The 57,671-nt window shown below is 38.1% G+C and carries 55 protein-coding genes, 1 tRNA gene and 1 riboswitch (1 of these 57 running past the window's edge); of the genes, 13 read left to right on the forward strand and 43 right to left on the reverse strand.

The features are described 5' to 3' along the window. Positions 1-209: 209 nt before the first annotated feature. From ABES03_RS08805 to yneA, 11 genes are all read right to left on the reverse strand, one after another. Complete coding sequence (locus tag ABES03_RS08805) at positions 210-521, reverse strand: hypothetical protein (RefSeq protein WP_430116912.1); 312 nt, start codon at positions 519-521, stop codon at positions 210-212. A gap of 86 nt (positions 522-607) precedes the next feature. After that, positions 608-766 (reverse strand): hypothetical protein, encoded by a 159-nt coding sequence (locus ABES03_RS08810; RefSeq protein ID WP_430116913.1) that lies wholly within the window; start codon positions 764-766, stop codon positions 608-610. A gap of 1 nt (position 767) precedes the next feature. Beyond that, on the reverse strand, positions 768-2,021 hold the full coding sequence (locus ABES03_RS08815; RefSeq protein WP_430116915.1) for a Ger(x)C family spore germination protein: 1,254 nt from the start codon (positions 2,019-2,021) through the stop codon (positions 768-770). Continuing rightward, positions 1,996-3,108 carry a GerAB/ArcD/ProY family transporter gene (locus tag ABES03_RS08820; RefSeq protein ID WP_430116917.1) on the reverse strand — a complete coding sequence of 371 codons (1,113 nt, stop codon included), beginning with the start codon at positions 3,106-3,108 and terminating at the stop codon, positions 1,996-1,998. Before ABES03_RS08820 ends, ABES03_RS08815 begins: the two co-directional genes overlap by 26 nt. Before the next feature lie 4 nt (positions 3,109-3,112). After that, entirely contained in the window at positions 3,113-4,657 is a 1,545-nt protein-coding gene (locus ABES03_RS08825; RefSeq protein ID WP_430116919.1) for a spore germination protein, read from the reverse strand. Positions 4,658-4,809: 152 nt separating this feature from the next. After that, positions 4,810-5,025: a YneF family protein gene (locus ABES03_RS08830; protein WP_307288731.1), complete on the reverse strand. Its 216-nt coding sequence runs from the start codon at positions 5,023-5,025 to the stop codon at positions 4,810-4,812. A 73-nt stretch (positions 5,026-5,098) separates the two neighbouring features. Then, positions 5,099-5,539, reverse strand: coding sequence for a sporulation inhibitor of replication protein SirA (gene sirA / locus ABES03_RS08835; protein WP_308080078.1), 441 nt, complete (start codon positions 5,537-5,539; stop codon positions 5,099-5,101). 230 nt (positions 5,540-5,769) lie between these two features. Beyond that, positions 5,770-7,776 (reverse strand): transketolase, encoded by a 2,007-nt coding sequence (gene tkt, locus ABES03_RS08840; RefSeq protein WP_430116921.1) that lies wholly within the window; start codon positions 7,774-7,776, stop codon positions 5,770-5,772. A gap of 176 nt (positions 7,777-7,952) precedes the next feature. After that, a complete protein-coding gene (locus tag ABES03_RS08845) occupies positions 7,953-8,183 on the reverse strand; it encodes a DUF896 domain-containing protein (protein WP_430116923.1) in 231 nt (76 codons plus the stop codon). Positions 8,184-8,258: 75 nt separating this feature from the next. Next, a complete protein-coding gene (locus ABES03_RS08850; RefSeq protein WP_430116925.1) occupies positions 8,259-8,906 on the reverse strand; it encodes a YneB family resolvase-like protein in 648 nt (215 codons plus the stop codon). Positions 8,907-8,919: 13 nt separating this feature from the next. Continuing rightward, the gene (gene yneA / locus ABES03_RS08855; RefSeq protein ID WP_430116926.1) at positions 8,920-9,246 is read right to left on the reverse strand and encodes a cell division suppressor protein YneA; all 327 of its coding nucleotides are present in this window, start codon (positions 9,244-9,246) and stop codon (positions 8,920-8,922) included. Between the two features lie 157 nt (positions 9,247-9,403). Between yneA and lexA the strand changes: the two genes are divergently transcribed. Together lexA and ABES03_RS08865 are read left to right on the forward strand one after the other, a co-directional pair. Next, entirely contained in the window at positions 9,404-10,027 is a 624-nt protein-coding gene (gene lexA / locus ABES03_RS08860) for a transcriptional repressor LexA (RefSeq protein ID WP_335530778.1), read from the forward strand. 206 nt (positions 10,028-10,233) lie between these two features. Further along, a complete protein-coding gene (locus ABES03_RS08865; RefSeq protein ID WP_430116928.1) occupies positions 10,234-10,518 on the forward strand; it encodes a DUF4257 domain-containing protein in 285 nt (94 codons plus the stop codon). A gap of 63 nt (positions 10,519-10,581) precedes the next feature. On the opposite strand, the gene glnA is transcribed toward ABES03_RS08865, so the two are convergent. The 4 genes from glnA to hflX form a co-directional block, all read right to left on the reverse strand. After that, the gene (gene glnA, locus ABES03_RS08870; RefSeq protein WP_430116930.1) at positions 10,582-11,916 is read right to left on the reverse strand and encodes a type I glutamate--ammonia ligase; all 1,335 of its coding nucleotides are present in this window, start codon (positions 11,914-11,916) and stop codon (positions 10,582-10,584) included. A gap of 41 nt (positions 11,917-11,957) precedes the next feature. Further along, on the reverse strand, positions 11,958-12,359 hold the full coding sequence (locus tag ABES03_RS08875) for a MerR family transcriptional regulator (protein WP_430116932.1): 402 nt from the start codon (positions 12,357-12,359) through the stop codon (positions 11,958-11,960). Between the two features lie 134 nt (positions 12,360-12,493). Continuing rightward, the gene (locus ABES03_RS08880; RefSeq protein WP_430116933.1) at positions 12,494-13,765 is read right to left on the reverse strand and encodes an aminotransferase class I/II-fold pyridoxal phosphate-dependent enzyme; all 1,272 of its coding nucleotides are present in this window, start codon (positions 13,763-13,765) and stop codon (positions 12,494-12,496) included. Positions 13,766-13,779: 14 nt separating this feature from the next. Next, positions 13,780-15,039, reverse strand: coding sequence for a GTPase HflX (gene hflX / locus ABES03_RS08885; RefSeq protein WP_430116935.1), 1,260 nt, complete (start codon positions 15,037-15,039; stop codon positions 13,780-13,782). Between the two features lie 207 nt (positions 15,040-15,246). Here hflX and ABES03_RS08890 point away from each other — a divergent pair, with 207 nt between their 5' ends. Continuing rightward, positions 15,247-15,852 carry a trimeric intracellular cation channel family protein gene (locus ABES03_RS08890; RefSeq protein ID WP_430116937.1) on the forward strand — a complete coding sequence of 202 codons (606 nt, stop codon included), beginning with the start codon at positions 15,247-15,249 and terminating at the stop codon, positions 15,850-15,852. Between the two features lie 41 nt (positions 15,853-15,893). Here ABES03_RS08890 and spoVK read toward each other — a convergent pair whose 3' ends face one another. From spoVK to miaA, 3 genes are all read right to left on the reverse strand, one after another. Then, the gene (gene spoVK / locus ABES03_RS08895) at positions 15,894-16,841 is read right to left on the reverse strand and encodes a stage V sporulation protein K (protein ID WP_430116939.1); all 948 of its coding nucleotides are present in this window, start codon (positions 16,839-16,841) and stop codon (positions 15,894-15,896) included. A 218-nt stretch (positions 16,842-17,059) separates the two neighbouring features. Continuing rightward, positions 17,060-17,293 (reverse strand): RNA chaperone Hfq, encoded by a 234-nt coding sequence (gene hfq, locus ABES03_RS08900; protein ID WP_430116940.1) that lies wholly within the window; start codon positions 17,291-17,293, stop codon positions 17,060-17,062. Positions 17,294-17,319: 26 nt separating this feature from the next. Continuing rightward, a complete protein-coding gene (gene miaA, locus ABES03_RS08905) occupies positions 17,320-18,276 on the reverse strand; it encodes a tRNA (adenosine(37)-N6)-dimethylallyltransferase MiaA (protein ID WP_430116941.1) in 957 nt (318 codons plus the stop codon). Between the two features lie 304 nt (positions 18,277-18,580). Here miaA and mreBH point away from each other — a divergent pair, with 304 nt between their 5' ends. Further along, on the forward strand, positions 18,581-19,588 hold the full coding sequence (gene mreBH / locus ABES03_RS08910; RefSeq protein WP_430116943.1) for a rod-share determining protein MreBH: 1,008 nt from the start codon (positions 18,581-18,583) through the stop codon (positions 19,586-19,588). A 460-nt stretch (positions 19,589-20,048) separates the two neighbouring features. On the opposite strand, the gene mutL is transcribed toward mreBH, so the two are convergent. Both mutL and mutS read right to left on the reverse strand, forming a co-directional pair. Further along, positions 20,049-21,989 carry a DNA mismatch repair endonuclease MutL gene (gene mutL, locus ABES03_RS08915; protein ID WP_430116945.1) on the reverse strand — a complete coding sequence of 647 codons (1,941 nt, stop codon included), beginning with the start codon at positions 21,987-21,989 and terminating at the stop codon, positions 20,049-20,051. A gap of 19 nt (positions 21,990-22,008) precedes the next feature. Next, positions 22,009-24,606 (reverse strand): DNA mismatch repair protein MutS, encoded by a 2,598-nt coding sequence (gene mutS / locus ABES03_RS08920; RefSeq protein ID WP_430116998.1) that lies wholly within the window; start codon positions 24,604-24,606, stop codon positions 22,009-22,011. 200 nt (positions 24,607-24,806) lie between these two features. Here mutS and ABES03_RS08925 point away from each other — a divergent pair, with 200 nt between their 5' ends. Together ABES03_RS08925 and ABES03_RS08930 are read left to right on the forward strand one after the other, a co-directional pair. Continuing rightward, positions 24,807-25,556, forward strand: coding sequence for a TIGR02206 family membrane protein (locus ABES03_RS08925; RefSeq protein ID WP_430116947.1), 750 nt, complete (start codon positions 24,807-24,809; stop codon positions 25,554-25,556). Between the two features lie 55 nt (positions 25,557-25,611). Further along, positions 25,612-25,685: transfer RNA gene (locus ABES03_RS08930), tRNA-Arg, on the forward strand. A gap of 55 nt (positions 25,686-25,740) precedes the next feature. On the opposite strand, the gene ABES03_RS08935 is transcribed toward ABES03_RS08930, so the two are convergent. The 4 genes from ABES03_RS08935 to ABES03_RS08950 form a co-directional block, all read right to left on the reverse strand. Further along, on the reverse strand, positions 25,741-26,850 hold the full coding sequence (locus ABES03_RS08935; RefSeq protein ID WP_430116948.1) for an AI-2E family transporter: 1,110 nt from the start codon (positions 26,848-26,850) through the stop codon (positions 25,741-25,743). A gap of 99 nt (positions 26,851-26,949) precedes the next feature. Further along, entirely contained in the window at positions 26,950-27,273 is a 324-nt protein-coding gene (locus ABES03_RS08940) for a hypothetical protein (protein WP_430116949.1), read from the reverse strand. 88 nt (positions 27,274-27,361) lie between these two features. Further along, complete coding sequence (locus ABES03_RS08945; protein ID WP_430116999.1) at positions 27,362-27,904, reverse strand: cysteine hydrolase family protein; 543 nt, start codon at positions 27,902-27,904, stop codon at positions 27,362-27,364. 33 nt (positions 27,905-27,937) lie between these two features. Next, complete coding sequence (locus ABES03_RS08950; RefSeq protein WP_430116950.1) at positions 27,938-28,528, reverse strand: DJ-1/PfpI family protein; 591 nt, start codon at positions 28,526-28,528, stop codon at positions 27,938-27,940. 113 nt (positions 28,529-28,641) lie between these two features. On the opposite strand from ABES03_RS08950, the gene ABES03_RS08955 reads away from it, so the two are divergent. Continuing rightward, positions 28,642-29,508 (forward strand): LysR family transcriptional regulator, encoded by an 867-nt coding sequence (locus ABES03_RS08955; protein ID WP_430116951.1) that lies wholly within the window; start codon positions 28,642-28,644, stop codon positions 29,506-29,508. Between the two features lie 344 nt (positions 29,509-29,852). Beyond that, positions 29,853-30,500 carry a DUF2238 domain-containing protein gene (locus ABES03_RS08960; protein ID WP_430116952.1) on the forward strand — a complete coding sequence of 216 codons (648 nt, stop codon included), beginning with the start codon at positions 29,853-29,855 and terminating at the stop codon, positions 30,498-30,500. A gap of 64 nt (positions 30,501-30,564) precedes the next feature. Here the strand turns inward: ABES03_RS08960 and ABES03_RS08965 are convergent, their stop codons facing one another. From ABES03_RS08965 to ABES03_RS08990, 6 genes are all read right to left on the reverse strand, one after another. Beyond that, positions 30,565-31,845, reverse strand: a complete 1,281-nt coding sequence (locus tag ABES03_RS08965) for an SLC13 family permease (RefSeq protein WP_430116953.1) — start codon at positions 31,843-31,845, stop codon at positions 30,565-30,567. Positions 31,846-32,003: 158 nt separating this feature from the next. After that, positions 32,004-34,337, reverse strand: a complete 2,334-nt coding sequence (locus ABES03_RS08970; RefSeq protein WP_430116954.1) for a universal stress protein — start codon at positions 34,335-34,337, stop codon at positions 32,004-32,006. Positions 34,338-34,404: 67 nt separating this feature from the next. Next, complete coding sequence (gene kdpC, locus ABES03_RS08975; protein WP_430116955.1) at positions 34,405-34,980, reverse strand: potassium-transporting ATPase subunit KdpC; 576 nt, start codon at positions 34,978-34,980, stop codon at positions 34,405-34,407. A 37-nt stretch (positions 34,981-35,017) separates the two neighbouring features. After that, positions 35,018-37,048 carry a potassium-transporting ATPase subunit KdpB gene (gene kdpB / locus ABES03_RS08980; RefSeq protein WP_430116956.1) on the reverse strand — a complete coding sequence of 677 codons (2,031 nt, stop codon included), beginning with the start codon at positions 37,046-37,048 and terminating at the stop codon, positions 35,018-35,020. Positions 37,049-37,078: 30 nt separating this feature from the next. Continuing rightward, a complete protein-coding gene (gene kdpA, locus ABES03_RS08985) occupies positions 37,079-38,746 on the reverse strand; it encodes a potassium-transporting ATPase subunit KdpA (RefSeq protein WP_430116957.1) in 1,668 nt (555 codons plus the stop codon). A 41-nt stretch (positions 38,747-38,787) separates the two neighbouring features. Continuing rightward, positions 38,788-38,868: a potassium-transporting ATPase subunit F gene (locus ABES03_RS08990; protein ID WP_430117000.1), complete on the reverse strand. Its 81-nt coding sequence runs from the start codon at positions 38,866-38,868 to the stop codon at positions 38,788-38,790. Between the two features lie 462 nt (positions 38,869-39,330). Continuing rightward, positions 39,331-39,472: riboswitch (cyclic di-AMP (ydaO/yuaA leader) on the reverse strand. 237 nt (positions 39,473-39,709) lie between these two features. On the opposite strand from ABES03_RS08990, the gene ABES03_RS08995 reads away from it, so the two are divergent. Then, positions 39,710-40,078 (forward strand): DUF2294 domain-containing protein, encoded by a 369-nt coding sequence (locus ABES03_RS08995; RefSeq protein WP_430116958.1) that lies wholly within the window; start codon positions 39,710-39,712, stop codon positions 40,076-40,078. An 18-nt stretch (positions 40,079-40,096) separates the two neighbouring features. Here the strand turns inward: ABES03_RS08995 and ABES03_RS09000 are convergent, their stop codons facing one another. The 3 genes from ABES03_RS09000 to ABES03_RS09010 are packed head-to-tail and all read right to left on the reverse strand — an operon-like array spanning position 40,097 to position 43,197. Next, entirely contained in the window at positions 40,097-40,822 is a 726-nt protein-coding gene (locus tag ABES03_RS09000; protein ID WP_430116959.1) for a TspO/MBR family protein, read from the reverse strand. Between the two features lie 11 nt (positions 40,823-40,833). After that, entirely contained in the window at positions 40,834-42,270 is a 1,437-nt protein-coding gene (locus ABES03_RS09005) for a cryptochrome/photolyase family protein (protein WP_430116960.1), read from the reverse strand. Between the two features lie 18 nt (positions 42,271-42,288). After that, entirely contained in the window at positions 42,289-43,197 is a 909-nt protein-coding gene (locus tag ABES03_RS09010) for a MerR family transcriptional regulator (protein WP_430116961.1), read from the reverse strand. A 186-nt stretch (positions 43,198-43,383) separates the two neighbouring features. On the opposite strand from ABES03_RS09010, the gene ABES03_RS09015 reads away from it, so the two are divergent. After that, a complete protein-coding gene (locus tag ABES03_RS09015; RefSeq protein WP_430116962.1) occupies positions 43,384-43,809 on the forward strand; it encodes a hypothetical protein in 426 nt (141 codons plus the stop codon). A gap of 10 nt (positions 43,810-43,819) precedes the next feature. Here ABES03_RS09015 and ABES03_RS09020 read toward each other — a convergent pair whose 3' ends face one another. The 4 genes from ABES03_RS09020 to ABES03_RS09035 all read right to left on the reverse strand — a co-directional run bounded on the left by ABES03_RS09020 (position 43,820) and on the right by ABES03_RS09035 (position 49,237). Beyond that, entirely contained in the window at positions 43,820-44,683 is an 864-nt protein-coding gene (locus tag ABES03_RS09020; RefSeq protein WP_430116963.1) for a phytoene/squalene synthase family protein, read from the reverse strand. Further along, positions 44,680-46,122 carry a phytoene desaturase family protein gene (locus ABES03_RS09025; RefSeq protein WP_430116964.1) on the reverse strand — a complete coding sequence of 481 codons (1,443 nt, stop codon included), beginning with the start codon at positions 46,120-46,122 and terminating at the stop codon, positions 44,680-44,682. Before ABES03_RS09025 ends, ABES03_RS09020 begins: the two co-directional genes overlap by 4 nt. Then, complete coding sequence (locus tag ABES03_RS09030) at positions 46,113-47,660, reverse strand: phytoene desaturase family protein (protein ID WP_430116965.1); 1,548 nt, start codon at positions 47,658-47,660, stop codon at positions 46,113-46,115. Before ABES03_RS09030 ends, ABES03_RS09025 begins: the two co-directional genes overlap by 10 nt. Positions 47,661-47,983: 323 nt before the next feature. Next, positions 47,984-49,237: an amidohydrolase family protein gene (locus ABES03_RS09035; protein ID WP_430116966.1), complete on the reverse strand. Its 1,254-nt coding sequence runs from the start codon at positions 49,235-49,237 to the stop codon at positions 47,984-47,986. Between the two features lie 218 nt (positions 49,238-49,455). On the opposite strand from ABES03_RS09035, the gene adhE reads away from it, so the two are divergent. After that, entirely contained in the window at positions 49,456-52,050 is a 2,595-nt protein-coding gene (adhE, locus tag ABES03_RS09040) for a bifunctional acetaldehyde-CoA/alcohol dehydrogenase (RefSeq protein ID WP_430116967.1), read from the forward strand. A gap of 63 nt (positions 52,051-52,113) precedes the next feature. On the opposite strand, the gene ABES03_RS09045 is transcribed toward adhE, so the two are convergent. Further along, positions 52,114-52,575, reverse strand: coding sequence for a flavin reductase family protein (locus tag ABES03_RS09045; protein ID WP_430116968.1), 462 nt, complete (start codon positions 52,573-52,575; stop codon positions 52,114-52,116). Positions 52,576-52,782: 207 nt separating this feature from the next. On the opposite strand from ABES03_RS09045, the gene ABES03_RS09050 reads away from it, so the two are divergent. Further along, complete coding sequence (locus ABES03_RS09050; protein ID WP_430116969.1) at positions 52,783-53,700, forward strand: ketopantoate reductase family protein; 918 nt, start codon at positions 52,783-52,785, stop codon at positions 53,698-53,700. A gap of 23 nt (positions 53,701-53,723) precedes the next feature. On the opposite strand, the gene ABES03_RS09055 is transcribed toward ABES03_RS09050, so the two are convergent. Continuing rightward, on the reverse strand, positions 53,724-54,386 hold the full coding sequence (locus ABES03_RS09055) for a serine/threonine protein kinase (protein ID WP_430116970.1): 663 nt from the start codon (positions 54,384-54,386) through the stop codon (positions 53,724-53,726). 151 nt (positions 54,387-54,537) lie between these two features. Here ABES03_RS09055 and ABES03_RS09060 point away from each other — a divergent pair, with 151 nt between their 5' ends. Beyond that, positions 54,538-55,092: a GNAT family N-acetyltransferase gene (locus ABES03_RS09060; RefSeq protein ID WP_430116971.1), complete on the forward strand. Its 555-nt coding sequence runs from the start codon at positions 54,538-54,540 to the stop codon at positions 55,090-55,092. Here the strand turns inward: ABES03_RS09060 and ABES03_RS09065 are convergent. From ABES03_RS09065 to miaB, 4 genes are all read right to left on the reverse strand, one after another. Further along, entirely contained in the window at positions 55,089-55,307 is a 219-nt protein-coding gene (locus tag ABES03_RS09065) for a hypothetical protein (RefSeq protein WP_430116972.1), read from the reverse strand. The two genes, ABES03_RS09060 and ABES03_RS09065, sit on opposite strands and share 4 nt — an antisense overlap. Before the next feature lie 119 nt (positions 55,308-55,426). Continuing rightward, positions 55,427-55,972: an outer spore coat protein CotE gene (locus ABES03_RS09070; RefSeq protein WP_430116973.1), complete on the reverse strand. Its 546-nt coding sequence runs from the start codon at positions 55,970-55,972 to the stop codon at positions 55,427-55,429. Positions 55,973-56,220: 248 nt separating this feature from the next. Continuing rightward, the gene (locus tag ABES03_RS09075; protein WP_335549025.1) at positions 56,221-56,676 is read right to left on the reverse strand and encodes a RicAFT regulatory complex protein RicA family protein; all 456 of its coding nucleotides are present in this window, start codon (positions 56,674-56,676) and stop codon (positions 56,221-56,223) included. A gap of 1 nt (position 56,677) precedes the next feature. Then, positions 56,678-57,671, reverse strand: partial view of a tRNA (N6-isopentenyl adenosine(37)-C2)-methylthiotransferase MiaB gene (miaB, locus tag ABES03_RS09080; RefSeq protein ID WP_430116974.1) — the 3' portion only. It continues 551 nt past the right edge of the window; the window shows 994 of its 1,545 coding nt (coding positions 552-1,545); the start codon falls outside the window, past its right edge — the gene reads right to left on this strand; its stop codon occupies positions 56,678-56,680.

The raw sequence follows: 57,671 nt of genomic DNA on the forward strand, positions 1-57,671 counted from the left end.
TCGCCGAAACGCCCACGGAAAGCGAAGCGCTTGGAGCTGAAATCAACAGACACGTTTAACAAAGCCTATAAATAAAAAAGTGATATTACGGGAAACGAAGTTTATTCCCGAGGTTTCTATTTTACCAAATATTTATAAAATAATAAACATTTTGCAAATTTGTATTTATCATAAAAAAAGCAATCCCAAAAGGAATTGCTGAATACGAATTATTCTTTTACCCATTTTCTTAACTTTAGATAACTGGTAAATCTGTTGTTGGCATTACATTTAGGACATCGAACGATTACTTCGAGATCAACGATTTGTTGTGTTTCTTTATTAAGGACATTGTTAACCACTTTCTTGTTTAAAGGTAATACTTGATCAGTGAATTCACAAAAAGGATACTGTTTTTTTAACTCCTCTAAATCATTTTCTCCTCTTACAATCGCTACATATTGAATATCATTTTCACAAAATAAGCATTCATTTTTACCAACAACCACGTTATCTAAACCTTCAATGACCTTCTGACTCATAGCTGTACCACCTCCACTTCCTAAATAAATAGTTAGACATGGTTGTAGGTGGTTCCTGCTAATTTTTAAAACATTTAGTGAACATTTTATTTCATTAAAACAAAATATGGGGCGATTAAGATAAATAAGGCAAATATCATGATGACAACCGCACCGCTTTTATTTTTATCTTTCCATAAAGAAATGGAGAAAGCTACGCTATAACTTACCATTAGGATAATTATGAACCATAATGCGATCTTCATATTAATCCCTCAACTCTTCTAAATTTGGCACCTTTTCCTGCTTACCAAATTCACCTAATGTAATATCTGCCCTAATATCTACTCTAGCATCAGGGTATACCTTCATCCAATTATACTTCTTATACTCAGGTATTGTTTTAAACTGTTTCCTTACCTCAGCAGACCACGTAAATGGTTCTCCTTTAAACTCGGTTTGAGTTCTTTTAACATAAGCTTCAATTTTTTTTGAAATCACATTTTCTAAGTGTTTTTTTAAGATTTTTTTCTTATCCTCATGTGCTCCATAGTTAACCATGCTAGGGTCAGATAAAATCTCAATGGTAAGTGGTAAAGTAACTTTGATTTTTGGAGGACCGTGTTTAATATCAATGTTAATATCATTATTTTGTTTCTTGATGACTCGGGCCGCCACTCTTAGTTTTTTATTAAATGGGTCGGGATATGTTGTTAATACATCGTTTAGCTCAGCCGTATCGTCTAAAAGCACGGATATTCTTGTTTCTTGCCCCGTAATTTTCCCAATCATCTTTCCTTCTTTAAAAACAGCCGCTCCAATGAATTGTGTTTGATTGGATGTTCCTTCCGTTTCTATTTCTCCAGCAAGGTACTCATCCTCATTCCCTCGCTTTCCCCCTTTTTCTAACTTTGTAGTTGCATACATGGCTAGAAATAAATCATCATCATTTTCTGTTACCCTAAAAAATCGATGTAGATCTGAATCCGGAATCAATCCCGTTTCAATTCCTCTTGTTATCATAAATTGAAAATATTTATGTGGTCTTGTTTCCAACTTAGGTTTATTATTGGTAAAAAAAACTCTGGGATCTTCTTTCGAAACGATTAAATACGCATCCCTCTTGATTTCCCTATCTTTTGTCGCATCGTATATATACCGAATAAAGTCCTTATCACCTGCTAATTGTTCAGAAACAACAAAGACTCGTAATAGGTCATAAGTAAGTTCCCTTGCAACAATCGCATTAGCTGTATTACGCGCTGTGATAAAATCATTTGCGGTAATCGTAAGTATTTCTCGTGCAGGTTCTTTTGAACCGGACCCACTTTGCTGACTTCCCACCTCAGGGTTTGCAATTAAAAATGTAATATCAATCTTATTCGATTGGTGGTTCTTAGCCATTCCTAAACCTATAACATAAGCCCTCTCTTCTAACTCCTTTTTATCCCAGCAGCCGCAAAGTAAGAGAATCATACAGATATATACGGTCATCTTAAGCATTATTTTTTTTTGGTTCATTTTTAAAATCACCCTTCAGCTTTGCCATCCCCCAGAGAAGGAGTGGAAATACAATAAATACAGGCGAGAAAAGTTCATATAAAGGGTCTCTTAATTTAAAAATCGTAAACGAGGGTGTTTCTGGGATCATTCCCAAGATTAAAAAAACACTCGCTAAAATTGGAATTGTATATTCAAACTGTTTTATTTTAAAAAGGTTTCCTAATAGAAGCGCGCTTAAGTATAAATAAATAGAAAACCTCATTAAGCTGGCGACCAGCCAAAACGGGAAAAAAAAGGTATCAAGACTGGTAAGAAAATCGCCAATGGAGATATACCGTATGACTTCATGGAATGGGTAGGTTAACAAACTTGCAGGGCCATAATCAAACATAAATAGATAAAGGACAAATGCAATAGTCATTTCAACCGTTAAAAAAGCTAAGGCAATCCACGAGCCTTTAGAGAAGACTTTTTTGGAAGTGAAAAAAGGAAAAATTAATCCCATATATAAAAAATCTCCATAAACTGAGGTTTTTAAAGCACTTTCAGTGACAACCTTTTTGATACCCGGCCCCCATAATGGAAAAATGGCGAATGTATTAGCATCTTTAAGTGTTAATAATAAGGCTAATAACAGTGTGATTTTCACGTAAGATAGAACAATCCAAGACAATGATGTAAGATTTTGGATTCCTTTTTTGGCTGTGTAAGCACATGCTACCATTAAAGCAATGAAGATAACTATGGTTGGGGTTTTTACAAAATAAAGAGTGGCAATAATATCTACATAGCTCCTTGTATCAACTGATATTACTAAGGAACCATAGACCCAAAAGATAAAGGAAAACAGAAACCCAATGTACTTACCAAATAGTAAGATATTTAATTCATGGAGGTTTTTAGATTCATACAGGGATAATACTTTAATTAAGAAAAATAATGGGATGGTTGTGATGATTCCTCCTATTAAAGGTCCCATCCAAGCAGCACTTTTTAAGCTATCGAAGTAAAGAGCAGGGGTACTATCAGATAGTTTGACCCCAATAATCAATAGCATCGTAGCCACATATTCTCTAATTCCAACAGTGCTAGTCGATTTATTCATAATTTTACGTTGTATCTCCCTTTTTTTCTAAATCCTTTGGTTTTAAAAATCCTGGCCTCCATCTTTCATTTTGTAGAATTTTCCTAAATACCGTATCTTGAGAGGCTTTATATCTTGGAGTCATGGGAGCTAAATATGGAACCCCAAAGCTCCTAATAGAAACCATATAAGATAATCCCATTACAAATATCACAACCATGCCATATATGCCTAAAATCCCAGCTGCAATAATAAAGATAAATCTTATAATACGAATGGCAAAATTAAAACTGATATCGCTGACTGCAAACGATGATAAACCACTTAATGCAACAACTATAATAACAAGAGGACTAATTACATTTGCCTCTACAGCTGCCTGGCCAAGGATGAGCGCTCCCACAATTCCAATGGTTGGCCCAATTGGATTCGGTACCCTCAAACCGGCTTCACGAATTAATTCAAAAGCAATTTCCATTATTAAAATCTCAATGAAAGCTGGGAATGGTACTCTTTCCCTTGTCGATGATATGGCCAGCAACAAATCTGGCGGAATCATCTGCGCATGATAGTTAGTAATGGATATATAAATGGCAGATGTAAATAAGGCAATAAATATGGCCATTCCCCGTAATGCTCTCGTAAAATTCCCAAATAAAAATCGTAAATAATGTTCATCTGGTGTATGAAAAAAGGCCCAGAAGGTTGCGGGTAGGACTAAACAAGCTGGAGAGCTATGCATCAGTAAAACGATATATCCATCTTGAATAAATGATGCTGCCCTATCAGGTTTTTCAGTATAAAGGGTGGTTGGGAATATCGATTTTTCCCTATCCTCAATATATTGCTCTAAAATTCCAATGTTTTGAATCACATCTACTTCAAATGACTGTAAACTTTTTTTTACATTTTCTAATAATTCTTCATTTACTACATCCTCTAAATAAAGAATATATACCTCATCGTTATTTTTCTTTGAAACGGTTATTGACTCATTTATTAAACTTTCCGTTCTAAACTTTTTACGAATTAATGAGATGTTATCATCAACATTCTCTGTAAAAGCCTCTTTTGGCCCTTTTAAGATTACTTCAGTTTCTGCTTTTTCAATATTCCTGGCTTTAACCTGTGCGGTTTCCATGGAAAAAGCAATGGAACAATTATCGATAAATAAAACCGTACTCCCTTTGTTCACTTCTAAAAGGACTTCCTTAAAGGTAGAAATTTTCTTAATAGATTGATTTATAATGAGCATTTCGATTTCTTTATTTCTATCTGTGTTTGTTATTAATGGCTTAATGATTGATCTTTCAATTATTTCTCCATTAACGATCGGAGTTAAAAATACAATACACGCTTTTACTCCCGATCCTCCGATTGTTAAGTTTCTGATGCTTATATCCCGATTCTTATGTAATTTATAAATTTTAGCGATTGCTTCGTTGTTTCTGGCAAGTTCTCTAAATATAATGCTCTGTTTTAAATGTATAAGTTCATCAGAGTGGACATTCTCTTTATCCTCTTGTTGTTGAGAAATTTGATTCATTTTTCTCCGTAATTGCTTTAACAAATTAAACCACTCCACTACTTGCCTTTTATTTTTAAGGTTCTCATAATATCCATCTTTCATTCCCTTTTTTAGGAAATAAAAAAGAGAAACGACTTGTAGGTCGTTTCTCTTAATTGGTTTGGTCAATGTATATGATAGATGTGCTTGTCCAATTATTTAGATTGTTGCTTGTTCATAGCTGACATCATTTGGTTGATCTTCTTTTGTGAAGGCTTCATACCCATTTGCATCATCATCATTTTTAACATTTGCTCATTAATTGGCGGATTTTTCTTTAAATAGCTCATCATATACTTCCGAGCAATGAAAAATCCTAGTGCTACACCAGCTACTAATGCTAGTATACCTACTAGAATGTACATACCCATTAAACTTCCTCCTTCATGTTGTCTATCATACAGTGTACTAAATAAAACGAGATAAGACAATATCTCGTTTCAATTAGATAAATTTTCTTTCTTTAATTGGTTTTAACCAGCCATAACGTTGATGTTCAAGGTCAATAGCTAGAAAGGATGATTCACATTTTCTAAGCACTTCAAAAAATGCTGTTTCCGCTTCATAGCTTCCTTGTGCTTCTACTGTAATCAAATCCTGAAACACTTCAACCTTTGCTGTACTTAGTTTTCCGCTCAATTCAATCGTATATGCACCATGGTCAGCTTTAAATCCCTTAATCTTTCCAAGCTGCTTCTGGATTAACTGGTGAATTTTTAAGACTTCTACTCTTTTTGTGATATATGAAATTTGTTTTTTTGTTATAAATTTTAGCTCGCCAACTGCATGTTGATGTTCCTGAAAAAGCTGAAAAAATAGTCGCTCTCTTCCGAAGTAATGGGCCGCAAATTCATCTTCTATTAAATATAGCTGATATTTTCTCACTACGGTTCTCTCCTTCGTTGATTCCCCTTTTTTCTATTATAAAAAAACACAAACGAATCATTTGTCTTACTGCGGCAAAAACTTCCACTACTTTTGTCGATTAACGGATTTCTAAACAAATCTACTATGAATTCGATAGAAAATATGAACTTTCCTTCAGAAAAGTAATTTTTTCAAAAATTTTTCACAAAAAAAAGGAACAGCTAAAAGCTGTCCCTTACATTTGTTGTTTATTTTTGTAACATTGCCTTCATACGGGCAACAACATTATTAACTGTAAAGCCGTATTCTTCCATAATCTTTTCACCTGGTGCAGATGCTCCGAACATATCTATTGCCAACACATCGCCTTCGTCACCAGTATATTTGTGCCATCCAAAGGATGTACCTACTTCAATACCAAGACGTTTTTTCACGTTCTTTGGAAGAACGGAATCTTTGTATTCCTGAGATTGCTGTTCAAAACGATCCCATGAAGGCATGCTTACTACAGACACATGAATTCCTTCGCCTGCTAATGCTTTTTGTGCCTCAACAGCAAGACTTACTTCAGAACCAGTTGCCAATAATAAAGCATCTGGAGTTTCTCTTTCAGATGGAGAAACAACATAGGCACCTTTAGAAACTCCCTCGTATGCATTTGTATCCGTACCTTTTAATGTAGGTAGATCTTGACGAGTTAGAACAAGTGCAGTTGGTTTATTGGTAGATTCAACTGCCAACTTCCAAGCAGCTGCAGTTTCGTTTCCATCTGCCGGACGAATGATGGATAATCCTGGCATTGCACGTAATGCTGCAAGCTGTTCAACAGGTTCGTGTGTTGGTCCATCTTCACCAACAGCAATACTGTCATGGGTAAATACATAGGTTACAGGTAATCCCATTAACGCAGCTAAACGAATAGCTGGACGTAAATAATCAGAGAATACGAAGAATGTTCCACCAAATACTTTTATGCCACCATGGAGGGCCATACCGTTCATTGCAGCACCCATTGCAAATTCACGGACACCGAACCAGAAATTACGTCCTTCATAGGCACCTGGCATATAGTCCTTTGACCCCTTAATCATGGTTTTATTTGAACCAGCAAGGTCAGCAGAACCGCCAATAAATGTTGGAAGGTTTTTCGCAATTGCATTTAATACCTCTCCAGAAGAAGCACGGCTTGCTAAGCTCTTTCCTTCACTGTAGACAGGAACTTCTTTGTCCCAGCCAGCAGGTAGTTCATTGTTTAATGCCTGCTCTAATTGAGTAGCAAGTTCAGGATATTCTTTCTTATACTGTGCAAAAAGATCGTTCCATTCTTTTTCCTTCTTCTCGCCTGTTTCAACGATAAGTTTTTGGAAGTTATCATATACTTCCTGTGGAACATGGAAATCTTCTTCGAATGTCCATTTATAAGCTTCTTTGGTAAGCTTTAGCTCATCAGCCCCTAGTGGAGATCCGTGAACGCCTGAAGTACCAGCGCGGTTCGGTGAACCGTAACCAATAACTGTTCTAACTTCAATCATAGTTGGACGGTCTAGATCATTTCTAGATTCTTCAAGAGCTTTCGCAATTTCTTCCAGGTTATTTCCATCTTCAACACGAAGATATTGCCATCCGTATGAAAGGAAACGATCTTTAACACTTTCAGAGAAAGACTTATCTAAGTCCCCATCCAATGAAATATCGTTTGAATCATATAGAACAACCAAACGACCTAATTTTAAGTGACCAGCAAGAGAGGCAGCCTCAGCTGATACACCTTCCATTAAATCCCCATCACCGCAAATACTATATGTAAAGTGGTTGGCTATTTCATAATTCTCTTTATTATAAACACCGGCTACATGGCGCTCCGCCATTGCCATACCCACTGCCATAGCGATTCCCTGGCCAAGTGGGCCTGTTGTTGCTTCCACACCTTCAGTGTGACCATACTCTGGATGTCCAGGAGTCTTACTACCCCACTGACGAAATTGTTTTAGATCATCCATTGATAAATTATAACCAGATAAATGAAGCATGCTGTATAACAATGCTGAACCATGACCTGCAGATAAAACAAATCGGTCACGGTTAAACCATTTAGGGTTTTTGGGGTTATGATTCATGAAACGTGTCCATAATGTATAAGTCATTGGAGCCGCACCCATCGGCATACCAGGATGGCCTGAGTTTGCTTTCTCGATTGCGTCAATGGAAAGCGTTCGGATTGAAGTAACAGATAAATCATCAATAGTATTAAACATAAATTACATCCTTTCTTAATCACTAGGATACTAAATACATCATTAATATTATATTGCCGATGTTTTTAATTCAACAAAAAGCATTGAAATAAGATTCAAAAGGCATTTTGTTTCTTATTTTGACACATTATTTGTTTGTATATGTAAAAAGGGAATACAAAATGTATTCCGATTTATTAATGAAGTGTATTTTTCTTTCTAGCCTTAATTTTCTCAGGTGTTACATCATTACCTTTTGGGTCGATGAACTTTGTATTTGTTAAAGTATCAAGCATACTAGAACGGAAAGTTGCTAAATACTCACTTCGTAGTTTAGATTGCTCTTTTGCTTCTAGTTCCGTTAATCCTGTCGATTTCGATTTTCTGGCCAACTCATTAATTCTAGCCATTTTTTCTTTTGATAGCATAAAGAACCTTCCTTTCAATTAGTCGTCTGACATCTGATTTTACTAAAAATAAGACCTTCTGACAAGGCAAAAGGTCTACTCAACTTGTGATTCTATAAATTCCTGGTATCTCCTATGTATTGTAGCTTTAGAAATACGATAACCCAAGCCTCTAAGCGTTGCGGCAATTTCGGCAAAAGTCATGTTACTATTTCTCATCCTAACAATTTCTTCAATAGGAACTTCAATTTTATCCCTGCCTGAAGATTCTCCGAGATTTCTTAAGTTATGTTGTGGTTGATATCCTCGTTCAACCGCTCGTTTCATTCCCCGCTTAATTTTTACATTATGAAGCTTTCGTTGGTATTCCTCCACCATACTGACAATCTGTAGCACCATTGAGTCAGATTCAGATAGTTGTAATTCGCCATTATGGGATATGCAATACAGCTTGATGTTTTCCTTTAAGATGCAATGTAAGAGAGCAATTTTCGCATTACCTCGCCCAAGACGGGTTTCATCCTGAATTAACAAAGCATGAACCTGTTGATCTTTTATTCGATCTAATACCTGTAGTATGCCCTCACGATCAAAATCATAGCCACTCGATTGTTCTTTAATAATCGTATCAATTTCGAATTGATGCTGTTTCGCCAGCTGGATTAATTCTTCTTCCTGACGTTCTAATGAGGTTTCCTGGGTTTCTTTATTCGTGCTAACACGACAATAAATAATTGCTTTCATCTATATTACCTAACTAATTTCCCGGAGCACTTGCTAGCTCCGTTGTAGAGGAAGAGTCATCTTTACTTACAGGGATGATAATTTCTTCACCAGGAAAGATTTGATCATTTACCATTTTGTTATGTTTTTTAACCCAACCTACAAATTCTTTATTCGTTAATGAATGCTGTGTAGAATATTGGTCAGAGATTCCCCATAACGAATCCCCTTCAGAGATTGTTACTTTTATAAACTGATCCTCTTCATTTGAGTGATACTGGAAGGATAGAATGATAGCAATTGAACAGCTTAACAGAATAAGAGTAATAGCATAGGAGTACTGGTTCCATAATTTTTTCATATGATTACACCTCTAATAAGAATATATGTTCTCTTTTGTTATTTTTATTATAGTACGAACGTTTGTTTGTTGTCAACTTCATTTTCGAACTTATGTTTGTATAAAAAAGGCGAACATGCTATAATAAAGACAACATTAACCAGGCGAGGTGCATTTTATGGTAAAAATATCAAAGCGGCAGCAGGATATCTTGGATTTCATTAAAGAAGAGGTCAAGAGTAAAGGTTATCCTCCTTCTGTTAGAGAAATCGGCGAAGCTGTTGGACTTGCATCCAGCTCTACTGTTCACGGTCACTTAGCAAGACTTGAAAGCAAAGGCCTTATAAGACGGGATCCTACAAAACCAAGAGCCATTGAGATATTAGAAGCGGACGAAGCTGCTCATATTCCGAGAAACAAAGTTGTCAACGTACCAGTAGTTGGGAAAGTTACTGCAGGCTTACCAATTACTGCAATCGAAAATGTTGAGGAGTACTTTCCGCTTCCAGAAAGCTTGGCACCAGCCGATGAACATGTATTCATGCTAGAAATTATGGGTGAAAGTATGATAGAAGCAGGAATTCTTGACGGAGATTATGTCATTGTTAAACAACAGCCAACAGCTAATAATGGTGATATTGTTGTAGCAATGACAGAGGAAGACGAAGCAACATGTAAAAGATTTTTTAAAGAAAAGGATTACATCCGTTTGCAGCCAGAAAATTCTACAATGGAACCTATTATTCTACGGAATGTCTCCATTTTAGGAAAAGTAATAGGTGTTTACCGACATATCCATTAAATAAAAAAGAGCTGTCACCAAGCTGGTGCAGCTCTTCTTTGTTCAATATATTGGGAAAAATTTCAATAAAATACATTATTATGTTTAATATATTGAAAATTCAGTATATTTACTCATGATATTAGTACAGTGCTTTAATATAATAGTAATACACCAAGATTTACCTTAGGTCCAAAAAATAAAAGGCTTAAGGAGTGTGAGAAACAGTGTTATGGGACATTATTTTCTCTGTAGTAATTGGTGGATTGGTTGGGGTTGTTGGACATGTTCGGAAACACGGTAAAATTATCATGCCAAGGAAAACAAAAAAGTTCATTTATCTGGGTTTTCTAGAAGAATTGCTTCTAGGAGCGGTCGCCTCTCTCCTCCTCGTTTTGTACACAGCACCAAATTCATTAGTAGAAATCATCGTTTTTTCAATCATTGCTGGCATCGGCGGTGATACAGTCCTAAATAGATTTAGAGTGTTAAGCCAAGAAGGTGAGAAATAACACCTATACGATCTAGGATAATAAAAAACCTTAGCAGCCATTAAGGCGCTAAGGTTTTTGTTTTTAGTACATGCTCATGTACTGATCACGTTCCCATTGGTGAACGACTGTACGGAACATATCCCATTCAATTTCTTTTGCTTCTACAAAGTGTTCGAAGATGTGCTCTCCAAGACCAGCCACAATTACTTCGTTAGACTTTAATTGGTCTAATGCTTGAGCTAGTGTAGCTGGAAGATCAATGATACCTTCTTCGATTCTTTCTTCCTTGCTCATAACATAGATGTTACGGTCTACTGGAGCAGGAGGAGTCAATTTATTTTTAATTCCGTCAAGACCAGCTTTTAGAAGCACAGCCATTGCCAAGTATGGGTTTGCAGCCGGGTCAACGCTACGTACTTCAACACGAGTACTTAGTCCACGAGATGCTGGAATACGAATTAATGGTGAACGGTTTCTTGCAGACCACGCTACATAACAAGGTGCTTCATAACCAGGAACAAGACGCTTATATGAGTTTACAGTTGGATTGGTTACAGCTGTAAAGCTTGGTGCGTGCTTCAGGATACCCGCAATAAATTGACGAGCTGTATCGCTCATTTCTAAATCACCAGTTGGCTCGTAGAATGCATTTTGACCATTTGTAAATAATGATAAGTTCATGTGCATTCCTGATCCATTTACACCGAATAATGGCTTAGGCATGAAAGTCGCGTGTAAACCATGCTTACGTGCAATTGTTTTAACTACAAGCTTGAATGTTTGGATTTGGTCACATGCTGTTAATGCATCAGCATATTTAAAGTCAATTTCGTGCTGTCCTGGAGCTACTTCATGGTGGGAAGCCTCGATTTCAAAGCCCATTTCTTCTAGTTCAAGAACGATATCACGACGGCAGTTTTCACCTAGATCTGTTGGAGCTAAGTCGAAATAGCCACCTTGGTCGTTTAATTCTAATGTTGGCTCACCTTTTTGATCTAATTTAAATAAGAAGAATTCTGGTTCAGGTCCTAGGTTGAAGTTAGTGAATCCTAACTCTTCCATTTCCTTTAATACTCTTCTTAGGTTATTTCGTGGATCACCTTCGAAAGGTTTTCCTTCTGGAGTATAGATATCACAGATTAAACGAGCTACTTTTCCTTTTTCAGCTGTCCAAGGGAAAACAACCCAAGTGCTTAAATCTGGATATAATAGCATATCAGATTCTTCAATACGTACAAAACCTTCGATAGATGAACCATCAAACATCATTTTGTTATCAAGTGCTTTTTCTAATTGGCTGATTGGAATCTCCACGTTTTTAATTGTTCCAAGAATATCCGTAAATTGAAGACGGATAAATTTCACGTTTTCTTCTTTTGCCAATCGTTGAATATCTTCTCTTGAATACTTTGCCATTTTAATACCCCCAATTTTTTTAAAAAAGAAATTAGTAGAATTTAATGGAAGAACCGAGACATATCGCCATGACGCAATGTGGATCGATTGTTTCTTCCTGAATGAATAATTTCGTTGCGGAGTAGCTTTCTAAGTTGTTCATCTGTTAGCTCTCGCTTGACTTTTTCAGTTTGCTTTTCTAGTGTTTCTGCTTGCTGCTGTTTAACCGCAAAGAGTTGCTTTATTCCTGCCATGTTGACTCCCTGATCAATAAGATCCTTGATTTCTAGAAGCCTATCAATATCGTTAAGGCTAAACAGACGCCTATTTCCCTCGGTTCTTGCTGGAGAAATCAATTGGTGCTCTTCATAATAGCGGATTTGCCTAGCTGTAAGCTCCGTTAGTTGCATGACAGTTCCGATGGGAAACAGTGGCATGGAACGGCGAATTTCCTTTCCACTCACCAAATTTCTCCTCCCTTTTGTTAAATCATATTGTTATTATATTTCGTGTTAGATTTATTGTCAATCATATGTAAGGTTTTCTTACATGGTTTTTTCAAAATGAAATAGGACAACTAACGCTGTCCTATTTTCCCCTAATTTAATTCAATTAATCCTTTTTCAACTAAATGGTCAACAGCAAGACACACGGCCATTTTCACATGGGCATACGTTAATCCCCCTTGAACATATGCCACATACGGTGGTCTGATTGGGCCATCTGCTGTTAATTCAATACTGGCTCCTTGGATAAACGTTCCCGCCGCCATAATGACATCATTCTCATATCCTGGCATATAGCTTGGGTACGGTGTTACATAAGAATTAATCGGTGAAGCAAATTGGATCGCTTGGCAGAATGCAACCATTTTATCACGGTCGTCAAACTGAACAGATTGGATTAAGTCTGTCCTGTTCGCATTCCACTTCGGTGAAGAATTCATACCTAGCTCCTCTAACATCGCAGCAGTAAAAACCGCACCCTTCAACGCTTGACCCACTACATGCGGTGCAAGGAAGAACCCCTGGTACATCTCTTGAAGGCTATAAAGAGAAGCACCGGCCTCCGCTCCAATTCCCGGTGATGTCATCCGGTAAGAACATGCTTCCACCCATTGTTTTTTCCCAACAATATAGCCGCCTGTCTTCACAATCCCGCCGCCAGGATTCTTAATAAGAGAACCCGCCATCAGGTCCGCTCCGACATGGCAAGGTTCCATTTCCTCCACGAACTCCCCATAACAGTTGTCAACAAATACTACGACGTCAGGTTTGATTTCCTTTACAAATCGTATCATTTCCCCGATTTCCACAACCGTAAATGACGGTCTTGTTGCATACCCTTTTGATCGCTGAATGCCGATCATTTTAGTATTAGGCTTTATTTTATCGGCAATAGCCGTCCAATCCATTCCACCCTCATTGGTAAGTGGAACACTATCATAAGAAATCCCGAATTCTTTTAATGACCCTACTCCATTTCCGCGAAGTCCGACTATTTCTTCCAACGTATCATATGGTTTGCCAGTTATATATAGGAGTTCATCACCTGGTCGGAGAACACCAAATAGAGCAATCGAAATCGCATGTGTACCGGAAATAATTTGCGGGCGAACAAGCCCTGCTTCACCGCCAAAAACATCTGCATACACTAATTCCAGTGTATCCCTGCCGATATCATCGTATCCGTAGCCGGTCGATGGGATAAAATGCGAATCGCCGACCCTATGTTTTTGGAAGCTTCTTAATACTCCAAATTGATTTGTTTCGATTCTTTCATCAATTTGTTTATGTACCTCAGCGATTTTCTGTTCTACTTCTTTCACAATCGGCTGAAGTTTTTCCCCATTTTTTAACTGTTGAAACATGTTGTTACCCCTATCTATTGTTGAAATTTCTGCAATTGTCCGGTGATTTGATGATCTTGAAGAGAGTAGCCTTTGCACCGGTACAATTGGTTTTCTTCATTAAAGGATAGTTCCCTTAAAATCGTCTCATTTTTCAATTGAGACAGAAGCTTCCCTTCTGTTGAAGGTACCTCAACCTCGTACGGTTCCATTAGCTCCACCACCATCTTCTCAATTCTCTCTTTTAAGTGCTGACGATCTTCTTGATTAAATGCACTAATAAAAGCAGTTGGTGTATTGGCTGTTGGAACGAAGTCAGGATGTTGTATATCCTTTTTATTATAAACGGTTAATTGCGGAATATCTTTAATATCTAAGTCATCCAGGAGTTTCTTAACTGTTTTTTCATGCTGAAAATAATCTGGATTGGACATATCAACCACATGGAGCAAAAGGTCTGCTTCCTTTACTTCTTCAAGAGTGGAACGAAATGCCGCAATTAGGGTGGTTGGTAGATCCTGAATAAATCCTACCGTATCAGTAATTAAAGCTAAGAACCCACTTGGTAAAATTAATTTTCTAGTCATTGGGTCAAGCGTAGCGAATAATTGGTTCTCTTCGTACGACTCCGCTTCGGAGAGACGATTAAACAAGGTTGATTTTCCCGCATTGGTATAGCCGACAATCGCCACCTGAAAGGTTTTATTCTTCTTTCTTCTTTCACGGTACCGATCGCGGTGCTGAACGATGACTGAAAGCTGACCTTTGATATCGTCAATTCTTCTGCGAATATGACGGCGGTCTGATTCTAGTTTTGTTTCACCTGGTCCTCTTGTTCCAATCCCTGCACCCAACCGTGATAATGCGGTCCCTTGACCTGCTAGACGTGGAAGAAGGTACTGCAGCTGGGCAAGTTCTACTTGTAATTTCCCTTCTTTGGAACGAGCCCGTTGTGCAAAGATATCTAAAATGAGCTGTGTTCGATCAATTATCCGAGCTTCTATTTCTGCACCGAGGTTTCTTTTTTGACTCGGTGATAGTTCATCATTAAAGATCACTACATCTGCTTCAAGTTCCTCAACTAATGCATTAAGTTCTTCTACTTTTCCTTTGCCAATATATGTAGCCGAATGAACACGGTCCCGTTTTTGAACAACTGAGATGAGCACTTCACCTTGAGCAGTTTCTGTTAATGCCGCTAATTCTTCCATAGAATATTGAAATCGTGAATCCTCGTCTTTATTTGTTTGACAGCCAACGAGAATCACTTTTTCCTTTGTTTCCTTTTGTTCCACAAGGCATCCTTCCTTCCCTAAAAGGCTCTACCATTCATCATAACAAAAAACGCTTGCATACTCTAATTTTCCCTTACATTTCCGATATTAAAAAACTTATTGTAATTTTCTCTTATCATGATAAAATTTTAATGTTTGCTTTCACTATATTTTACTATTAACATGATGATTTTCTTAAAAATAGACATCGAGGAGAAACGAAGCACAATGACATGGGAAGTTTTGAGTATGATTGGTACAATTGCCTTCGCTATTAGTGGAGCCATTGTGGCCATGGAAGAGGAATATGATATTTTAGGCGTTTATATTTTAGGAATTGTTACCGCTTTCGGAGGAGGGGCCATTCGAAATCTGTTAATTGGCGTCCCCGTATCTGCTTTATGGGAACAAGGTTTATTTTTTCAAATTGCCTTGCTATCCATTACCGCGGTCTTCTTATTTCCAAGCAATTTACTTAGGCATTGGCAAAAGTGGGGAAACTTTTTCGATGCCATCGGTCTATCCGCCTTTGCTATTCAAGGGGCCATCTATGCTGCAAAAATGAATCATCCGCTTAGCGCCGTTATTGTCGCTGCTGTATTAACCGGGATTGGTGGCGGAATTATCCGTGATTTATTGGCCGGTAGAAAACCGATTGTTCTTCGTTCAGAAATTTATGCGGTTTGGGCGATCCTTGCAGGTCTTATCATTGGACTTAAACTGGCAGTAGATTCATGGGAACTGTATACGTTATTTGCTCTTGTTACTATTTTGCGAGTACTTTCCTATACCTTCGATTGGAAGCTTCCATCAAGGAATCTTGGGACGCACTAAGATAAAAAATCGACGGATTCTACTATCCGCCGATTTTTTTATTAATCTTCATCAAACACCAGATCATTACTTCTGAGGGTCATTAATTCGTGTCTGTCATAATTATTTAGCATCAATAGCCTCATCGCTTGGGCGCGAACAGATTTCTCTATGACATTGCGAACATATCTCCCATTTGAAAAACTATTAGGGTTTAGGACAGACTTTACCCAAATAAGATGATCCCTTAATTTTTTTTCAGCCTCGTGACTTAGATTGTATTCCCTTTCCACTAACATTCTGCCAGCAATATCCATCAATTGAGGGATATTGTAGTCTGGGAAGTCAATTACTAAAGGAAACCGTGAGTGAAGTCCAGGGTTTAGTGTAAGGAAGTAATCCATTTCTCTGGAATATCCGGCAAGAATAAGAATAAACTCATGCTGTTTATCTTCCATATGCTTTACCAACGTATCGATGGCTTCCTTTCCAAAATCCTTTTCCCCACCACGCCCTAAGGAATAGGCTTCATCAATAAATAAAATTCCACCTTGAGCTTTCTTAATTAAATCTCTTGTTTTTTGAGCTGTATGCCCGATATACTCCCCAACAAGGTCTGCTCGTTCTGCCTCGATTAAATGTCCCTTTGTAAGAACAGACATTTTTTGAAAAAGCTTTCCAATCAGCCTAGCAACGGTTGTTTTTCCGGTTCCCGGATTCCCTTTGAACATCATATGGAGAGCTTGTTTTCTAGCTTTCAGCCCCATTTCTTCCCGTTTCTTGTTCACATAAATCCACGCATAAATTTCTTTTATCATTCGCTTCATTTCATCCATACCAACCAAAGCCCCTAGCTCCTCTTCTATTTCCTTTAAAGCCGTGTGCTCAGGGGGAATGATCTTTGGAACAACTTGGAATTCTGGCGCCTCTTTTGTTAAGGTTTTTTTCTTTTGTGAATTGAGGACAACGCTTATTTGGCCGTTACTTTTCATGCGAAATGGTTGATCCAAAGCTTTCACCTCTCATTCTGCAGACAGTATACTTAAAGTAGCTATGACTACTTTGAATTTATTTGTCATACATTCGGATCACTTGATCTACAAAGGAAAGCATAATCCTTCATTTCTATGTGTATTCACGACCAATCGCTTTCATTAAAAAAGTTTTTCTATTTATGCCTGAAAAAACAAAAAGAGCCCTTAGACGGACTCTATTTTGAGAAACTAGGTTATTGTTGGTTTTCTAAATCCAAATTGACATTTCTTTGTGGAGCAAAAGTAGAAATGGCGTGCTTAAATACTAACTGTTGCTTGCCTTCTGACTCAAAAAGAACGGTAAAATTATCAAAGCCCTTAATTTGTCCTCTTAATTGAAACCCATTTAATAAAAACACCGTAACATGCATATTGTCCTTACGGCATTGATTTAAAAATTGGTCCTGAATATTGATTGTCGTTTTCATTTGTATATCCTCCTCTTTTATCTCTACTAATATGTATTCGATTTTACTTGTAGCTTTCCTTCAACATATTGTGAAATTTCAGCTATTTTTTTTGAGAAATTATTCACATGACTCATATCAAACCATTCTACCTTCATTTTGTTACGAAACCAAGTCAATTGCCTTTTCGCATATCTTCGGGAATTTTGCTTTAAGTTTTCTACTGCTTCGCTAAGCGTGACCTTCCCATCAAGATAGTCATATATTTCTTTGTAACCAATGGCTTGGATGGATTGACACTCACGTAACCCTTGTTGATATAAGGCTTTTACTTCCGGTAGAAGACCTTCATCCATCATCATATCTACCCGTAAATTAATGCGTTCATACAGCTGGTCCCGATCCATGGTTAAGCCCACAATTGCTGTATTGTACAACAAATCTGGTTGCTGATAACTTTGGTATTCTTGCATCGTCTTCCCAGTCAGGTGATAAATTTCCAGCGCTCGAATGACCCGTCTCACATTATTGGGATGGATTTGTGCAGCACTTCCAGGATCTACCTCCACTAATTCTTGGTGAAGTGCTTCATTCCCTATTTCTTTTACTCTTTCCTCCAGCCGAAGACGATAAGCTTCATCTCCAGAAACATCGGAAAATTGATAATCATAGATGACTGACTGAATGTATAGGCCGGTCCCTCCAACAATAATCGGAAGTTTCCCTTTTTCAGCAATCTCAGCTATTTTAGCCCTTACGAGTTCTTGAAATTCAGCAACGGAAAAACTTTCATAGGGCTCCTTAATATCAATAAGATGGTGTGGAATGTCTTCCATTTCCTCATTAGTAATTTTCGCAGTCCCAATGTCCATTCCCCGATAGATTTGCATCGAATCCCCGCTGATAATTTCACCATTGTACCGTTTTGCCATTTCAATACTCAACTTTGTTTTTCCTACAGCGGTTGGACCGATGATCACCAGTACATTTTGTTTCGAATTCAATATTTTCACACTGCCTTATTTCATTTTCAATGAAAACAGGATTGTACTTTCTGCTTTCACCCCTACATCGTAACACAAATTTAAAAAGCAGTTGAACATCAAATAAGTATAAACAAAAAAAACCTTTTCTATGCGTCTTTGACAACGAATTTATTATATCCAAATTTCTTCCAAAGATGAAAAATACTTCATTTAACATTACAAATGGTTAACGGTTCATTTACAAATCACATTTCACCCCCAAATTCATGTTAGGCTTAATCGTAGTTTATTTTTGAATAAAACTAAGGAATAAGGTGAAAACATGATTTCTAATTTTGATATAGGTATTGATTTAGGAACAGCAAATATATTAGTTTATAGTAAAAATAAAGGTATCGCACTTAACGAGCCCTCTGTTGTGGCTATTGATACAGAAACAAAAAATGTGGTAGCTGTCGGGCTTGAAGCCAAAGAAATGATTGGTAAAACTCCTGAAAAAGTTGTTACCATTCGTCCTTTAAAGGATGGGGTCATTGCTGACTTCGATGTCACTACTGACATGCTTAAGCATGTGATGCGTAAGGCAACAAAAAAAATGGGCTACTCTTTCCGTAAACCGAATGTGGTCGTTTGCATTCCTTCCGGTTCCACCAGTGTAGAGCGCAGAGCAATTCAGGATGCCGTTAGAAATGCTGGAGCTAAGAAAATCTCTCTAATTGAGGAGCCTGTTGCGGCAGCGATTGGAGCAGGAATGCCAGTAGATGAGCCTGTTGCCAACGTGGTTGTCGATATCGGCGGTGGTAATACTGAGGTTGCGATTATTTCTTTCGGAGGTGTCGTTGCCTGTCATTCGATTAAGGTCGGTGGTGACCGTCTTGATGATGATATTATTCAATTTGTTCGTAAGGAATACAATGTACTAATTGGAGAAAGAACAGCAGAAAGAATTAAAATGGAAATTGGTTATGCCCTGGTTGATCATGAAGAGCGCTTCTTGGATATCCGCGGCCGTGACTTGGTGTCGGGTTTACCAAAAACTATTAATCTTTCATCTTATCAAGTTCAAAATGCTCTTAGAGAGGCTCTTCTTCATATTTTAGAAGCAATCCGTGCGACACTTGAAGACTGCCCTGCCGAATTGAGTGGTGATATTGTTGACCGTGGCGTAATTTTAACCGGCGGTGGCTCACTGTTAAATGGTATGGAGGAATGGTTAAGCAAGGAAATCGTAGTTCCTGTTCAGCTTTCTTCAGATCCACTTGAGTGTGTTGTAATTGGAACGGGTAAAGCTCTTCAGTATATGAGTAAGCTGCAAGCAGCGATCAGGTAAGGATATATACGGAATAGGCTTAGGCTGCGGGACTTGTCCTGCAGCCTATTTCTAATTGAGTTTTTAATTATTGTCCGTCAAACAAACGCTCCGCTTGTTATAGGTGGTTTTGTTGGTGGTAGTGGTAATATTTTGGGAAATTTATCCATGGATTGTAGAATTAATCTTTGATTTTGTAGAATTCTACCTTGATCTTGTAGAATAAATTGATATTTTGTAGAATTCCTTTGATATTTTGTAGAATTCCAATAGACTTGATAGGTTACATCTCTAATTTTGTAGATATCCTTTATTTTTGTGTAGATATCCATTGATTTTGTGTAGATAAATCCCAAATTTGTGTAGATATCCATTGATTTTATGTAGAAATAGAACAATTTTGAATAAAGTTGCTCTAATTTCTTACATATTTGCCCCACTAAAAAAGAACACCCCTTATAAAGGAATGTTCTTTTAACCATTACATAACCCGTTTAAACATTTTTTCCATCTCATACACCGAATAATGGACAATGATCGGTCTTCCGTGTGGACAGGTAAATGGATCTGATGCTTTTCTCAAGTCATCGAGCAGAGCTTGGATTTCATCATTCCGTAAATGACGATTGGCTTTAATCGAAGCTTTACAGCTCATCATAATCGCTGCTTCTTCACGCAGCTTTTTAATGTCTACCTTCTTCATCGATAAAAGCTGTTCAATCATGTCTTCAATGATTTGTTTTTCTTCCCCTTTAGGCAGCCACTGAGGGTGTGAGCGGACGATAAAGCTATTCATCCCAAACTCTTCAAGAAAAACTCCCACTTTTTCCAACTCCTGTTGATGCTCGGTGATTTTCATATATTCATCTGTTGAATACTCAAAGGTTAACGGAACGAGCATTTCCTGCAATTCCGGTTCCACCTGTCCCACTTTTTCACGGAAGTATTCATATTTCAGCCGCTCCTGAGCCGCGTGCTGGTCAATGATATACAAGCCATTATCATTTTGAGCAAAAATGTAGGTTCCGTGCATTTGGCCAATTGGATATAAGCGCGGAACACGGCTTTCTGATGGATTGATTTCAGTTGAAATTGATTTATCTTCAAACGCACCCTTTGTCGATTCAATCGTTTCAGGTAATTCTTCTGCTTCCTCAACTCCACCACTAACACGTGAACTCTCATATCCAGCAGAGAATGGGTTAACTGACTCCCAACCTAGAGATTCCCCCACTCTCTCAGATAGCAGCGGTTCTTTGCTAAAATGACTAGCTTCAATCGATTGAGACTCAGTGACCCCTTCAACTGGAGCATTCCATTTCTTTTGAACATTCATAGGTTCACTTTCTGGTTTGGTTCCTTCATCCAACACGAAAGCCGTTTGCTCAGACTTCAGCACTTCTTTTTTAACAGGCGTATAGGCTGTTGGAATAAGCACCTTGGATTTGAACACCTCTTTAATCATCGATGTTACTAGTTCATTTAACTCCGCTTCCTTACTTATGCGGACCTCCATTTTGGAAGGATGAACATTCACATCGACAAGCAATGGGTCCATCTCTATGTTCAATAGGACAATCGGAAAGCGTCCAATCGGAAGTAGGGTATGATAGCCCTCTTGAATGGCTTTAGCCAATGGGTAGTTTTTAATAAATCGTCCATTAATCATCGTTGAGATATAGTTTCTCGATGCCCTTGTAACTTCCGGCATCGAAGCAAATCCACTAATTTTGTAATCGAGCGAAGTACCTGAAATAGGAACTAACTGCTTAGCGATGGCTAATCCATAAATGGAAGCCAGCACTTGACGAACATCACCGTTTCCGTTCGTTTGCAGCAGTTTCCTTTCGTTATGAATCAAACGGAAGGCTACCTCTGGATGTGAAAGAGCAAGACGGTTGACAACATCTGTAATATTACCCAGCTCTGTATGAATGGTTTTCATATATTTAAGCCGGGCAGGTGTATTGAAAAATAAATCGGTAATCGTGAGATCCGTTCCCCGTCGGCTCGACGTTTTTTCAAAAACCTCCACCTTGCCACCTTCAATAACTACTCGGTTTCCAGCACCCTCACCAGTTGAGGTCTTCATTTCAAGCCTTGAAACAGAAGCGATACTTGGCAAAGCTTCCCCACGGAATCCAAGCGTACGGATACGAAACAGATCATTTTCATTTTTTATTTTACTGGTGGCATGACGTTGAAAAGCAATTAAAACGTCTTCTTCGTCAATCCCATGACCATTATCGGTAATACGAATCTTTGCCAGTCCTGCTTCTTCTACTTCAATTTCTATCACGGTACTGCCAGCATCAATGGCATTTTCCACAAGCTCTTTTACAACAGAGGCGGGGCGTTCGACTACTTCTCCCGCCGCAATCTTATTTGATAGGGCGTCATCTAATTGAATAATCTTCCCCATACAGTTCGCCTCCTTTTCTTTAGCCTTTTAATTTTTTCTGCAGATCGTACAGCATATTTATCGCTTGTAAAGGTGTTACATCTAATAAGTCTAATTCTTTTATTTTATCCAATACTCTTTTTTCTTTTGGAGAGGGTTCATGCTTCTTCGGCTCTTTTGGTTCATCAAAGAATGAAAGCTGTGCAGGCTGCTCTACTTGTTTTGCTTCTATTGGTTTCTTTGCTGGCACAGCTTGTACGTCTGACTGCTCAAGTGCAGTTAAGATTTCGTTCGCTCGATTGATTAACTCTGCAGGAAGTTCTGCCAGCTGTGCCACATGAATTCCGTAACTTTTATCTGCCGGACCTTCTTTAATTTTATGAAGGAAAACAACTTTGCCATTATGTTCAATCGCACTAACGTGAATGTTCTTAAGCTTAGTCAGCTCTTCTTCTAAAACGGTTAATTCATGATAGTGAGTTGAAAATAGGGTTTTTGCTCCAATCCGCTCATGTATATATTCAATAATGGCCTGCGCCAATGCCATACCATCGTAGGTAGAAGTTCCACGGCCGATTTCATCAAATAAAATTAAACTGTTTTGTGTGGCGTTCGCTATCGCATTTTTTGCCTCAAGCATCTCCACCATGAAGGTACTCTGACCGGAAATTAAGTCATCGGCTGCACCAATACGAGTGAACACCTGGTCAAATATCGGCAGTACCGCTTGGGAAGCCGGAACATAGCAGCCAATCTGAGCTAAAATGGCGGTCAAAGCAATTTGGCGCATGTACGTACTTTTACCTGACATATTTGGACCAGTAATTAACAATACTTCACGGTCACTGTCCATAAAGCAGTCGTTTGGCACATACTCCTGGGCATTTAAAACCTTTTCAACTACTGGATGACGACCTTCTTTAATCACGACTCGGCGCTCCGTTGAAAACTCCGGCTTTACATAACGGCGCTCCTCACTAACCTGGGAAAAGCACTGGAGAACATCAAGCTCACTTACAATTTTCGCTAATGCTTGTAATCGGGGAATTTGCTCCTTCACGATCTCGCGAATTTCAGTAAACAATTCATATTCAAGCTCACCGCATTTTTCTTCCGCCTGTAAAATTAACGCTTCTTTCTCTTTTAATTCCGGGGTAATAAATCGTTCCGCATTCGTTAAAGTTTGCTTACGCTCATACTGCCCTTCTTGTAAAAGATGAAGGTTCGCCCGTGTGACTTCAATATAATAACCAAATACCCGATTATAGCCAACCTTCAATGATTTAATTCCTGTTTTATCTCGTTCCTCACGTTCTAACTGAGCAATCCAAGTCTTACCGTTTCTGCTGGCATATCGATATTGATCAAGCTGCTCATTATACCCATCACGAATCATATTTCCTTCTTTTAAAGAAAGAGGTGGATTTTCAACAATAGCTTGCTCTAATAAATCCGCAACCTCTTCACAAGGATCAAGCCGTTCAGCCAACTGATTTACCTGTTCATCCATCATCGCTTGTAGGGTTTGTTTTAAGAAAGGTACCTGCATTAAAGACCGCTTCAACTGCACCAAATCACGGGCATTGACATTACCAAACGCTACCCGTCCGGCTAGGCGTTCCAAATCATAGACTTCCTTCAATTTCTCACGAAGCTCTTGACGTTCAAAATAGTGGCTCACTAGAACTTCTACTATGTTTTGACGCTGTATAATTCCAGCCTGATCAATTAACGGTCTGTCAATCCAGTGTTTTAACATCCTACCACCCATAGCCGTCATGGTTTCATCGAGCAACCATAATAAGGAACCTTTTTTTCCTTTAGAACGAATCGTTTCCGTTAATTCTAGGTTTCGCTTTGAGTAGTAATCAATTTTCATAAATTGATGAGTTTGATAGGTAGTAACTGGCTGAAGATGGTCAAGGCTTCTTTTTTGCGAACGATATAAATAGTTAAAAAGCCTAGCCGCTGTTTGCTTTAATTTATCTTGATTCAAATCCTCAAGAAGATGAGAAAAAGTCATATCTATCGAACTATTATCCTCAAAAGAAATAGCCATCACATCACGCTCACGCATTTTCTTTTGAAGCTCTCCGTCAAAGCTACTTGATACGACTACTTCTTTGGCACTTAAAACCGCCAATTCGTTTAGAACTTCTTCAAAATAATTGGTAAGCAGTGTCACTCGGCTTTCACCAGTTGAGATGTCGTTGTAAGCGAATCCGTAGGTTTGATCGTCAAATGCAGTAATAGAGGCAATATAGTTATTTTCTTTATCATTCAACCCCTTGCCATCCATTACTGTACCTGGGGTAATTAACTGAACGACTTCCCGTCGGACCATCCCTTTTGTTATCTTTGCGTCTTCCATTTGCTCACAAATGGCAACTTTATAGCCTTTTGAAATTAGCTGTTCAATATAGTTGGGAGCCGCATGGTACGGGACGCCACACATTGGAATCCGATCTTCACTGCCGCCATCACGACTCGTTAATGTAATCTCTAATTCCTGTGACGCTTTAATTGCATCCTCAAAAAACATTTCGTAAAAATCGCCTAAGCGAAAAAATAAAAAGGCATCTTGATAATCTGCCTTAACTGTTAAATATTGCTGTATCATCGGCGTATAAGCAGCCATAATGACCTCCACGGTTAAATTCATTTCGATTTCTTTCGACATATTATTATATCACATACCGGGAGTGTCAGGCACTCGTTGAATATTTGCCAAATTAATAGATAGTAGTTACCAATTTCCATTAATTAAATTTACTTTCTCCTGTTTTTCGACGATTTCCGAAATCAAACCATGATAAAATCTGAATAAGGGACGGTGGGATGATGGAATGGTTTGGCCGCAGCAATAAAAACTATGACTTTGATATGTTTTCGACTAGTCATTTTATCGTACTAGCTATTCTAATCATTGGTTCCGTATGTATTTTTCTTTTTAGAGATTCTCTTAAAAAGAAGAATATGCGACAAACTGAAATAGTTTTGGCTATCTCACTAATTATTATGGAAGCCTCTTATCATTTTTGGATGATCATAAATGGTAGTTGGAATGTCAGTCATTCCATTCCACTTGAATTGTGCAGCATCAGTCTTATGCTAACCATTGTATTGCTGCTTACAAGGTTAAAAATCATCTATGAAATTTTACTATTCACAGCCTTACTAGGGGCATCGCAGGCATTATTAACACCATTATTAAATTATGATTTCCCACATTTCCGCTTCTTTCATTTCTTTTATACGCATTTAATGATTATTTGGGTGCCTTTATATTTTACCTGGGCACTAGGGTATCGCCCGACGATTTGGTCAGTGGCAAAATTGTTTGTGTTCTTAAATGTGTTGATGCCTATTATTATGTTCATCAATAAGGTTGTTGGCGGGAATTATATGTTCCTAAGTCACAAACCTGACAGCTCGAGTTTGTTGGATGTGCTTGGACCATACCCTTGGTATATCTTATCGTTAGAGGGGCTGTTAATCTCACTAAGTTTGATCGTCTGGTTCATTTTCCGGGAAAAAGCTAAAGCTGTAAAACAACCAGAAGTATCCAAGAACTTCACCATCCACTAACGTTTATATTGACCTTTTTTGATTAACTGAGTATAATAAATTACGTTGCTAACAGGTCCCAATAGCTCAGCAGGATAGAGCAACAGTTTCCTAAACTGTAGGTCGGAGGTTCGAATCCTCTTTGGGACGTCAAAAAAGCCTTGAAAATTCAAGGCTTTTTTCTTTTGGAACTATCATTAAATTTTTAGACAAATGGACCTTCACTTGTATAATTCGCCGCTTTTCTTGCTCTCAAGAACCGGACTAAGTTTAAGACAATTGTTTTTGAGACCGCATAGGTTGGTACAGCCAAAACCATTCCAAGGACACCTGCAAGATTGCCTGCTGCCAAAAGAATAATGATAATTGTTGCCGGGTGCGTATCCAGTGATTTACCTAAAATCATCGGAGAAAGGAAATTCCCTTCAATTTGCTGTGCAACCAAGATCACGACTACTACTAATAAAGCCTTAGTCGGTGAGTCAAAGAAAGCCACCAGTACAGCCGGCGCGCCACCAATGATCGGCCCTACATATGGGATAATGTTGGTAAAGGCTACAATCAGTGCCATAATTAATGCATACCGTAGGTCGATGATTAAATACCCGATAAAGGCTAATGTACCTACAGCCAAGGCGACCACTACCTGCCCCTGAATGTATGCTGAAAGGGTCTCACCTGTTTCCTTCAACGTTTTTAACGCTTCATCCCGGTATTCAGCTGGAATGAACTTGGATACGGCTATTGGAAATTTTTGTCCATCCTTAAACATGTAAAATAATAAAAATGGAACAGTGACAAGAATAATTGCGATATTCGTGACGATGCCAAAGAAGCCCATAAGCACGTTCGTCAGTGTGTTTGGCAAGGTATTAGCATACTTCACTAAACGTTGTTGCACGTTATCGATCATTTCACTCTGCTGCTCTTTAAAGTTTTTAAACTCTGAAGACTTGACTACATCACTAACAAAATCAGTCGTCTTATGTGCAAAGCCAGGCAAATCATTGGCTAGTTCGGTTGCCTGTTTCGAAACAGCTGGAACCAGGCTGCCTATTACTACTGCAAGAAGACCTGCAAATACAACATATATGACCAATATTGCTGCTACCCTCGGTAGTTTTTTGCGTTCCAAAAAATTAACAACCGGATTCAAGAGAAAATAAAGGAAACCGGTAATTAGAATTGGAAAGAACACCGTCGAGAAAAACACCCCGATAGGCTGAAACATAAATGAGATCTTGGTTGAAACGAAAATAATTGATAAAATGAGCAAAATTTGAATTAACCAGAATTGAATTTTAGATTTTGACACGGAATGTACCTCTTGCCTTCATTATTTGGAAAAATTATATCAAAATATTGGGATAAAATACAGTATTATCAATGTGTTACATTCCAAAAACATTGTTTATTATTTAAATTTAGTCCAATCATACATTTTTTTCCTTTGTTTTCTCATTCGCTCTTGTTTTTTACTTTCGACCTGCTTTTCTTTGTTGAAATGCATGATAAAGCCACAGTCTTCACAAATGTAGGAATAAATATTGGATTGCTCTGGAAGTCTATTTAACGGATTATCCTCTTCAGATTCTAAATTAAATTGGATTTTCGCTTCCGCTTTTTGATTCCACCTAGTATCCTCATCATATTTTTGATATTCCGCAACAAAAAAGCCTTTTCGAAAATGGACCCCATTACATACAAGGCATTCAACTTCATTTAAATTTTTTTTCATATCAGACACCTCCAGTAAATTTTATGAAGGCAGCCTATGTCCCAAAACCAAAAAAGTCACGCGCATATTTACACGTGACTATCTTTTATTAATCTAGTAATTCTAAGACACTTTTCGTATCAATAACTGTGGCAAATTCCTCGTGCAAGCTGACGAGAGCCAAGTTGTGGATTTCTTCAGCACTGTACAGCTTTCCGTCAAAACTCACTCGCTCGAAAGTAGCGGTAGCATCAGAGACAATGAATGGAGTAAAGCCGAGATTTTTTGCCATACGTGTTGTAGTAGAGACACAATGATCAGTTGTTAATCCTACGATAACAAGTGTTTGAATTTCATATTCTCTTAGGTATGTTTCCAAGTTGGTACCGATAAAGGCACTGTTTACGTTTTTCACGATGACAGGTTCCTCTGGTAGAGGTGCAACGTTCTCTTTAATATCACGTCCAGGATGGTGAGCCAACGTGGGATTACTTATGTGTTGAACATGAATGACAGGTAGATTTAATTCTCTCCACTTGTTTAACAATAAGGCCATATTTTCTTCTGCGTTTGGATTGTTTCTTCTACCATGTTTCGGATCATCAAAATAATTTTGCACATCGATTAAAAGTAAAGCAGTGTTTGCTGATATTTTCATAATAACCCCTCCACATTTTATATGAATCTATTCACAGAATCCCATGAGCCTTTTTATATTGTTTGCATTTTCCGTTGACGTCAAAAGTTCAAGCATGGTAAATGCTACATCAAATGAAGTGGCTGGGTTGAACGATGTAATAATGTTTTTATCGATGACAATACTTTGATCCGGAATCACATTCACTCCCATTTCTGCTAATTGTACTTGCCGCTTCCTATTACTCCGATTATAGGTCGTAGCATTTCTTCCTTTTAAAACACCGCTTTTTCCAACCACTAATGAACCGACACAAATCGCTGCAATGATTTTTCCCTCTATATCGAATGCGCGGATAAATTCTAGCACATCGGAGCGAAAAGCATCCTCATAAAAGCCTGCTTGTTCAAAACCACCAGGTAGGGCTAATGCATCAAACTCATGAGCAGAAACCTCCGATAACAACCTTTCTGGTTTAACGGTTAAATTCCAGGTACATATCAATTCCGCTCTTGTCCCCACTGTCACGAGTTCAGTTGTCCCATCGCTTACGTCTTTATTCCAGCCAAACACATCTGTAAACACACTTGCCTCAACAGCTTCAAATCCATTTGGTAAGAGTAAACATATTTTTTTCATATCTATCATCTCCTTAAGTGAATTGTATGTTATAATTTACCATTAGTAAAACTGAAATAACTAAACTTTAAGTTTAGAATTTCTGATAATAAAATAGAATGGTAGGATCATACATGGAGATTCGTCAATTACAAACGTTTAAAGCAGTTGTTGATTTGAATAGCTTTACAAAGGCCGCACAAACACTTCAGTACTCTCAAGCATCCATTACATCTCATATTCAGCAGTTGGAGGATGAGATTGGCCTTCCGTTATTTGACCGGCTGGGGAAACACATACAACTTACGATGGTTGGCGAGGAATTGTATCATTATACTGTAGAATTACTAGAGGTCTATTCGAAGATTCAACATATTTCCACCAATGATAGAACATTGAAGGGCGAAATCCGCATTGGTGCAGCAGAAACGATTACCGTATACAAGTTAGGCACAGTTCTCTCACAGTATAAAAAGTTATATCCTGAGGTTACGTTTTCACTTATTAATGATGATTGTCTTCCACTTAGGGAGCGACTCTATTCCGGTGAGATAGATATTGCCATTACTTTAGAGCCTAAAGTAAATGATCCAAATTTAATCACCCAAGTTTGGTCTGAAGAGTCCTTAGTCTTTGTTGGGGAAAAAAATCATTCCATAAAAGTCATTGAGGAAGCGACTGAAGAATGTTTTATTTTCAGTCCGAAAAGCTGTGCATTAAGGAAATTTTTCGAAGGGTATTTGATTCGAAAAGGAATTAGTACCCATAATCATTTGGAGTTTAATAGTATGGAAGCGATGAAACAGTGTGTTGCAAGTGGGTTAGGAATCAGCTTAATGCCCTCCCTAAGTGTAGAAGCATTATTGCGAGAAGAAAAAATGAAGGTAATTGAGACAGAATCAGAAAATCCAGTATTCTATGCGCAAATTTCTTATCATAAAAACAAATGGTTGTCGAAAGCTCATAGAAAGTTTATTGAGATGGTTTTGGAGCAAAGGTAAAAATAAAGAGAATCTTTCCTTTGTTTTTAGTACCTATCATATCCTGGATGAAGGGCATTTTTCTTGTTATACAACTGAATTTTGTCCTTCATAACCCCGATGAAAGACATTTTTCCTGTTATCCAACCGTTTTTTGTCCTTCATCACCCCGATGAAGGACATTTTTCCTGTTATCCAAAACTAGATATAATAAGGTTGTTACCAAATTTTTCTCTCCTTGAATGTAATTTAATAAGCATAAAATGGCTTCTTCCGTCTTAATCTAAAACTGTCCAAGTATATGTTCAAGGATTAAAAGCTGGGCTTAAAACTAGAAGATATAGCACTTAGGAGTGATAGCGAATATGAAGGGAAAGTCTGTTGAGACGATTCACGGTTTGTTATTACTGGCAGTTATCGCTGTTTTTATTTGGTCAATTATTAAACCTGCCAGCTATTCGTCATGGGTATTAGAAGTCACTCCTGCCATTATTGGTTTGATTATCGCACTATTAACATACAAAAGGTTTTGTCTTACTACCCTTTCTTATTTGATTATTGCTATTTTGGCTATTTTAATGTTTGTCGGCGGTCATTACACCTATTCAAGGGTTCCATTATTTAATTGGATAAAGGAAGCTTTTGATTTTAAAAGAAATCACTACGATCGTTTTGGACATTTTTTAAAAGGCATGTTTGGCATTGTAATTAGAGAAATTTTATTAAGGAAAACCCTCTTAACAAAAGGGATCTTATTTTGGATTGTGACAAGTATTTCTCTTGCCATTTCAGCTATGTATGAAATTATTGAATGGATCAGTTTTATTATAGGAAAGGGAGGAAAAACGGCTAAAAATTTTTTAGGGAACCAAGGCGATGTTTGGGATGCTCAGTGGGATATGTTATTAACTTTAGCAGGTACCATCCTTGCATTACTTTTCCTTTCCAAACTACATGATAAGTTGTTACATAAAGAATTAGGAACCTCGGCTGTATTAAAAAAATTACGCTAATGTAACGTTGTTCAACCGTTGTTTTATCGGTTTAATTATTTTACATTAGCGTTTCAAACTTTTTCTACATTAAATATCTTATATAAACATAAATCATTGAAATAAGGATTGATACCAACATAAGTGGGAAACCAATCAACAGGAACTTTAAAAACGTTATATTATATCCTTCTTTTGAAGCAATACCTGCTACAACAAGGTTCGCACTTGCACCTATCAAAGTTCCATTTCCTCCTAAGCAAGCACCGAGGGACAAACTCCACCAAAGGGGATCTAAATTAGAAATGCCTAAGTGTCCCATCTCTTTAATCATAGGAATCATTGTTGCTACAAAAGGGATATTATCAACAAATGCAGAAATAATTGCACTCATCCACAAAACAAGTAAGGTCGATGACTTTAGTTCTCCTCCGGTCCAAGACATGGCGTTTTTAGCAAGGGCTGCGATTAACCCTGTTTCAACAAGCCCCCCTACAATGACAAATAATCCAATAAAAAAGAAAAGGGTTGTCCATTCTACTTTTTCTAACGCCGTTACCAAATATTTGTCACCTGTAAATAGCAGTAAAATAAAAGCACCAATTAAAGCAATCGTTGCCGTTTCTATATGTATAAATTGATGAATAAAAAAACCACCTATGGTAATAAAGACTACAATTATACATTTCCTTAATAATGCAGGATCTTTTATTTCATCTCTAGGATTTTTACTGAGTAAATGATTTTTTAGATCTTCTGAAGTCTTTAAATGTTTTCTATAAATCATTACTAAAAGCAAAATATTTACAATTAATATTATAGCAATCACAGGTGCTAGATTATTAATAAATGAAAGAAAAGTTAACTTTGGAACAGCACTTCCGATCATGAGGTTTGGTGGATCACCAATCATGGTTGCCGTCCCGCCAATATTAGAAGCCAGAATCTCAGCTATTAAAAATGGAATAGGGTTTACTTTTAATTGGGCAGTAATACTTAAAGTAACTGGAACAACTAAAAGAACCGTTGTTACATTATCAAGAAAAGCAGAAGCAACGGCAGTAAATAAACTCAGTGCAACTAAAATTTTAATAGGAGCTCCTTGTGCCTTTTGAGACAACAAAACCGCAATGTACTCAAACACACCTGTTTGAGCGGTGATTCCTACTATAATCATCATACCTACTAATAACCCAATGGTATTGAAATCAATATGGTGTAGGGCATTTCTTTGATCCAAAACACCGAGGGCAATCATGAATAATCCACCAATCATGGCAATTGTAGTTCTATGTATTTGTTCCGAAATAATTAATGCATATGTAACAAGAAATATTATAAGCGCAATAATCTCCTGTGAACCCAAAGCGTGTCACTCCTTATTTGAACCAAGTCGTTTATTAAAATTTTCCTATTGTATAGATTCTACTTTCTTGCATATTTTATCCAAAGAATTTATTTTAGTCGTAAAAAAAATAGGAAGGCATATATTCACGCCTTACCCAAAAGTGATAAAGGTATTCATCATTGCTTTTGTTGGTCTGCTACCACTAATACATCCATATGGCGTACTTCTCTTAACAATCGCTGGATTACGGAACCTTTTAGAATCTCCTCGAAGCGAGTACGAGCTGATTGGCCGATAATTACTTGTGTTGCTTTTTTTTCATTCATTTCACTTACTAGTTTTTTAAAGACATTACGCCGATTTTTGGTCTCATACATTTCGAATATTCCGCCAAGCCGTTCTGTCAGTTTACGAATTTTATTTAATACTTGTTCCTCTTCTTCGTTTAAGGAATGGTGGTCTTTTACATATGATACATACCATGTGGCTTTTAAACGATAGGCGATGCGAAATCCGCGTCGAATCAGTCTTTCACTGTCAGGCCTTAAGTTGGTACATACAAAAATTACTTCTTCCTGTCGCCACGGCCCTCTTAAGGCTCTTTTTCTCTCCCACGCTTCTAGGCGTTCATCCACATCATCTGCAACTTCACGTAATGCTAGCTCTCTTAGAGCAATAAGATTTCCGGTCTTAAAAAAGTTATTTAGTGCTTGCTCCACTTTTACAGAAGCGTAGATACGTCCTTCCCTCATTCGTTCTCGTAATGCTTTCGGCGAGATATCAATCAATTCAATTTCTTCCGCTATTCGAAGAATATGATCTGGCACCGTTTCCCTTACCCTCACCCCAGTTATCTGCTCGACACTGTCATTTAAACTTTCTAAATGTTGAATATTCATTGTTGAGATAACTGAAATACCTGCAACCAATATATCCTCTACATCTGAATACCGTTTATGATACTTACTTCCGGGCACATTGGTATGTGCTAGCTCATCAACAAGGACCACCTCTGGATTTCGCCTAATAATAGCTTCAGTATCCATTTCTTCTAACTTTGTGCCTTTATAGGAAATAATTTTTCGAGGAATGATATCCAAATTCCCAATTTGTTCAATTGTTTCTTTTCTACCGTGTGTTTCTAATAACCCTATGACAATATCAATGCCCTTTTTCTTTAATTCGTTTGCTTCCCTTAGCATCGTGTATGTTTTTCCTACCCCTGGCGCTGCCCCAATATATACCTTTAACGCACCGCGTTTCAGTTTATTCATTTCATTTACTAATTCCTGAGGCGTAAGACGTCGATAAGGATCCATTTCTTTCTCGTTTTTTTTTTGTTTTGCAGGTAATACACGCTCACCATCTTTTTCTGCCCGATCGGCGACCATAAATACATCGATATTTTTTGTTTTCCGCAATATTTTATTGATTATCGATCCATAGACAATTTCTTCCCAACGCGTTTGCTTCGATTGCCCCATGACAATCCGAGTGACTTTGTGCTTGGTTGCATACTGGACGATCTGATCTGCAACCTCATCTTGCTCTAACGGTAATTCTTCAAACTCCCCTCCCACTTTTTCTACTAGTTTCATGATAGAGCGCTTAAAGGTGAGTTCATTCTTAGATAATTCTTTGTTGGCAAAACAAACAACCAGTAAATCTCCTCCTAACCTTTTAGCAATCTGCTGTCCTCGTCTAATCAGGATGGATCCATTCCAATGATATTGAACGGTCACTAAAATTCTTTCTGATGCCCCTGACGGACCAATCATTCCTTGCTTCTCTCTATAGTCATCCAACGTATCATTTACCTCCCCCGCTAAAAAACGAAGAGCTAATTCGCGCAGAACGGCAAGGTTGCTGGGATGTAAGAGGTTAACTCCTTTACCTTTTTCCTCATGCTGAAGATCGATTTCTCCTTCCTGGAGTCTATTGAGGATCACTTCAGGTGGAACGTCCAACAGCTTTACTTCATCTGCCAACGCAAGTGTATCTTCTGGAACAGTGCAGCCCACCTTTACTTTTCCTCCCGTTAATTTGTCTGCAATTCCCCTTATACCTTCCAGTTCATAAATGTTAACAGTAGTAATCACGCTTATCTTCTTTTTTAAGAGATATTGAATATCGTCGAAACGAGTTGGTCTAGGAGCCTCAGGCCGATTTCGATGGGTTAGAACATCTACTAATACCACTTCAGGATTACGGGCAATGATAGCATCTACATCCAGATCGTACTTCTCTTTTCCATTTTCTATCCATTTAATAGAAGGAATAATGTCTAAACAACCAATTTGTTCAGTTGTCTTAGGACGTTCCGACGCACTGATCATACCAATAACAACATCAATCCCATTCTTTTTTAGATTATTACCCTCCATCAACATATGATAGGTTTTACCTGTTCCGCTAACCGCACCCAAGATGATTTTAAGTCTGCCTCGCTGCATCTGATAAATGGATTGCAATATTTCCTCTGGACTTTTCCTTTTAAATTGTTCACCCATGTTTGCAGCCCCCGTTTATTTTACATAGATATGGGAAAAAGGAGAGCACATTGCTCCCCTGTTTGAGTTATTTCTCCAATAGTTGTTTTAAATCAAGGTTAAGTTTTAAAACATTGACTCTTGGTTCACCAAATAAGCCAAGTTCTTTTCCTTCAGTATTTTTTCCAACTAAGTATTCTAATTTATCTTTATCAATTCCTGTCAACTTCTCAACACGTGGAATTTGTGCAAACGCGGCTTCAGGGCTGATATGTGGGTCCAACCCTGATCCAGAGTTCGTTACAAGATCAATCGGTACTTGGTCAACAGGTACATCAGGATTTTCTTTTTTCCAGTTTTCTATAGACTCTTTCGTACGCTTAATCATATCTTTATTAGATGGAGCATAGTTGTTCGTACCAGAACCTGCTGCATTGTATTCAATACTTGAAACCCTACCTTGAAAAAATTTCTGATCATCAAATTTTTGTCCGATTAGTTCTGAACCTATCACTTGACCTTTTTGATCATAAAGAAGACTTCCATTTGCTTTTTCTGGAACAAAAATTTGCCCAATTCCTGTAATCAAAAGATGATAACCCAATCCCAAGATGACCATGAGTATAAGACTTAAAATCGTGTTCTTCATTATATTCGATAGCATATTTTTTCTTCCTTCCCTCGGACCTATAATATGGGAACTAAATAAATAGATTAACAGCAATATCGATCAACTTGATTCCGATAAAGGGAACCACAACACCACCTAAACCATAGACGAAAAGGTTTCGGCGAAGTAATTCGGCAGACCCCATCGGTTTATAAGCGACTCCTTTCATAGCTAAAGGAATCAGAAACGGTATTATGATGGCATTGAAGATCAAGGCTGAAAGAATCGCTGAAGTGGGTGAACCAAGATGCATAATGTTCAGCACACTTAAGTCAGGAATCGCCAGCATAAACATCGCTGGAATGATCGCAAAATATTTGGCAACGTCGTTCGCAATACTAAAAGTAGTAAGCGCCCCTCGGGTCATTAACAATTGTTTTCCGATTGAAACCACCTCAATAATCTTAGTTGGATCGGAATCAAGGTCGACCATGTTGGCCGCTTCTTTCGCTGCCATCGTTCCGCTATTCATTGCTAAGCCCACATCCGCTTGAGCAAGAGCAGGGGCATCGTTTGTTCCATCCCCGGTCATCGCTACTAGCTTACCTTCTGCTTGTTCTTTTCGTATCGCGGAAATCTTGTCTTCTGGCTTGGCCTCCGCAATGAAATCATCCACTCCTGCTTCTCTTGCAATCGTTGCCGCTGTCAGTGGGTTGTCCCCTGTACACATGATGGTCTTAATTCCCATTTTACGAAGATGGTCAAACCTCTCTCTCATGCCCGGTTTAACGGTATCCTTGAGATAAATCAAGCCATAAATGACATTGTCAACTGCAACAGCAAGAGGTGTCCCTCCTTCAGAAGCAATCCTGTTTGATTTTTCCTGTAAATCTTGTGGAATTTTCCCGCCTTGTTCGACCACCCATTGCTTTACTGCGTCAACTGCTCCCTTTCTAACTTTGCGGCCATCTATTAAATTAAGCCCACTCATTCTCGTCTCTGCTTTAAATTCAATAAAATCACTGCCCTCAGCCAGAGAATCAATGAAGGTAAAGCGTAGCTTTTTCATTATTTCTAAAACTGAACGGCCTTCAGGTGTTTCATCCTGAACAGAGCTGATCGCTGCCCAGGAAGCAAGCACCTCAGCCTCGTGATTGCCAACCGGTACAAATTCACTTGCCATCCGGTTCCCGAATGTAATCGTTCCCGTTTTATCTAGAATAATTGTATTAATATCACCTGAAGCTTCAACCGCTTTACCTGACATAGCAATGACATTAAATTGAGTAACCCGGTCCATTCCAGCAATTCCGATTGCTGACAATAAGCCACCTATAGTGGTTGGGATCAAACATACCAACAGGGCAATTAAGACAGGAATCTCAAGATTGATCTCTAAATACTTAGCGAAAAATGGAAGAGTGACAACAACAATCATGAAAATCAACGTCAAGCTTGTTAGTACTGTGTTCAGAGCGATTTCGTTAGGCGTCTTTTGTCTCTGCGCTCCTTCAACTAAGGAAATCATACGATCTAGAAAAGATTCTCCTGGTTCACTGGAAATACGCACCTTGATTTCGTCACTTACAACACGAGTTCCACCTGTTACAGAACTAAAATCACCACCTGCTTCTTTGATCACTGGAGCAGACTCCCCAGTAATTGCAGATTCATCTACAGAAGCAATTCCTTGAATGACTTCACCGTCCCCAGGAATTAGCTCCCCATGGGACACAATGACGATATCTCCTTTACGAAGATCTGTTGACGAAACATTCATAATCGTTCCATTCACGATTTTTTTTGCAATACTCTCTTTTTTAGTATTCTTTAAAGAATCTGCCTGTGCTTTCCCGCGTCCCTCTGCTAACGCTTCGGCAAAATTTGCGAATAAAACGGTAAGTAGTAGAATAATAGACACCGTTGCATTAAACCAAGGGGAAACATCCCCTCCTAAAGCACCTGGAAAAAATGTAAATAGCAAAGTGATAATAAATCCTACCTCAACCACAAACATAATTGGGTTTCGAACCATTACTCTAGGGTCTAGCTTAATAAATGATTCTTTTAACGCTTGTTTCACTATATCTGAATTGATCATTGTTTTTTTCTGATTACTCATGGTTTACTCCTCCAAAGGAAACTCCATTAATTATTTTAATGTCAAATGTTCAGCAATCGGTCCTAGGACAAGACCAGGGAAGAAAGTAAGGGCACCAATTAAAATAACGGTCCCAATAAACACTCCTCCGAACAAGGCAGTATCTGTACGGAATGTGCCAACTGTTTCCGGAACTGGCTTTTTCGCCGCTAAGGAACCCACAACGGCAAGCAAGGTGACAAATGAAATATATCGACCAAGGAACATCACAATACCTGTTGAGATATTCCAAAATGGAGTATTATCTCCTAAACCTTCGAACCCTGATCCATTATTGGCAGCCGATGAAGTATATTCATACATGGCCTGTGTTAAACCATGGAAGCCTGGATTAGAAATTGTATCTGGATGCAGTACGACTGCCAATGCCGTCGGTACCAAAATCAGAATAGGATGAACTAAAAGAGTGACAGCAATCAAAATCATCTCTTTGCCTTCAATCTTCTTCCCTAAGAATTCTGGTGTCCGTCCAACCATAAGCCCGCATAAAAACACTCCAATCATGGCGTACATTAAAACGTTTAGGAAGCCTGCGCCAATTCCACCGAAAATGGTATTCAACATCATGTTAGATATAGTAATTAAACCCCCGATTGGCGTGAGTGAATCATGCATGGTGTTAACAGCACCTGTCTCTGATGCTGTCGTGACAACGGAATAAAGTGCTGATCCTGCTACTCCAAATCGTACTTCTTTACTTTCCATACTGCCCTGATTATGTTGAATTCCTAAAGCATTTAACACCGGATTTCCTTGGTATTCAGATGTCAGAGAAACACCTAACAAAATGAGAAACATCATAAACATTGAAATAAATAGCACTCGACCTTGTTTAGCATTACCCACAATTCTTCCATATGCAAATGGTGTTGAGGTACCAATTAATAGCATGAGCAACATTTGAATCAAGTTGCTAATCGCATTTGGATTTTCAAAAGGATGCGCTGAGTTTACCCCGAAAAAGCCGCCTCCGTTATTCCCCAATTCTTTAATCGCTAAAAATGACGCAACCGGTCCGCGGGCGATTTGCTGCTCTGCACCAGCAATGGTTTTGGCCGTAACAGTTGGATCTAATGTTTGCGGTACCCCTAAGAAAAGAAATGCTAGTGCTGAAATAAATGAGATAGGCAATAGCACACGAAATATGGCCCGAATTAAGTCTACATAAAAATTTCCTAATGGCTTACCGGCTAATCCACGAATAAAAGCAATGATGACAGCTAGTGCCGTCGCAGGAGCAGTGAACATCATTAGTCCTATTGCTACCATTTGCGCTAAATAGGATAAGCCACTTTCTCCACTGTAGTGCTGTAAATTGGTATTCGTCATAAAGCTGATCGCGGTATTAAACGATAGTGTTTGTTCCATTGCTTTAATTCCACTTGGATTCAGCGGTAATACTCCTTGAATCCGAAAAAACAAGTAAACTAGTAAAATCATGACCGTGTTCGAACAAATTACGGCGACCACATACTGCTTCCAGTTTTGATCCTTTGTTTTGATTCCAGAAATACGATAAATCAACTTCTCAAAACCAAATATCCGATCCAATTTCGTTTTGTTATAATCAAATGCTGTAGCTAAATAGACCCCCATCGGTTTTGCAAGCAATAAGACGAGGAGTAAGGTAATCCCCACGGATAATAGTGCGGTTGTCAATGTAATTCCCTCCACTTGAAATCATGTTAATTAGGTTTCTATTAAAATTTTTCAGGATGAATTAGTACATATCCCAAATAAATAAACATAGCAGCAGTTACAATCCCTAAAAATACTAGCATTACTTAACACTCCCTTTCTGAATTACAGAATCTGCCCAACGAATAAGTCCCAGCATTAGTGCTCCTAAACCTAAAATGGCGACCACCATTAGAAAATCTAGCATTTAAATCCCCCCTTTTTTTGTATTCATTCGGTGACAATTACCAACATCACCATCTGAAAGCATAAAAAATAGACCATACGTACTCCTTCCCCAGATGAGCAATTGAGAACAAGAACCAGAATAGAAATACCTCAAAAAGAGATATTCCTGTAAAGGATTCTTGTCATAATTGATCATATTGGAGAAAAAGTTTGCATGGTCTACTTAGCGCCCAGCAAGCCTGTAAGGCTTCCTTTGCGTCCTGTCTTCCAGTTTACTTTTTCTAAAAATAGGCATAATAAAAAGACCTACTTAGTTTCTCAGGCTGCCCTCTTGCTTAAAAACAAACAAAAAAGCCCCCTGAATAAGGTGGTCTTTAGACCTCCTTCGCTTTAGCCGACGAAGTTAGCTGACGGGTAGGATGGCGAAAGAGTTTCTCATCCCTTCTGGTTCCCCAGAATTAACCCCATAAAATTGGTTCCTCCGTTCCTGAATAAATCAGGATTAAGCCGTCTATTTACTTATGCTGTAATTCTATTTCCTTAATTAGTATTTGTAAACAGCCAATTCCATGCAATATTCCGGTGAATTTAGCGGAATTTTGTACTTTCCCATTAATTATCTCTTAATTTCTCATCATTACTCATTATTTTACTTTTTAATGCTTATTTTTTTACTATTGACATTAAATAAATTGCAAGTAATATTATGTTCATGATTTAGATAGAAATATGTAAATAGATCCGGGGGTTTTGGGGATGGCTAATTCTAAAAGGAAACTAGAGGCTGAAATTAGCTCAGCATTTATTAAATTTCAGAGAGAATTACTTGGACGTGGTCCACAGGAAGCAAAAACATACATCGTACAGGACATGGTCATAACACGCTTCAAAGGCGTATTAACCACTGAGGAGAAGCATCTTGTTACCCATGACACAGGTAGAAAACTAGTAAAGCAGATGAGACAAGTCCTACGAGAAATGTACAGTCATGAATTTGAAAAAATAGTAGAAAACTTTACAAAATGTAAGGTCTTATCTAGTCATAGTGACATTAGTACAAAGATTGGAGAAAGAATTGAGGTTTTTATTGTTGATAAAGATTTAGAAAAATCACTGGAAGACTAACTTAAAAAGCTCTACCTCTCAAGTAGAGCTTTTCCCTTTATTGATCCATATAAAAATAAGTAACGCTGCCGCTAACAGATAAGATATATAGCTTACACTAGGATGGGAATCTTGATTTTTTACACCAATCCCTATCAAAGCCCAAATAAAAACTAAAACATAATAAGGATCTTTTTCCTTTATATAAAAAATCCCCGCCAGTAAGGCAGCGACCCATAGCATAATAAAAGTCCACACAATTTGTGATATTCCCCAGCCATTCCATTGAATATAAACCAGATAATAGCTGATATTTGCAATCAAAGCTACACTAACCCATCCCAAATAGATGGATATAGGGATTACATCTATCTTTGGAGGGTGAAAGCTTTTTACTTTTTTATATAGAAAAATAAGTGTAACCAAAAAAGCAATTATGACTAAAACCGTATAGAAAAAGTATTCGTAATGCCATGAAAAAATCCACAATATGTTTAGCATACAGGTAAGCCAAAAAAGTCCACTAGTGGTTTGGTAAAGAGGAAGATGTCTTCGGTTCTTCGGCAGCTGTCTAATTACCCAGATAAAGAGTAATAAGTAAATTAGTCCCCAAATACTAAATACATAGCCTGCTGGTGTAAACAACACATCTAACTTATTAGAAATTTCGCCCGTAGTCTGTCCGTTAAGTGGCAATGTATTAGCTAATGCATTAACAATTACAACCAATAAAAGACCAAGTAAATTCAAAAAGAACCGAATCATCCGAATCCCCCTTATTTTTTGATCAGATTGTATGCCTCTAACGCTCTTTCTCTTGCAAAAGAATGTTCAACAATGGGAAAGGGATAAGAAGTACCTAGCTCCACCCCTGCCTCACGAAGAATCTCTTCAGGTGCCGTCCATGGGCAATGAAGATATTTAGCTGGCAGGTGTTTTAATTCTGGTACCCATTGTCGAATGTAAGCGCCAGCCTCATCAAATTTTTGTCCTTGGGTCATGGGATTAAATATTCGAAAGTACGGCGCTGCATCAAACCCACAGCCTGATACCCATTGCCATCCCATCGAATTATTGGCCAAATCTGCATCAAGTAGTGTTTCTTCAAACCACGAAGCCCCTCTTTGCCATGGGATTAATAAATGCTTTACTAAAAAGGATGCCGTTACCATTCGGACCCGATTATGCATCCAACCGGTTTCCCATAATTCTCGCATTCCTGCATCAATTATTGGATATCCCGTCCTTCCTTCTTTCCATGCTGAAAATTCAGCCTCCCGCTCCTCCCAAGGGAAAAATAAAAATTCCTTACGAAGGGGAGAATCAATCATTTCAGGGAAAGAAACTAGCTGATGGTACCCAAATTCTCTCCACACTAATTGTCTTAAAAATCCATCAATATCTTTCTGCGCATTGCTAAAACCAATTTTCTCTTGTTCCATTAGTTGATGCCATATCCATCTCGGACTAATTTCTCCCCAGGTTAGATGAGGGGACAACCTTGAAACCTGCTGAACATATGGATAATCCCTATTTATAGAATATCCCATCAGCCTTTCCTCAATAAATTGTTCCCCCTGATTGATTGCCCCCTTTTCCCCCGGCAACCAATATTTCTTGAATTTTTTATACCAAGCTATGGTTGGCAATAAACCTAATTCATCAATATTTAAAGTTTTAACTTGGTCATATGCACTTGAAAACGTAGCGGGTAAGATTTTGGGTAGTGGAATGGGCATTTGTAAACACTTCTTCCAGAAAGAAGTAAAAACTTTATAGGGCTGCCCTTGATTATTTACTATTGATAAAGGTGGAAATAACAGATTTGAATGAAAGGCTTTTACCTCTACTCCTTTCTTTTCTAGCACTTCTTTAATCTGTTGATCACGTAGTCGAATCCTTGGCTCGTATCTTTCGTTAAAGAACACTGCCTTAGCACCTGTTTCCTCAATCAACTCATTAAGTATAGGAAGGCTCCTGCCTTTTCGAATAATTAACTTTGATCCCCGGTCTTGTAATGCTCGGTCTAATTCTATAAGGGAATGGTGGAGCCACCACGAAGCAGCTTCACCAACTATCTTTTTTGTTTCTTCCTCAGGCGACCAGATAAAAACAGGAACAATACTACCTTCCTCAATTCCTGACCATAATGCTAAATTATCTTGAATTCGCAGGTCTCTGCGAAACCAAATGATTGTTTTTCTATGTTGCATCTGTCTCTCCATCCCGTTTTATACGAATACCTCATCCAATGAGTGAGTTAGCTGGATAAATTGTAAGGGGCTTCTGTTAGACAAATATTTAATGGCTCCAGGTCCCCCTATGTAAAACTGGGTTTTCTTACAATTAGAGGCAAAACGTTCAAGCTTGGATAATATTCCCGGGTCCTGTTCGAAAGGATACGTCGTGGTAGCCGATAAAATCACCTTATCTGGTTCCAATTTTTGTACCGTCTTTTCAATTGACCCTTCAGCTGGGGATGCTCCTATTAAAATCGTTTTCCACCCCTTTAACATCGCTTGAATAAGGAGGATTAGCACCGGAACCTCATGTTGTTCGTACGGCAAACAGGCACCTAAAAGGGTTGGTGCATTTTCCCTGTATTTAAAATTCCTTCTTAATTGAACAAGAAAGTCTCGTACTGTTAGGCTTGCAAGCGATTCCTGATATTCTCCCCATTGCCCCTTTTCCCATCTATTCCCTACCTCCTGTAAAAACGGAATCACCACAGATTGAATGAAAAATTCTAATCCTTTTTGGTGATAGGCCTGCTGAAGGATTAGATTCATTGCCGCTTCGTTGCAGTGTGTGCCTTCTTTCAGCAAATCGAGAACAAATTCGTTTAACTCTTCATATTGATTCTTCTTTTTCCATCCAGCATCCAGTAGGCTTTGATCAGTTGGGGAACCACCTTTCTCTACAAGATATGCTGCCTGTTTGACGGTATGTCCCTGGTCAACTAATCCTTTCACTTTCAATATAGTATTAATATCCGCTTCACTATAAATCCGGTAGCCATTTTCTAATCTTTCAGGTCTTACAATTTGATATCTCTCTTCCCATTTTCGAATGACCTGTTTTGACAATCCGGTAATTTCTGAAACTTGTTGGATAGAATAGGTTGCATTTTCGATATTCATTTCGCTTTATTTCATCCTCTCGGCATGTTGGAAAAAACTTCTCATGACTATTTAGTCCAGTATATACCAAGCTATAACCTTGTACAACGGCAGATAAATAACTATACAAACATTTGACACACTATATTCATCTTAAGATAATAAAAGTATATCTATTGTGTTGGAATAAGAAATGAGGTCATTTTATTGGAAAAACAACAAATTAAAAAAGGCGTCTTTGCTGGGTTGATTTCAGGTGTGTTTTTGGGTTTCTTTTTAAAAGTGGTTGAAAATACTACTTCTCTTAAGGTTTATACACTATTATTAAATGTCGATTATGTTCCCATCATCCAACATCTTGATCTTTCAGAGATCATTGAATTTAGTATTCACTTATTTATTTCTGTTGTTTTGAGCGTATGTTTACTATTTTTGCTTAACAAAAAATATATCCCCACCAATAAAAGAATCCTATTCATTTTCCAATATTGTTTAGTTATCGGAATCTTTCTGTATCCAACAACCCTTTTATCAGACCGCACACCTTCTATATCCAATCTTCCGGCTTTAGGTTTTTGGCTATTAGGTCATTCCCTTTATGGTGGGATATTGGGTTTTTTATTAAAAAAATAGATGGACCTTACTAAGCTTCAATGGATTGAACCTCATGTTGGATGGATCCTTGAAGAGCTGCCAAAAGAATCAATTTCTTTTTCTTATCACTCACTATCGCTCGTTTTGTATACACTTGGTACTCATTTTGTCTAACTGCGTCCATTATGGCTGCATAATAACCTGCTGATAGTTTAATAGCGAAGGCACTAGTTTCAGGATAGGTGTCAATGTTTTCTAATCCCTTTGAAAACCAATCCTCAGCCACATTCATCAGACCCGTTATCATTCGCTTAAAACGAAAATTAACAATACTCATGTCAAACTCCGTTTGCGTATAATGATATTGCACCATCCATTCCCTCGGAATATAGCGTCGTCCTCTTTGTTGATCTTCACCCACATCCCGAATAACATTTACAATTTGCATCGCTTTTCCAAGATAGACTCCCGCTAATTCTACCTCACTCGAAGGTTGTTCATGAAGAATAGGAAGAAGCATCTCCCCAACAGAACCTGCGACTCTTTCACAATATAATTCGAGTTCTTCCATTGTTTCATAGTTTGTTAGAGTAGTATCCATTTTCTGACCGGATATCTGCTTATAAAAAGGTTCTTTTGATATAGAGAAACTGCTAAAAAGCCACCTTAAACAAGGCCAAATAAAGTGTCCACTGGCCAATTCCAAATTTTCAAATGACTCCTCTAGTTGGTTTAATGTGTATGGTGAAGATTCTGGCTCATCTACAGAGTCATCAATCATTCTACAAAAAGCATAAATGACAAACACTGCTTCTTTTCTTGGTGAAGGTAAAAAACGAAAAGCAGCATAAAAGCTCAAAGAATGCTTCTTCATCAATTCCTCACAGGCAGAAATTAGGTTAGAATCAATCACACTCTCAGCTCCTTTTTTATTAGCTCACTTAATAAACGAGCCCCCTGTAGAACGATTGGTATCCCCCCGCCAGGATGAATGGAGGCCCCCACACTGTACAATCTTTCAATATTAAACGGGGATAACTGTGGTCTAAATCCCCCTGATTGAAATAAATTAGGGGCAATCCCAAAGCTCCCCCCTTGATATAAGCCATCACGAATCGAATCTGCCGGTGTCCGAATCTCCATCCATTCCACCGCTTCACGTAAACCGGTGAAGTGCTTTTCTGCTTTCATTAACACCTGTTCAGCTAGCATCGGCCCTGATGTTTCCCAATCAATATGCTCTCCTGATGGAACCGGAATGAGAAAATATAGAACACTTTCCCCAGGTGGAGCAGCTTCATCCTCCAGTGCAACTGGATTAAATACATAATAGGATGGATCATCAGGTACTTGTTTCGTTTTAAACACTTCTGTCATATTCCTTTCAAAATCCTTCGGAAGATAGAATTGATGGGCTTTTGCTTGTGGAAATCTCTTTGACACACCCAGGTAAATCAACACACAGCCAGAAGAAGGGGTAAACTTCTTAACCTTCTCCTTTTTACCGATTAGTGGATACAGATGAGGAAAATCACCATTAAAAATAACAGCATCGTAGAAATGTGATTGGTTATCTACAGACAAGCCTTTACACACACCCGCTTCAATGAGGAGGCGGTCCACTTTTGAATGGAGATTAATTTTAACTTCCTGTTCTATACATGCTTTTTCTAAAATAGGAATGAGACTCCCGTACCCTCCCTTTAAGTACCAAATACCGTGGGCATGTTCACTATAGGAAACTAATCCGTATAGTGCTGGCACCTCATATGGCGAACCACCAATATACAAAGACTGTAAAGAGTAAGCCTCTTGAAGTTTAGGATGTGAAAAATAAGAGGCATTAAAGCTCTTTAAGGTTTTGTAAGCTTTGGATTGTGCTAATAGTTTGATATTTTCTATAGTTAGAAAATCTTGCTTGCGTTTAAATGTCTTGCTTAAAAAAGCTTCCATCCCTAATTCAAAAACAATTGCCATATCTGAGAGGTATTTTAAAAGATTCTTTGACTTTCCAGGAAACTTCTGCTCCAATTCTCTAAGCTGTGTGGGCAAGTCTCTGTACTTCGTATACGTTGACCCATCATGAAAATGAAGATCATATAAAGGCTCGCATGGAAGCAATGGAATATCTTCCTTCGATATGCCAGCCTCTTCTAAAACACTTAATAAAAGCTCCGGTAAAAGTACGATGGTGGGTCCTTGGTCAATTTGGTACCGCCCTTTTCTTTGGAAGGTCAATCTTCCACCTAGGTACCCTTCCTTTTCATAAATGGTTACTTGATGGCCTTGTTTTGAAAGCAGCAAGGCAGATACCAAGCCTCCAACCCCAGCCCCCACAATACCTATTTCCATAGCACGGGCTCCTCCTTGTCTAAGGAATGCTGCTTTTCTTTATAGATTTTATTTTTCACATATTGCTGGTTTAATAGATTCGCACTAATTTTAGCCGATTCAAAAATCGTTGGTAAGCCGCTGCCGGGATGCGTCCCGCCACCTACCAAGAAACAGTGATCCACATCTTCAAATTTGTTATGTGGACGGAAATACATCATTTGACTTAGGTTATGAGCAAGACTAAACGTTGCTCCTTTATAAACATACATTTCATTTTGCCAATCAAGTGGTGTAACAATTTTTTCTACTTCAATATGAGATCTAATATCTTGTAATTCAGGCTCTTGTTCCAGACGAGACAGAATCTTTTCCTTAACTCCTTGCTTCTCTTTTTCCCAATCTATATCTGCCTGTAAATTAGGAACTGGCATGAGCACATATAGAGCTGATTTCCCTCTAGGTGCAAGAGTGGGGTCAAGCTTTGATGGATTGTGGACATAAATGGATGGATCCTCAGATAATTTCATCTCCTTGGTCATCTCATCCACATTCTGTTTATAGTCATTCGCAAAAAAAATCGTGTGATGGGGTAATTGCACCGGTTTATTGATGCCCAGATACAGCATAAAGGTAGAGCATGAAAGTTTCTTTTTTTCGAAATTCTCTTTGCGGTATTTCTTTAAATCACTTTGCTGAAAAAGGTTAGTTGCTGCATGGCCGAAATCAGCATTAATAATAACATCATCTGAGGAAATCACTTCCCCGTTTTCCAGAAGAACCCCTACTGCCTTCTGCTCTTTTACCAACACTTGTTTAACACCCGTTCCAGTATGAATGTTCCCTCCGTACTCCTTGATGACTTGAGCCATTGCTTCACAAAGCTTATTCACCCCTCCAATTGGATGAAACAACCCAAAACGGTGTTCTAAATAGGAAAGAATGGTAAAGGTTCCGGGACATGCCCAAGGTGACATGCCCAAATATTTTGCTTGGAAGGAAAAGGCCCATTTCAACCTCTCATCATTGAAATAATTAGATAATCGGCCATACACTGTATCAAAAACATTTAATTTTGGGAATGCAGACACCATGTTTTTTGTAATCAGATCGGTTATTTTTGTAAATGGCTGCTGGAGCAACTTGGTTACCCGGTTAAACTTCTCTCCCTCTATCTTCATGAATAGATCGTAACCTGCTCCATTACCAGGGAACTTATTTTCAATTTCCTGTATCATTTCTTCATAATTACGAGTAGGTGTAAAAGATAGGTCTTTAAATTTCAATGTATATAATGGATTAATCTCCTGTATCTGAACGTAGTCTTGTAATTGGCGTCCTGCCCTCTGAAAGATTTCTTCCAGAATACTTGGCATCATAAAAAAGGTGGGCCCTAAATCAAAGTGGTACTCACCCAAGGTTAATCTGGAAGTCCTCCCCCCGATATAAGACTGTTTCTCATAGACCACTAACTCATAACCCTGGGCTGCAAGCAGCATAGAAACAGCTAACCCACCTGGTCCTGCACCAATAACAGTAACCTTTTTACTCCTGCCCAAGTGTCGCCACCTCCTTTATCAGTTTATTTAGATTATACACATTGTATAATTTTTGTACAATGTTTTAAATTAAAAGTTATACATATTTTTCATTTATTCTCCTTATTTTTATAGAAACTCCTGGCAAACTATTTAAATCAAGTACAACGTTTGTATAATCTCCAAATAAAAAAAGGCCTCTTCGACTTTATTGGAAGAGGCCTTTTTCATCATATTATTAGTATTCCCAAACTCCTCGTGCCGCGTAGTAGATTCTGGAGTATTCACTCCTACTAATCGAATCTTTCTTCCTGAAAAAGGACCCCTTAAGGGTCCTTCGTCAATTATATGATGGAATTATACACCTTTTCCAACACGTTTAGAAAGTTTTCATTTATTTCATTTTCGTCCATTGTTAATAATTCACGTTCAAACATTACCCATTTACCATCTATCATCACATGACGAATGTTTTCTTCTTTAGTTTCAAATAACAGGTTATGAACGATGGTAGAAAATTCATCATTATGAACCTGTGGAATCAGCGCATCCTTTTTGATAAAAACAAGGTCTGCTTTGTAGCCTCCCTTTATTGCTCCTAAATCATTTTGCAGATAAGCCTTTGCTCCGTTCACAGTTGCCATTTTAAAAATATCTTCTGCTTGAAAACGATCCACTTGGCTGCTTAATTTTAATAAATAATAAGCAGTTTTCATCGTTTCCCAAATATCCACGCTCGCAAAATCAGTTCCAAGGGAAACATTTACACCCTTTTCAAGCATTTTACTAACAGGTGCCATACCAGCGCCTGACCACAAATTTGAAATAGGGCAGTGGACGACCGATGCTTGAGTTTCGGCAACGAGTTCAATATCCCTCTCACTCAGATGTACCCCATGATAAAGAACCGTTTTATCATCCAACAGACCCTTTTCTTTATATAATTCTATTGAAGACCTATCAAAGTTTGCGTAAATGATATCTCGTCTCCATTCATTCTCCATACAGTGAGTCATGTACATCGTGTCAAACTCATTTTTCGTACGAACACAAGCATCTAATGATTCTTCTGTAATATCTTCCTCTTCAAGCAAATGTGTTCCGAAAGATACGTTCCCCACCTGATTTTGGTAGTAATCCTTTATCCCTTTATGGGTATCTAAAATTCCACGCATACCTATTTTATCAATCGCTCCTGCCACTAAATTAGGCCAATAGGCGGGTTCATTTTCACTCACGAAGGTAATTCCTTTCTTCACCATCTCGGCGTTTGCCTTTAAACAAACCCATTCATATTCCTCACTTGATAATTTGTCTAAGTTCTCAAAGAATTGTGTTTGAATCTTTCCTTGCTCACTATCATTACACCAGGATTCAATCTTCATTTCTCTAGCAATGCCTTTCGCTAATAAGGAATACCCATGGAAATGCGCGTTAAATAGGCCGGGAATAATTAAATAATCCTGACAATCTATTATTTTATAATCATTAACTAAGTCGTTTTCACTTTCATGTTTAATGACACCATCCTGAATGAAAAGATCACCATTCACCAAATTACAATTTTCATCAATGTAACTAGCATTTTTAAAAAGCATGTCTTCACTCCATGTATTAATTTTCCATACTTACCAAACAATTGTACACCAAATAAGCGGTTCAAAACTACTTTTCGAACTTTTTTCGAACATTCTCTAATCTAAGGGGAATCGTCAAAATTCACCGCATTATTCTACAAATTTCTATTTTAGTCATTGATATATTTGAAGACAGGACGAGGGTAAAAATTTTTTCTATATGGGGAGGAAGAAGTTTTATGGCAGTAGAAGAAAAAGCACTTGAACAAAAGCAAATTGGAGCAATGATTGAGCGGCTTGCCAAAAATGGTGAACAGGCATTAAATGTATTCCGCACCTTAAATCAAGAAAAAGTAGACCAAATTGTTAAAAATATGGCCCTCACTGCTTTAGAAAATCATGATAAGCTCGCTAAAATGGCTGTAGATGAAACCAGTCGAGGATTATTTGAAGATAAGATTTCAAAAAATATGTTCGCAACGGAGATGATTTATAACAGTATCCGGAATCTTAAAACCGTAGGCATTATTAGTGAAAACGAGCATGAAGGTACATATGAGCTGGCTGAGCCCGTTGGAGTAATTGCGGCGCTTGTCCCCATTACGAACCCTACATCAACGGTCATTTATAAATCACTCATTTCACTAAAGACAAGAAATCCAATTATATTTTCTTTTCACCATTTGTCTCAGAAATCTGGAATTGTAACTGCACAACTTCTCAGAGAAGCTGCGATTAAAGCGGGCGCCCCTGAAAATTGCATTCAATGGGTAGATGAGCCCTCCCGTGAAGCGATTGATTCACTCATGAGACACCCAAAAGTATCGCTCATCCTTGCAACTGGGGGATCAAGCATGGTTAAAGCCGCTTACAGCTCCGGCAAACCTGCAATTGGGGTCGGTCCTGGTAATGTCCCTTGCTATTTTGAGAAAACAGCCAATGTGAAGAGTTCTGTCCAAGACCTGCTTTTATCAAAGACATACGACAATGGTATGATCTGCGCATCCGAACAAGCCCTCATTATCGATCAAGAAATCTATACAGAAGTAATTACAGAAATGATGGCAAATACGTGTTATTTTCTTAACGAAGAAGAAAAACATCAATTGGAACATATTGCGATAAAAAAAGATTCCCTTAACCCAATGGTTGTTGGCTTACCTGCTTATAAAATTGCCGAAATGGCGGGTATTAATGTTCCGAAAGATACTAAGGTGCTTGTTGTCGAATTAGAAGGGGTTGGACCAAATTACCCCCTTTCCTGTGAGAAATTAAGCCCGATTCTTGCCTGCTACAAGGCAAATAACGTGGAGGAAGCTTTCGAACTTGCTGAAAAGACATTAGAATACGGCGGACTAGGTCATACCGCTTCCATCCATACTTCAGATGATAGGATTATTGAACAATTTGCGATGAGAATGAGAGCAGGAAGAATCCTTGTTAACACACCATCCGCTCAAGGAGCAACTGGTAATGTATATAATGATTTTCTACCTACCCTAACTCTGGGCTGTGGTACCTATGGTGGAAACTCTGTCTCAGTCAATGTAGGAGCCACCCATTTATTAAATATTAAAAAGGTGGCGAAGAGAAACATCAATGCCCAAATCCTAAGAACTCCACCGCAAATCTATTATAAGAAGAACTCCATCCAGGCCTTAGAATTTATTCCTGATATTTCAAATGCTTTTATTGTAACAAGTCCAAGCTCCATTAGGAATGGTTATGTAGAAAAGGTCATTCATTTTCTAAAAAAACGTCCTGATTTTAACCATTTTGATATTTTTTCAGAAGTGGAGCCCGATCCAAGTATTGAAACCGTCAAAAAGGGAGCAGAACGCATGAGACATTCCCAACCAGATGTCATTATTGCTTTGGGAGGCGGTTCTGTCCTTGATGCGGCGAAAGCAATGTGGCTCTTCTATGAACATCCCGATACTGACTTCGATGCATTAAAACAAAAATTCTTAAACCCAAGAAAACGCGTAGTCACCTATCCTAAATTACGAGGTAAAGCAAAGCTTATTGCCATTCCAACGACCTCTGGAACAGGGTCTGAGGTGACTTCCTTTGCAGTTATTACGGATAAAAAAGCAAATATAAAATACCCTCTATCAGATCCTGAACTCTTACCTGATATTGCTATTATCGACCCGCAATTTACGATGACAGTACCTAAGCATATTACCGCTGATACCGGGATGGACGTATTAACCCATGCACTTGAAGCGTATGTTTCAGTTGTCGCAAATGATTTTACAGACGGTCAAATTATTAAAGCTATTCAGCTTGTGTTCGAATACTTGCCAAGAGCTTACCATGATAGCACTGATACTCTTGCAAGAGAGAAAATGCATTATGCATCAACCTTGGCTGGACTTGCTTTCAACAATGCCTTTTTAGGAATAAATCATAGTCTTGCCCATGCATTAGGCGCCGAGTTCCACATTGCACATGGTCGAGCAAATACAATCTTTCTACCACATGTCATTCGTTTTAATTCGAAAAAACCTACAAAGTTTACTCCATTCGCAGGTTATGAGCATTTTATCGCTGACCTGAGGTATGCTGAGCTAGCTAAAATGCTTGGTTTGCAAGCTCGAACAACGGAGGAAGGAATCGATAGTTTAATTGAAGCTATTATCATTCTAGCTAAAGAACTAGACATGCCATTGAGCATTGAAGAATGTGGTATTACCTATTCTGAATTTGAAAATAAAGTTGACCTATTGGCCTTACATGCATTTAATGATCCAGATACGAATGTCAATCCGAAGCGTCCGCTTACTAGGGAATTGGCAGAGATTTTCCGGCAAGCCTACAAAGGGATTTAACCGTAAATAATAAAAGGAAGGGGCATAGCATTAGCCTCTTCCTTTCTCATAGAATACCATCAATTAATCAGCTAGTTCCCTGTAACGTCCACTGAAATAAATTAGAGGTTCGGCATCCCCGATGTGAATAGCTGTCACTTTGCCAATTAACAAGGTATGATCTCCTTCGATATGTTCTGCCGATACTTCACAGGTAATTTGTGCAACCGCCCCTGCCAATACTGGCTTTCCATCTAGATAGTCAAATCCTACATCTCGATGCTCCTTAATCTGCCCTGCAAAAATCATTGAGAGTTCTTTTTGGTCGGAAGCTAGAATATTGACAGTGAACATTTTACTTTTTTTTATTTTTTCAAGAATTCGAGCTTTTTCAGCTACAGAAACAACCACAAGTTTCGGATTGAGTGAAACGGACATAAAAGCGTTAGCTGTCATGCCATGTACTTCGCCGTCTAACTCTGTAGCTACTACAGTTACCCCTGTCGCAAATTTCCCCATAGCGTTTCTAAATTGACGATCATCCATTTTAACCTCTCCCTTTCATCCGCCTAACAAGTCCTTTCTTTACTATATTCTTCCATGTTAATAATTATATTTTGAAAAAACTGTAAATTACCCTAAAAACACTAATCATTTTAGTAATTGAAAGAATAAAAGCAAAATTGCCCAAATATTTAATAGATTTATGCTACTATTAATTCAACACCTTTAAAAAAAATGGAGGTTATCATCATGAAAATATTAGTTGTTGGAGCTGGTGCAGTTGGAGGGTATTTTGGCGGCCGCTTAGCTGAAAAAGGAGAAAATGTTACCTTTCTTGTTCGGGAAAATAGAAAGAAACAGCTAGAACAAAATGGACTAATCATCCAGAGCATCCATGGAAATATACATATGAAGCCACAACTACTTCTCTCCGGAGAGGCAGCAGAAGCCTTTGACGTTATTTTGATATCTACGAAGGCTTATCACCTTGATTCGGCAATTGAAGACATGCATCCTTACATTGGGAAGGATACTATGATTCTACCGCTTCTGAATGGGATGTCACACGTCAACAAGCTGGTTGAATCCTTTGGTGAAAAAAATGTCCTTGGTGGGCTTTGCTTTGTAGAATCCACCCTTGATCAGCATGGAAACATCATTCAAACTAGTCCGATTCACGACCTATTTTACGGTGAAAGAAATGGAGAAAAATCTGAACGAATAACACGTTTAGAGAAGGTTCTTACGGGGACAAAAGCCAATTTTCTGCTTTCTGATAAGATTAACCAAGAGATGTGGGTAAAATATTTATTCATATCCACTCTTTCCGGTATCACTTCATTGTTTAGGTCTCCTATCGGACCCATTGTTGAAATTAAAGAGGGACTATACACGATTGAGAAGGTGCTGCATGAAACGGCTACCGTTATGAGAAGTATCCAAGCACCCCTGCCAGAAGGAATTGAAGACTTACAGAAGAATAAACTAATGGCTATGAATTATGAAATGAAGTCCTCACTCCAACGAGATATGGAAAAGAATTTGCCCATTGAAGCCGATCATCTATACGGTTACCTATTAAATTTAGCTACCATAAACAATATTGAAGCTCCGACTTTAAAAATCATTAACCTGAATTTAAAAATATATGAAACAATGAACTTCTAAACTAGTGCTTAGGGAAATATTTTTTAGTTTTTTTTATTTCCCTTTTTCTTTTTTAATTTTCTGTAAAAACGGTAGCCTTTTCTTACACCGTCCACGATAAAAAAGGGGATCGGCGGATGGAATTTAAGTATATAAGGCCTATAAATCTTGTAATAGGCTTTTTTCAAATCTTTCCATTTGTGACATACACCCTGTTTATAGAAATCAGATACGTCTACGATATACCCTTTTCCATTATGCATCACCACGTTTTTCCCATGAACATCAAAGGGATTTAAGCCCACCTTTCTTGCGTATTCTAATCCTGCATCGATATCCTGGATGACACTTTCAGGTATAGGTACACCTTTAACTAAAGCATCAAATAATGTAATCCCGTCCAGCTTCTTTAAGATTAAGTAATTTTCTCCATAGTCTAAAAGCCTGGAATAGGATGCATGATTTCCTAATTTTTTATATACCTCTATTTCCTTCTTCAACTCTTCAGGATTCCGTCCATAGATTTTTACAACCCAGTTAGGGCTTGACTCATGGGCAAAAACACCTGCATAATTTCCGCTTCCGATTGTCCTCCATGAATTGGATTGATTTTTTACTATAATAGGATCGAATGGGCTGGGCGATTGTAATTCAATTTTGGTTAATAACTCATTTTCTATTAGCTTTATATATTGTGCAATTTGCATCCGTACACACCTTCTCTACTCTTCCGTTAATATTACATAAATCATAATGTTTTTAACCCATTTCTTCAACCGAATCTTTTCAGCAGTAAGAAACCATAGTACACTTAAAAATAGTTATAATTTGTTCATTATTTAAAAGTGAGGAGATACTGTGAATTTTCCCATTTTAGAAACAAAGAGACTGAAGTTAATTGAAATTACTCATCAGCATGTTGATTCCATTTATGAGGTATTATCTTTAGAAGAAGTAACACGTTTTTACGGAACAAATCGTTTTACCTTACCAATTGAAGCTTCGAGATTAATTGACATGTTCCATAAGAACTTTCATGAAAAAAGAGGGGTACGCTGGGGAATTAAAGTAAAAGAAAACCAACGAATCATTGGTACGGTGGGTCTAAATGCATTACATATGAATAATAAAAGGGCTGAAATTGGCTACGAACTACATCCTTCTTATTGGAGAATGGGATATGCCTCTGAAGCTATTAAAGAAGTATTGGCGTTTAGCTTTAATCAATTAAATTTGTACCGGATCGGAGCAGTCGTCTTCCCAGAAAATGAAGCCTCCATCAATTTACTTATTAAACTTGGCTTTATACAAGAAGGCCTTCTACGAGGGTATATCCATCAAAATGATGAATTCCATGATACGTGTGTCCTATCTTTATTGCAGCCTGATTGGAAAAGAAGCCAGGAAATTTAGTTCTCCTGGCTTTCATTATTCTCAAAGAAATTCTTCATTGCCTCTGGGTCATGTGCTTTTCCACTATGATAATAAGGATTTTCTTCTGATGGTTCCTTTGGGTCGAGGTTAGTTTTGATTACTAACATCGGTGAGGAAGGACCTTCAGCAATCATTCTGTCATTTAATTGGTCAAAATCAGGCATCTTCTTATTTCCAGGTTGTCTCGGCTCCAACACTAAACACCTCCTAGAAATAGCTTGCTGATATTGTTAGTTAAACATTCATTAAATTTCCAAAACCTCATCAAGTGCAAAACAGAAAAAAACTAGGAAGTTTTACCTTCCTAGTGTCCTTACTCTTCTTCTGAGCCGACTAAGAACTCTGGATTAAGATCCTCAAATTCTTCGTCGTCTACATCCAATCCCCAATCATCGTCACAGTCTTTGCAGCCTTCAGAACTAACGCGAACACAAACCTTTGTTTCACCAATTACTTCTACAAGGAATTCCCTTTCGACGTGAACGATAATTCGATTCCCGTTAGGGGAAATGACTGCTTCCACACAATTTGGCTGTTGTAACACCTTAGCGCAAATCTCACTGTCGTCGAGGCAGTCATGATCACGGTACTTTAACTTGATAACATCAGTATATTGTACCCGTTCCGTTACTACTTCTGTTTTGGTATTATCATTAAACGAGTACCATACGTTGATATCATAGTGACCGTGAATCTCTACAGTCTTACCTACTTTTTTCGCGTTGTATTTATGGTTGATAATCCAACAACCAAGAATACTTGTTGGACTGTGCGCCGGGCTAATCGTATGATTGGACTGGGTGAATTTACGTCCTTTCGCGACTACGGCCTTCGTAATTATCTCTCTATATTCTCCCATTTCGCGCGAACCCTCCTCATTCAGTTTCATTTCATCGTATGCTAAATTGTAGACTAGTGTGATATATAATTTTGTGAATACTGGTTAAAAGTTTAGTCATAGTTCATTTTATGCGGGATTTATAGGTGTGTGCGTCTCTTGCCTGTACTTAAAAATGGAGGTTTCTTATGTAGATTCAATCGAGGAGTATGCTAATTGTTGAAAAAGAAAGAGGCTGACCCTTTATCTGAGTCAGCCTCTTTACCTAATTAATGCTCATGATCACAATCGTCGTGGCCATCACAAGCTCCGCCGCCATGTTTCATGCTGCTGCCTGTTTCACCCATTAATACATCGCCGCCTGTGGAAGTAATAATCTCATCAGTGACTGTATTTGATATAGTCGATGCAATTAGTTGCAACAACTCATTAACTTCTAATTGGGATTGCTTAAAATCCTGGACAACAGGAATTTCATCTAGTTCCTGTTCAATTGAAGCAATTTTATCTTCAACCTTCTTTAATGCCTCAGGTTTTCCATAATGTTGTAGATTAACTGCCTGCTTCTGAAGGCCTTTAATATCTGCAATTAATGTTTTTACCTTTGAATTTTCATGGATATGAGTTTCTGCTCGTTTGAAGAAGTCAACTTCCTCAGTTTCTGCTATCATACGTGCCAAATCTGCTGCACGAGCGACGATATCGTCTTTAGTATACTTCGCCACTTTACTTCACCTCTACTGGTTCTAATTCTTCCACCATTTCTCCGTTTAATGACCATGTTTTTGCTTCTGTAATTTTCACTTTAATAATTTTGCCAATCGTTGATTTTGGTGCTACAACGTTGACAAGCTTGCTTCTTGTTGTGTAACCTGCAAGAACATTAGGGTTGTTCTTGCTCTCCCCTTCGATCAGTACATCAAGAACTTGACCTTCATGTTTTTTCATTGCTTCTAATGACATTTCATTAACAAGCTTGTTTAGACGCTGTAGACGTTCTTTCTTAACTTCCATCGGAACATTATCTTCCATTTTGGCTGCTGGTGTACCTTCACGTGGAGAATAAATAAATGTATAAGCTAATTCATACCCTACTTCACGATAGAGGGACATTGTCTCTTCAAACTGCTCGTCCGTTTCGTTCGGATATCCCACAATAATATCAGTTGTCAAAGCAACATTTGGGATCGCCGCTTTAATTTTTCTAACAAGCTCTAAATATTGTTCTCTTGTATATTTACGAGCCATGATTTTTAATACATCCGTTGAACCTGATTGGACTGGCAGGTGGATATGATCCATTAAGTTGCCGCCTTTAGCCAGAACTTCGATTAAATGATCATCAAAGTCACGTGGATGGCTTGTAGTGAAACGAATACGTGGAATATCAATCTTACGTAATTCATCCATTAAGTCACCTAGACCATAGTTCATTCCTTCTAAGTCTTTACCATAGGCATTAACGTTCTGGCCAAGGAGAGTTACCTCCTGATAGCCCTGTGCTGCCAAATGACGTACTTCCTGGATAATTTCTTCAGGTCTGCGGCTACGTTCTTTACCACGTGTATAAGGAACAATACAATACGTACAGAATTTATCGCAGCCATACATAATATTAACCCATGCTTTAATCTTTCCACGACGTACCTTTGGAAGGTTTTCAATAACGTCTCCTTCCTTAGACCATACTTCAACCACCATTTCCTTTGACATATATGCT

This window comes from Neobacillus rhizosphaerae, assembly GCF_050477885.1.
GTDB lineage: Bacteria > Bacillota > Bacilli > Bacillales > Cytobacillaceae > Neobacillus > Neobacillus rhizosphaerae_A.

Coding starts and splice junctions, on each gene's coding strand:
- ABES03_RS08880 (WP_430116933.1), bottom strand. CDS start 13,765: ATGTTTCAACAGTTAAAAAATGGGGAAAAACTTCAGCCGATTGTGAAA.
- ABES03_RS08820 (WP_430116917.1), bottom strand. CDS start 3,108: ATGAATAAATCGACTAGCACTGTTGGAATTAGAGAATATGTGGCTACG.
- ABES03_RS09045 (WP_430116968.1), bottom strand. CDS start 52,575: ATGGATGATCGTCAATTTAGAAACGCTATGGGGAAATTTGCGACAGGG.
- mutL (WP_430116945.1), bottom strand. CDS start 21,989: ATGGGGAAGATTATTCAATTAGATGACGCCCTATCAAATAAGATTGCG.
- ABES03_RS08850 (WP_430116925.1), bottom strand. CDS start 8,906: ATGAAAGCAATTATTTATTGTCGTGTTAGCACGAATAAAGAAACCCAG.
- ABES03_RS09050 (WP_430116969.1), top strand. CDS start 52,783: ATGAAAATATTAGTTGTTGGAGCTGGTGCAGTTGGAGGGTATTTTGGC.
- ABES03_RS08845 (WP_430116923.1), bottom strand. CDS start 8,183: ATGCTATCAAAAGAAAAAATGGCTAGAATTAATGAGTTGGCCAGAAAA.
- ABES03_RS09035 (WP_430116966.1), bottom strand. CDS start 49,237: ATGCTTTTTAAAAATGCTAGTTACATTGATGAAAATTGTAATTTGGTG.
- ABES03_RS08810 (WP_430116913.1), bottom strand. CDS start 766: ATGAAGATCGCATTATGGTTCATAATTATCCTAATGGTAAGTTATAGC.
- ABES03_RS09070 (WP_430116973.1), bottom strand. CDS start 55,972: ATGGGAGAATATAGAGAGATAATTACGAAGGCCGTAGTCGCGAAAGGA.
- ABES03_RS08955 (WP_430116951.1), top strand. CDS start 28,642: ATGGAGATTCGTCAATTACAAACGTTTAAAGCAGTTGTTGATTTGAAT.
- ABES03_RS08960 (WP_430116952.1), top strand. CDS start 29,853: ATGAAGGGAAAGTCTGTTGAGACGATTCACGGTTTGTTATTACTGGCA.
- mreBH (WP_430116943.1), top strand. CDS start 18,581: ATGATTTCTAATTTTGATATAGGTATTGATTTAGGAACAGCAAATATA.
- ABES03_RS09055 (WP_430116970.1), bottom strand. CDS start 54,386: ATGCAAATTGCACAATATATAAAGCTAATAGAAAATGAGTTATTAACC.
- ABES03_RS08970 (WP_430116954.1), bottom strand. CDS start 34,337: ATGGGTGAACAATTTAAAAGGAAAAGTCCAGAGGAAATATTGCAATCC.
- tkt (WP_430116921.1), bottom strand. CDS start 7,776: ATGTTTAATACTATTGATGATTTATCTGTTACTTCAATCCGAACGCTT.
- glnA (WP_430116930.1), bottom strand. CDS start 11,916: ATGGCAAAGTATTCAAGAGAAGATATTCAACGATTGGCAAAAGAAGAA.
- ABES03_RS08830 (WP_307288731.1), bottom strand. CDS start 5,025: ATGGGTATGTACATTCTAGTAGGTATACTAGCATTAGTAGCTGGTGTA.
- ABES03_RS08995 (WP_430116958.1), top strand. CDS start 39,710: ATGGCTAATTCTAAAAGGAAACTAGAGGCTGAAATTAGCTCAGCATTT.
- ABES03_RS09005 (WP_430116960.1), bottom strand. CDS start 42,270: ATGCAACATAGAAAAACAATCATTTGGTTTCGCAGAGACCTGCGAATT.
- ABES03_RS08815 (WP_430116915.1), bottom strand. CDS start 2,021: ATGAACCAAAAAAAAATAATGCTTAAGATGACCGTATATATCTGTATG.
- kdpB (WP_430116956.1), bottom strand. CDS start 37,048: ATGAGTAATCAGAAAAAAACAATGATCAATTCAGATATAGTGAAACAA.
- mutS (WP_430116998.1), bottom strand. CDS start 24,606: ATGGCTGCTTATACGCCGATGATACAGCAATATTTAACAGTTAAGGCA.
- hfq (WP_430116940.1), bottom strand. CDS start 17,293: ATGAAAACGACAATCAATATTCAGGACCAATTTTTAAATCAATGCCGT.
- ABES03_RS09010 (WP_430116961.1), bottom strand. CDS start 43,197: ATGAATATCGAAAATGCAACCTATTCTATCCAACAAGTTTCAGAAATT.
- ABES03_RS08805 (WP_430116912.1), bottom strand. CDS start 521: ATGAGTCAGAAGGTCATTGAAGGTTTAGATAACGTGGTTGTTGGTAAA.
- ABES03_RS08925 (WP_430116947.1), top strand. CDS start 24,807: ATGATGGAATGGTTTGGCCGCAGCAATAAAAACTATGACTTTGATATG.
- ABES03_RS09025 (WP_430116964.1), bottom strand. CDS start 46,122: ATGGAAATAGGTATTGTGGGGGCTGGGGTTGGAGGCTTGGTATCTGCC.
- ABES03_RS08940 (WP_430116949.1), bottom strand. CDS start 27,273: ATGAAAAAAAATTTAAATGAAGTTGAATGCCTTGTATGTAATGGGGTC.
- ABES03_RS09000 (WP_430116959.1), bottom strand. CDS start 40,822: ATGATTCGGTTCTTTTTGAATTTACTTGGTCTTTTATTGGTTGTAATT.
- yneA (WP_430116926.1), bottom strand. CDS start 9,246: ATGAAAAAATTATGGAACCAGTACTCCTATGCTATTACTCTTATTCTG.
- ABES03_RS08890 (WP_430116937.1), top strand. CDS start 15,247: ATGACATGGGAAGTTTTGAGTATGATTGGTACAATTGCCTTCGCTATT.
- ABES03_RS08950 (WP_430116950.1), bottom strand. CDS start 28,528: ATGAAAAAAATATGTTTACTCTTACCAAATGGATTTGAAGCTGTTGAG.
- kdpC (WP_430116955.1), bottom strand. CDS start 34,980: ATGCTATCGAATATAATGAAGAACACGATTTTAAGTCTTATACTCATG.
- lexA (WP_335530778.1), top strand. CDS start 9,404: ATGGTAAAAATATCAAAGCGGCAGCAGGATATCTTGGATTTCATTAAA.
- ABES03_RS08990 (WP_430117000.1), bottom strand. CDS start 38,868: ATGCTAGTATTTTTAGGGATTGTAACTGCTGCTATGTTTATTTATTTG.
- adhE (WP_430116967.1), top strand. CDS start 49,456: ATGGCAGTAGAAGAAAAAGCACTTGAACAAAAGCAAATTGGAGCAATG.